Annotated in this window: 33 protein-coding genes, 2 tRNA genes and 1 riboswitch (1 of these 36 cut by a window edge); of the genes, 27 read left to right on the top strand and 8 right to left on the bottom strand. The window is 67.1% G+C overall.

What is annotated here, in order from left to right:
• Positions 1-29: 29 nt before the first annotated feature.
• A protein-coding gene (locus tag U1H82_RS09950) for an IS3 family transposase (RefSeq protein WP_445977869.1) occupies positions 30-1,237 on the bottom strand; the annotation gives its coding sequence in 2 pieces (ribosomal slippage) (positions 30-904 and positions 904-1,237; 1,209 coding nt in all).
• 358 nt (positions 1,238-1,595) lie between these two features.
• Between U1H82_RS09950 and U1H82_RS09945 the strand changes: the two genes are divergently transcribed.
• The 3 genes from U1H82_RS09945 to U1H82_RS09935 all read left to right on the top strand — a co-directional run bounded on the left by U1H82_RS09945 (position 1,596) and on the right by U1H82_RS09935 (position 4,356).
• Entirely contained in the window at positions 1,596-2,384 is a 789-nt protein-coding gene (locus U1H82_RS09945; RefSeq protein WP_322964766.1) for a hypothetical protein, read from the top strand.
• A gap of 669 nt (positions 2,385-3,053) precedes the next feature.
• Entirely contained in the window at positions 3,054-3,605 is a 552-nt protein-coding gene (locus U1H82_RS09940; protein ID WP_322964765.1) for a hypothetical protein, read from the top strand.
• Positions 3,598-4,356 carry a hypothetical protein gene (locus U1H82_RS09935; protein WP_322964764.1) on the top strand — a complete coding sequence of 253 codons (759 nt, stop codon included), beginning with the start codon at positions 3,598-3,600 and terminating at the stop codon, positions 4,354-4,356. Before U1H82_RS09940 ends, U1H82_RS09935 begins: the two co-directional genes overlap by 8 nt.
• Before the next feature lie 121 nt (positions 4,357-4,477).
• On the opposite strand, the gene U1H82_RS09930 is transcribed toward U1H82_RS09935, so the two are convergent.
• Positions 4,478-4,552: transfer RNA gene (locus U1H82_RS09930), tRNA-Thr, on the bottom strand.
• Positions 4,553-4,637: 85 nt separating this feature from the next.
• On the opposite strand from U1H82_RS09930, the gene U1H82_RS09925 reads away from it, so the two are divergent.
• Positions 4,638-4,769 carry a hypothetical protein gene (locus U1H82_RS09925; RefSeq protein WP_322964763.1) on the top strand — a complete coding sequence of 44 codons (132 nt, stop codon included), beginning with the start codon at positions 4,638-4,640 and terminating at the stop codon, positions 4,767-4,769.
• A 4-nt stretch (positions 4,770-4,773) separates the two neighbouring features.
• Here U1H82_RS09925 and U1H82_RS09920 read toward each other — a convergent pair whose 3' ends face one another.
• Together U1H82_RS09920 and U1H82_RS09915 are read right to left on the bottom strand one after the other, a co-directional pair.
• Positions 4,774-5,229 carry a DUF3429 domain-containing protein gene (locus U1H82_RS09920; protein ID WP_322964762.1) on the bottom strand — a complete coding sequence of 152 codons (456 nt, stop codon included), beginning with the start codon at positions 5,227-5,229 and terminating at the stop codon, positions 4,774-4,776.
• A 268-nt stretch (positions 5,230-5,497) separates the two neighbouring features.
• A complete protein-coding gene (locus tag U1H82_RS09915; RefSeq protein WP_322964761.1) occupies positions 5,498-7,534 on the bottom strand; it encodes a TonB-dependent siderophore receptor in 2,037 nt (678 codons plus the stop codon).
• 211 nt (positions 7,535-7,745) lie between these two features.
• On the opposite strand from U1H82_RS09915, the gene U1H82_RS09910 reads away from it, so the two are divergent.
• The 7 genes from U1H82_RS09910 to cobA all read left to right on the top strand — a co-directional run bounded on the left by U1H82_RS09910 (position 7,746) and on the right by cobA (position 17,494).
• Entirely contained in the window at positions 7,746-8,327 is a 582-nt protein-coding gene (locus tag U1H82_RS09910) for an ANTAR domain-containing response regulator (protein ID WP_322964760.1), read from the top strand.
• Positions 8,324-9,520, top strand: a complete 1,197-nt coding sequence (locus tag U1H82_RS09905) for an ABC transporter substrate-binding protein (RefSeq protein WP_322964759.1) — start codon at positions 8,324-8,326, stop codon at positions 9,518-9,520. The genes U1H82_RS09910 and U1H82_RS09905 overlap by 4 nt, the downstream gene beginning before the upstream one ends.
• 379 nt (positions 9,521-9,899) lie before the next feature.
• Complete coding sequence (locus U1H82_RS09900) at positions 9,900-11,147, top strand: nitrate/nitrite transporter (RefSeq protein WP_322964758.1); 1,248 nt, start codon at positions 9,900-9,902, stop codon at positions 11,145-11,147.
• Positions 11,148-11,175: 28 nt separating this feature from the next.
• Positions 11,176-13,656 carry a nitrite reductase large subunit NirB gene (gene nirB / locus U1H82_RS09895; RefSeq protein WP_322964757.1) on the top strand — a complete coding sequence of 827 codons (2,481 nt, stop codon included), beginning with the start codon at positions 11,176-11,178 and terminating at the stop codon, positions 13,654-13,656.
• Entirely contained in the window at positions 13,653-13,991 is a 339-nt protein-coding gene (gene nirD, locus U1H82_RS09890) for a nitrite reductase small subunit NirD (protein WP_175310516.1), read from the top strand. Before nirB ends, nirD begins: the two co-directional genes overlap by 4 nt.
• Positions 13,992-14,127: 136 nt before the next feature.
• Positions 14,128-16,713, top strand: a complete 2,586-nt coding sequence (locus U1H82_RS09885; protein WP_322964756.1) for a molybdopterin-dependent oxidoreductase — start codon at positions 14,128-14,130, stop codon at positions 16,711-16,713.
• On the top strand, positions 16,703-17,494 hold the full coding sequence (gene cobA / locus U1H82_RS09880; RefSeq protein WP_322964755.1) for a uroporphyrinogen-III C-methyltransferase: 792 nt from the start codon (positions 16,703-16,705) through the stop codon (positions 17,492-17,494). Before U1H82_RS09885 ends, cobA begins: the two co-directional genes overlap by 11 nt.
• 165 nt (positions 17,495-17,659) lie before the next feature.
• On the opposite strand, the gene U1H82_RS09875 is transcribed toward cobA, so the two are convergent.
• Positions 17,660-17,746: transfer RNA gene (locus U1H82_RS09875), tRNA-Leu, on the bottom strand.
• A 105-nt stretch (positions 17,747-17,851) separates the two neighbouring features.
• Here U1H82_RS09875 and U1H82_RS09870 point away from each other — a divergent pair.
• From U1H82_RS09870 to U1H82_RS09835, 8 genes are all read left to right on the top strand, one after another.
• Positions 17,852-18,784: a complex I NDUFA9 subunit family protein gene (locus U1H82_RS09870; protein WP_322964754.1), complete on the top strand. Its 933-nt coding sequence runs from the start codon at positions 17,852-17,854 to the stop codon at positions 18,782-18,784.
• A gap of 82 nt (positions 18,785-18,866) precedes the next feature.
• Positions 18,867-19,676 carry an undecaprenyl-diphosphate phosphatase gene (locus U1H82_RS09865; protein WP_322964753.1) on the top strand — a complete coding sequence of 270 codons (810 nt, stop codon included), beginning with the start codon at positions 18,867-18,869 and terminating at the stop codon, positions 19,674-19,676.
• A gap of 153 nt (positions 19,677-19,829) precedes the next feature.
• Complete coding sequence (locus tag U1H82_RS09860) at positions 19,830-21,281, top strand: NAD(P)-dependent oxidoreductase (protein WP_322964752.1); 1,452 nt, start codon at positions 19,830-19,832, stop codon at positions 21,279-21,281.
• Positions 21,281-21,835, top strand: a complete 555-nt coding sequence (locus U1H82_RS09855) for a DUF2059 domain-containing protein (protein WP_322964751.1) — start codon at positions 21,281-21,283, stop codon at positions 21,833-21,835. The genes U1H82_RS09860 and U1H82_RS09855 overlap by 1 nt, the downstream gene beginning before the upstream one ends.
• Positions 21,836-21,848: 13 nt before the next feature.
• Complete coding sequence (gene gltB, locus U1H82_RS09850) at positions 21,849-26,369, top strand: glutamate synthase large subunit (RefSeq protein WP_322964750.1); 4,521 nt, start codon at positions 21,849-21,851, stop codon at positions 26,367-26,369.
• Between the two features lie 262 nt (positions 26,370-26,631).
• Positions 26,632-27,711 carry an AI-2E family transporter gene (locus U1H82_RS09845; protein ID WP_322964749.1) on the top strand — a complete coding sequence of 360 codons (1,080 nt, stop codon included), beginning with the start codon at positions 26,632-26,634 and terminating at the stop codon, positions 27,709-27,711.
• A gap of 121 nt (positions 27,712-27,832) precedes the next feature.
• Positions 27,833-28,387 (top strand): OmpA family protein, encoded by a 555-nt coding sequence (locus U1H82_RS09840; protein WP_322964748.1) that lies wholly within the window; start codon positions 27,833-27,835, stop codon positions 28,385-28,387.
• A gap of 40 nt (positions 28,388-28,427) precedes the next feature.
• Entirely contained in the window at positions 28,428-28,769 is a 342-nt protein-coding gene (locus U1H82_RS09835; protein ID WP_322964747.1) for a hypothetical protein, read from the top strand.
• Between the two features lie 37 nt (positions 28,770-28,806).
• On the opposite strand, the gene U1H82_RS09830 is transcribed toward U1H82_RS09835, so the two are convergent.
• Positions 28,807-29,862, bottom strand: coding sequence for a threonine aldolase family protein (locus U1H82_RS09830; protein WP_322964746.1), 1,056 nt, complete (start codon positions 29,860-29,862; stop codon positions 28,807-28,809).
• Between the two features lie 44 nt (positions 29,863-29,906).
• Positions 29,907-30,016: riboswitch (SAM-I-IV-variant riboswitch) on the bottom strand.
• A gap of 112 nt (positions 30,017-30,128) precedes the next feature.
• Between U1H82_RS09830 and U1H82_RS09825 the strand changes: the two genes are divergently transcribed.
• A complete protein-coding gene (locus U1H82_RS09825; protein WP_322964745.1) occupies positions 30,129-31,196 on the top strand; it encodes a LacI family DNA-binding transcriptional regulator in 1,068 nt (355 codons plus the stop codon).
• Between the two features lie 401 nt (positions 31,197-31,597).
• Positions 31,598-33,019 carry a sugar porter family MFS transporter gene (locus U1H82_RS09820; RefSeq protein ID WP_322964744.1) on the top strand — a complete coding sequence of 474 codons (1,422 nt, stop codon included), beginning with the start codon at positions 31,598-31,600 and terminating at the stop codon, positions 33,017-33,019.
• 60 nt (positions 33,020-33,079) lie between these two features.
• On the opposite strand, the gene U1H82_RS09815 is transcribed toward U1H82_RS09820, so the two are convergent.
• Both U1H82_RS09815 and U1H82_RS09810 read right to left on the bottom strand, forming a co-directional pair.
• Positions 33,080-34,324, bottom strand: a complete 1,245-nt coding sequence (locus tag U1H82_RS09815) for an ROK family transcriptional regulator (RefSeq protein ID WP_322964743.1) — start codon at positions 34,322-34,324, stop codon at positions 33,080-33,082.
• A 162-nt stretch (positions 34,325-34,486) separates the two neighbouring features.
• Positions 34,487-35,689 carry a PQQ-dependent sugar dehydrogenase gene (locus tag U1H82_RS09810; protein ID WP_322964742.1) on the bottom strand — a complete coding sequence of 401 codons (1,203 nt, stop codon included), beginning with the start codon at positions 35,687-35,689 and terminating at the stop codon, positions 34,487-34,489.
• Positions 35,690-35,864: 175 nt separating this feature from the next.
• On the opposite strand from U1H82_RS09810, the gene rimP reads away from it, so the two are divergent.
• The 6 genes from rimP to rbfA form a co-directional block, all read left to right on the top strand.
• On the top strand, positions 35,865-36,443 hold the full coding sequence (gene rimP / locus U1H82_RS09805) for a ribosome maturation protein RimP (protein ID WP_322964741.1): 579 nt from the start codon (positions 35,865-35,867) through the stop codon (positions 36,441-36,443).
• Positions 36,443-38,065: a transcription termination factor NusA gene (gene nusA / locus U1H82_RS09800; RefSeq protein ID WP_322964740.1), complete on the top strand. Its 1,623-nt coding sequence runs from the start codon at positions 36,443-36,445 to the stop codon at positions 38,063-38,065. Before rimP ends, nusA begins: the two co-directional genes overlap by 1 nt.
• The gene (locus U1H82_RS09795) at positions 38,065-38,301 is read left to right on the top strand and encodes a tautomerase family protein (RefSeq protein WP_322964739.1); all 237 of its coding nucleotides are present in this window, start codon (positions 38,065-38,067) and stop codon (positions 38,299-38,301) included. The genes nusA and U1H82_RS09795 overlap by 1 nt, the downstream gene beginning before the upstream one ends.
• Positions 38,282-39,085, top strand: coding sequence for a DUF448 domain-containing protein (locus U1H82_RS09790; protein WP_375339512.1), 804 nt, complete (start codon positions 38,282-38,284; stop codon positions 39,083-39,085). Before U1H82_RS09795 ends, U1H82_RS09790 begins: the two co-directional genes overlap by 20 nt.
• A complete protein-coding gene (gene infB, locus U1H82_RS09785) occupies positions 39,082-41,952 on the top strand; it encodes a translation initiation factor IF-2 (RefSeq protein WP_322964738.1) in 2,871 nt (956 codons plus the stop codon). The genes U1H82_RS09790 and infB overlap by 4 nt, the downstream gene beginning before the upstream one ends.
• Before the next feature lie 101 nt (positions 41,953-42,053).
• Positions 42,054-42,255, top strand: the 5' end (the start) of a protein-coding gene (rbfA, locus tag U1H82_RS09780; RefSeq protein ID WP_322964737.1) for a 30S ribosome-binding factor RbfA. The gene runs 206 nt beyond the window's last position; 202 of the gene's 408 nt are visible here — the first part of the coding sequence; its start codon is at positions 42,054-42,056; its stop codon lies beyond the right edge, outside the window.

Here is a 42,255-nt window from a genome sequence, read left to right as displayed (position 1 = left end):
TGATCTGGCCCCCGTTTGGCCGGACGGATTCAAGCGGTTGCAGAAACCATTGCGCGATGCTCGCGCGGGGAACGCATTTTGAGCCCTGAATGAGGGTGGTTGTCGTTGTAGTCTTCGATCCATCCGGCAAGCGATGTCAACGCGGTGAGTGCATCGGGTAGCGACGAGACGCGGACGTAATCGCGTTTGAGGGTATGCACGAAGGCTTCGGAGATGCCGTTGGATTGCGGGCTGCGGACAGGGGTGAAGCAGGGTTTGAGCCCGAGTTGCCGGGCAAAGGTCCGCGTTTCGCGGGCGGTATAGGCCGAGCCGTTATCGGACAGCATCTCAACCGGCGCGACCGTGCGCATACCGCCGAAGCGGGCCTCCACGGCTTCCAGCATGATGTCGCGCACGTCCGAACCGCTGATGCCGGCATTGGTGACGGCGTGCCAGGCGATGATCTCGCGGTCGTGGGCGTCGATGATAAAGGCGCCGCGCACGACCTCGCCGTTCCAGCAGGTGAACTCGAACCCGTCCGAGCACCAGCGCAGGTTCGAGCGGATCGCCACCACGACGCCGTCATGACCGTAATCGGTTCGCTCGGTATAGCGCCGCGCCAGCAGCAGGCGGTTGGCTGCCATGATGCGGTAGACGCGTTTGTGGTTGACCGGCACCAGTCCTTCGGCGCGCTGCTGTCGATTGAGGACCGCCGCGATGCGGCGGTAGCCGTATGTTGGCCGCTGCGCGGCGATCTGGCGAATGCGGGGCAACAGGTCCGCGTCGTCGGCCTTCGTGTATGGCCCGCGCGTCTTGGTGCTGCCGGTCAGGCGGTCGTACACCGTCGAGCGTCCGACGCCGAGCGTGCTGGCGACCAGGCTCACCGGATAGTCTCCGGCAGCGGCGAGTGCATGAGCAAGCTCGCTTTTTTTGGGCGCGAGCGCTCCAGCGCCTCCTTCAGTATCTCGACCTCCAGCGTCTTGCGGCCGAGCTGGCGCTCCAGTTCGCGGATGCGGGCTTCCATCTCACGGACCTGACGGTTGCTGGTTACGTCATCGTCGCCGACGATCGCGACGCTTCCGCCTTCCAGCATCAGCCGCCGCCAGCGGTACAGCAGGTTCGGGGCCACGCCATTGCGGCGCGCCACCACCGATATGCTCTCGCGACCATCGAGCGTTTCCTCAACGATCCTCAGCTTCTCGGTGGAACCCCAGTGACGACGCCGACCGCCGTCGGTGATGATCTCGGACACGGACATAAGCCTATGCTCAGGGGATAGCCCCAAGCCTCCTTCTTAGGCTTGAATCCGTCCGGCCAAACGGGGGCCAGCTCAGTGACGTCGGCGCGGTTGTAGGATAGTGGTCGCACCTATTCGCGCTCTGCTGATCGCGATATAGACGAAGCGAGTATCGACGGTGCTGGCGCGCAAGGCTTTGAGAAGCGTTATGGCGCGACCGCAGCTTGCGCCTTGGGCGAAGCTGGGGGTGCGCACCCAACTGCGGTGGATATCCCGGTCGGCGGGATGATTTAAATCAAGCATCTGATGCGTCCTCCTTGACGTGCTGGGGAACCATGCTCGCGCCCTGACGGCCGCGGTTGCGGCGCTTGTACCGAGCGTGAGTTCGCTGGGGGCGGGCAGTGTCGCCAGCCAGGCGGTCGGCATCGCGACAGGCATACAGGACAAATTTTCGTTCAAAAGCGTGGCGCTTGCCGCGATCGGCGGCGGGGTCGCAGGCGCCTTGACCAAGGTCATCCCCGGCACGATCGGCGGCAGCGAAGCGCTGAGCGCGGCAGCACGCGGGGCTGCGGGCAGTGCGATCACGCAAGGGATCGGCGTCGCCACCGGTCTGCAACGCCGGTTCGGCTGGGCGGGCGTCGCAGCGGCGGGCATCGGAGCGGGCGTATCGACGGCGGTCGGCAACGCGCTCGGCGTCAACCGACTCTCGCTGTCGGCGGGTGATATCGCCGGTACGCTGGTGGCGGGCACGGCAGGCGCCATCGCCAACGCCGCGACGCGCAGCATTGCCCAGGACACGAGCTTCGGCGACAACATCCTGTCCGCGCTCCCCGATGTCATCGCCTCCACCGTCGGATCGGTGGTGCAGGCGAGCGTGGCGCGGGCCAAGGCCGCCAGACCGGTGATTGCCGAGCCCAAACAGGCGCTGCTGGGCGATCTGGGGCTGGCCGACTCCATCCGCAGCGACGGCCGCCTCGCGACGAACCTCAGCCGCGCCGAACTTCAGGCCCGGGTCGACGCAGTGAATGCCCGGCGCAGTGCGGGGCAGAAGGTCCAGATCGGCTTTGACGACGACATCGTCGTGGGCGGCGGTTTGACCGACGTCCAGCAGGTCACCGCAGCTACACGGCGCGCCAGCAGGCCACCCGCGCGCAGGCCGTCGCGCTAGGCTTCACGCAGATGGTGGTGGAGGTGTCGCCCGCGGGCCGCGCATGACTGTCGAACGGCAGAAGCTGGAGGCGCAGGCGGAGAGCATCCTCGCAGACGCTCGGGAGCGCGCGGATCAGCGCGGGCGACGAACCCGGCCGCTGCCGGCACTATCATGCACTACGCCAAGCTTAAGGTAGACCGCCTGCTGGCGGACCAGACGCGCCTTAAGTTCGGTCGAGACTCCCGCGACCTCGACGGCAATCCCGGCACCACAACGCGCCGGGCCTGGCTGCGGTGTCGTGGCGACTTCCACAGCTCCGGCCCGGGCCACCGGCTGTGCGTTGAGTGCCGGAAGAGGGCCACGGACGCCAGTCCTTACGCCGTGTATCTTGCGTTTTGCTGTAAGGTTCTCCTAGCAAGTCAGGAGAAAACATGCAACGTATTCTTGTGGTCAATTCTAAACGTCTGAGATAGAATGATAAAATATCCAAAATCCAAGAAGTGACTTAAGCATGCCGCTGCATGTTCATTCTTCAATCGCTTTGGATGAATCTCAAAGCAGCCACTAATCGCCACTCTGTTCGCTGACTGTTCACCAGAACTTGCTAAGGCCTGCTCACCTCATATGACGACAAGGCTTGCACGGAAGATCGTGCAAACATATGCTCTGCCCAAAAGGAGGCGAATCGTGGCAGAAATTCAAACCGACGTAGACGATGAGTTTGCAGCGATGCAGGCGGTGTTCTCCGCTCTGAAGCCGCTCAGTGAAGAGGGCGCCCAGCAACGGGTAATGGACTACGTTGCTAATCGTCTAGGCCTGTCTATTCCCCGGGCAGCGAAGGGTAGTGCCAATCAACACACCGTGATTGAAGACGAGTCGACGGAAGAGAACGAAGACACGTCGGTTCATGCGCCGGGTGACTTGGCAAGTTTTGGTACGTTTGCGGAGTTGTGCGACGCCGCTCAGCCCAAGACGCAGGCGGACAAAGCGCTCGTCGGCGGTTACTGGCTCCAAGTCTGTCAGGGCGGAGAGAGCTTTGACGGTTTCGCCATCAACAAGGAACTCAAAAACCTTGGGGAGGGCATCGCGAACATCACGTCCGCGCTGGAAACGCTCAAAGCCCAGAAGCCTGCATTGGCACTCCAGCTAAAGAAGTCGGGCAAGGCTCGGCAGGCACGTAAGACGTTCAAGGTTACGGTAGCGGGCATCAAGGCCGTGGAAGCCATGATTCGTGGATGAGGGTAGACTTAAGGCAGCCTTGAGCGGGTATCTGACGACTGAGCTCGGGAGCGAGCTAGTCGCCGATTTTATCAAACTTCGGCGCGATGCTGCCACCCTCACTCTTGAGCGGGCAGTGGCGGGCAAGTTCGTGGAGGTATTCGTCCAGTGCCTGCAGAAACTCGCAACGGGCAAATACGACGAGAAGCCCGACGTTGACGCCTATTTGAGCAAGCACGCCGAAAATCAATCTGCTTTGCCTGAGGGCATTCGGGTGTGCGGTGCGAGGCTCGCTCGCTTCATCTACACGCTTCGCAACAAGCGGAACATTGCTCACAAGAACCCAGTCGATCCAAATCGCTTCGACCTCGCACTAGCGCACGAGGGCGCGGCGTGGATCATGGCTGAACTCCTTCGCAACGCTACTGGCGTCTCCATGGAAGAAGCCGGGGCGCTGATAGAGCTTGTCCAGACGCCGGTCGGCACGTTGGTTGAGGAGATTGATGGTGTTCGCCTAGTACACGCGGATGCGTCGGTACGTGGCGAGATATTGATTCTCTTACACAGCCACTACCCTCAGCGGGTCGGTTCAGCAGACATACTGCGCACTATGAGCGGTCGCAGCGGCGGCTCGGTACGGAATAGGCTGGGCGAGCTGAAAGCTGAGAAGCGTCTCGTGGGAGACTCCAAGGCCGGGTACAGGCTCACGCAGACCGGCTATTCGGAAGCCGTGGAAACCATACGTGGGGTCCTACAGCCGAGGGCCGTCTGATTCCGTCCGAGCTAAGTGGTCACGCTCTGAGGATAAAATTACCCGTACCATTTCCCGCGCACAGGCCTCGGCGCTTTTGCCCCGAAGGGACTGTTCTATCTCACTGAAAACAGAAGGAAAATGGTGCTGCCGGTGAGGATTGAACTCACGACCTCAGCCTTACCAAGGATGCGCTCTACCACTGAGCTACGGCAGCACTCGCGTTTCACCGCGGGAAGCGCGCCTAGAGACGATTGGGCGGGCATTGTCAAGCGCCCTTTGTGCGGATTATGCGAAATGCCATGGCAAAGGACGAACGCGCGGAGCGGCTGGCGGCGGCGCTCCGGGAAAATCTGAAGCGGCGAAAGGCGCAGGCGCGCGAGCAGGACGAGGCGCGGGCGCCCGGTCCCGTGCCCCGCGAAGACACCACCTGAGGGTTCAGCGCGGCGCGATGAGGCCCAGGACGATGGTCAGGCCGCCTAGCCCCAACGACAGGGCCCAGCGCAATCGCGCCCATCCCGCGATATCACGCATCGCCGTGCCGACACGGGCATCGGCGAGCGGTGTGACGATGATGACCAGGCCGAGCAGGATCAGCGCGGCCTGGATCGAACCGCCCACCAGCAGCGGCGGCAACACCAGCGCCCATCCGATCAGGCTGGGCAGCACCGCAACCAGATAGGGCCAGCCCCGCTCGTCATGGCGAAGCAGCGCCTCCATCCACCACATGCCGCCCAGGAAGGACAGGATGAGCGCGGCATAGAGCGCTCCGCCGATCGTCACGGGCAGGATCAGCGTGGGGGCGATCAGCGCCAGCGTGACGCAGAGCAATGGCGGCAGCACACCCGCCGCGCCCAGGATCAGCGGCGGTCGTGGTAGGTGGGCGTGGTTCATCGCGGCATTCCCGAAACATGGCGTTGCGGGGTGGCTACGCAGAGGGGGCGCGATGGTTCATTTGGAGGGGCGGAGTTCATTCCTCCCCTGCAAGGGGAGGGTGTGCGAGCTTTGACGTGCCCCCGGCACGTCAAGATGGTGCCGGGGGCACCATCTCGCTCGCGCACATGCGAAGCATGGTGGAGGGGTGTCACCCTCTCGATAGCGGGACACCCCTCCGTCAGGCCTGTCGGCCTGCCACCTCCCCTTCCAGGGGAGGAATAAGACATCAAATCTCCAGCCGGAGCGACGCCCGCACCGTCCGGGGCGCGCCGGGATAGATCCACAATCGGCTGTACGAACTGGCGGCATAGCGCGCGTCGAACAGATTGTCCGCCTCCAGCCGGAAGCGCAGCCGGTCGCTGACCGGCACCTCGACCGCCGCCTTGGCCTTCACATAGGAGGGCAGGACCAGCGGCGTCGCGTCGAGCGAGCCTGCGCGGTCGCCGACATAGGCGAGGCCGCCGCTCAACTGCCAGTCGCGCCCGGCGACGGGCAGGCGGTGGACGACCAGCACCGTTCCCGAATGCGCGGGCACGCCGAGCACCGCCGGCGTGGCGAAGCTCTTGTCGTCGTTGCGGGCATGGACCCAGGCATAGTTGGCGATCACCTGCCACCGCTGAGCGATGCGGAGTGAGGCATCCGCCTCGATCCCCCGGCTGTTCATCCGGCCGACCGGCGCGTTGAAGCCGGGATCGACCGGATCGGTGGTCAGGATGTTGCTCTTGGCGATGTCGAACCAGGTCATGCCGAGGTCCAGCCCGGCCCAGCGGCCCGCGATGCCGACTTCATAGCCGCGCGCTTCCTCGGGCTGGAATCCCTCGCCGGTGCGGCCCGTGCCGGAATTGAGCAGGAAGGACTGGCCCCAATTGGCATGGACCGAGATATGATCGTCCACCGCATAACGGGCGCCCGCACGGAACTTGACCGGCTCGTCGACGATCTGCCCGACGCTGCCGGTACGGTTGTTGACGATCTTTTGCCGATAGGGATCGATCCGCGCGCCGCCGACCAGGGTCAGCCGGTCGGTCACCGCCCACATATCCTGGACGTAGATCGTGCCCGCCCAGCGATTTTCGTCATTGTTGGTGAAGGGCAAGAGCGGCGCGGCGGTGCCGCCATAGGTCGACGCCGGATCATAGAGGTCGACCGCGTAAGGAAAGGCCGCCGACGGATTGCGCCGCATCCAGCGCTCGCCATAGGTCATGCGATAGCCCTTGAGCCCCAGGCTCAGCTGGTGCCGCCCGACCGTCCCGGCCAGCTCCAGCCGCGCGGCCAGGTCGTCGATCACGAAGTCGCGCGAGCGGCGCTGGCGCCAGACCTGGGTGCCGACGATGCGCGACTGGTCCGCCGAAAAACCCTTGAGCGAGCCCGTTCGCCAGACGATCCCGCCGTTCAGGGTCCAGCCGCCACCCAGCTGCGCCAGGCCGGTCAGCTGGTGCCGTTCATTGCGGAAGCGGGTGAGGCCGTTGGACGGCTCGCCATAATAGTTGGAGCGGGGCAGGGCATTGGCATCGTCGCCCACCGCCGGGATGCCGCGATCGAACGGCGTGTCGAACTGCATGAACTCGGCCAGATAGGTCAGGCGCAGCGAGTCGCTGGGGCGCCAGGTCAGCGAGGGCGATACGACCCGCCGCTTGAGCGACACGGTATCGCGCCAGCCGTCGCTATCCTCCGCCGCGACGACGATCCGGGCGGCGAAGGTGTCGGAGAGCGGCCCCGTGGCATCCGCCTCGACCCGGCGCGTGTCGAACGAGCCATAGGTCGCGGTCAGCCGCGCAGAGGGGGTGAAGCGCGGCATCTTCGAGACGATGTTCACCCGGCCGCCCGGATCGACATCGCCGAAGATCGCCCCCGCCGGGCCCTTCAGCACCTCGATCCGCTCGACCGTGGCGGGGTCGCGCGGCGGCACCATGCCGCGATTGGCGATGAAGCCGTCGACATAGAATTCGGCGCCGCCATCGGGCGTCCCCAGAAAGCCGCGAATCGCGAAATTGTCGAGCACGCCGCCGCGATTATTCTGCTGGCTGAACCCGCTGACCAACTCCAGCGCGTCGTTCAGGCGATAGGTGCCCGCCGCCTGCAACACGTCCTGCTCCAACGAGCGGCTGGACTGCGACATGCGCGCGGTGGCGGGGTCGGAGGACAGGGTGCGATCGACCGAGCGGCGGGTGCCGAGGACCACGATGTCCGACCGCTTCGCCGCCGTTTCCTCTTCCCCGATTTCCTGCGCGGTGGCGCAAAGGGGCGTAGCGCAGGAGGCCATGGCCAACCCGAGGGCAGCGAAGCGGAAACGGCGAGGGGAACGGTCGGTGACGGCCATCGGGAAAATCCGGTGATGTGGTATGTTGCAACGTCTCATACGGGGCGGAAGCGGCAAGGCAACAGGTGGGCCGGATGATTCTGAAAAAATCGTCATGGCAGTCGTCTTCGTCCGGGCTGGATGACGCGCGGCTTTCGGGCTAGTCCATCCGCCCGTGAGGATCGCGATCATCGACACCAGCACGACGCGCGCGGCGATCATCGCCGAAGGACTGCGCGAGGCCGGATTGGACGATCAGGTGCTGATCGACCCCGCCGGGCCGATCGTCCGCCAGATCGAGGCATGCGCGCCCGAGGTGGTGCTCATCAATCTGGAAAATCCCGGCCGCGACCTGCTGGAGGATTTCTTCGCCATGTCGCGCGCGCTCGATCGGCCGATCGCGATGTTCGTCGACCAGTCGGATGCCGAAAGCGCGCTGGCGGCGGTCGATGCGGGGGTGTCGGCCTATGTCGTCGATGGCCTGGCCAAGCAGCGGATCAAGCCGGTGCTCGACGTCGCGATCCGCCGCTTCCAGGCCTTTTCGCGGCTCCAGGCCGAACTGGCCGAGGCCAAGACCGCGCTGGCCGACCGCCAGACGATCGACCGGGCCAAGGCGATCCTGATGCGCCGGCGCGGGATCGACGAGCCCGCCGCCTATGCGCTGCTGCGCGGCCATGCGATGCAGTCCAACCGGCGCATCGTCGAGGTGGCCGATGCGATCGTGACCAGCGAGGCGCTGATGGGAGATGTGCCGTGAGTGTCGACCGGTTCCGCATCGGCTTCGTGCCGCTGGTCGACGCCGCGCTGCCCATATTGGCGCATGAGCTGGGCTTTGCCGAGGCGCAGGGCGTTGGCATCGAGATGGTGCGCGACGTCACCTGGGCGGCGGTGCGCGACCGGCTGCTCTATGGGCATACCGACGCTGCGCACATGGTCGCGCCGCTTGCCATCGCCACTGCGCTGGGCCGCGATCGCCCGGCGGTGCCGATGGCGGTGCCCTTCGTCTTGGGGCTGAACGGCAATGCGATCACCTTTTCGACCGCGCTCGGCGAGGCGTGCGGGCTGGGCGAGGGGCTGGGCGATCCGATCGCGGTGGGGGCGGCCTTGCGCGAGGTGGCGGCGCGGCAGCGGTTGCGCTTCGGCGTGGTGCACCGTCATTCCAGCCACAATTACATGCTGCGCTATTGGCTGGCGGGGGTCGGCATCCGGCCGGATGTGGATGTCGATATCGTCGTGACCAGCCCGCCCTTCGCCGCCGATGCGCTGGCGGCGGGGGAGGTGGACGGCATTTGTGTCGGCGAGCCGTGGAACTCGATCGCGGTCGATCGTGGGGTAGGCCGGATCGCGCTGGCGACGGCGCAGATCTGGCGGCGGGGCGTGGAAAAGGTGCTGGCGATGCGCACCGATCACGCCGACGAACGGCGCGATGCGGTGCTGCGGCTGATCCGTGCGCTGCACGCGGCGGCGGCGCATTTCATCGACCCCGAGACGGTGGAGCAGAGCGCCGAAATCCTGTCCCGGCCCCATTATCTCGACGCGCCGGTGGGCGCGATCCTGCGCGCGATCACCGACCGTATCCGCGTCGTGCCGGGCGGCGAGCCGGTCCATTATCCCGACTTCATGTTCCAGTATCGCGAGGCGGCGAACTTCCCGTGGCGCAGCCAGGCGGGCTGGCTCTATGCGCAGATGGTGCGATGGGACGGGCTGCCCTTTTCGACCGCCGATGCCACCACCGCCCAAGGCGTGTTCCGCCCCGACCTGTACCGCGCCGCGCTGGCCGGATCGGGCGCGCCGTTGCCGGGCGCCAGTTCCAAGCTGGAGGGCGCGCTGGTCGAGCCGATCGGGGCGGGGTCGACGCAGGGGCGATTGGTGCTGGGCAGCGACCGGTTCTTCGACGGGCGGGCCTTCGATCCGGATGATATTCCGGGGTATCTGGCGGGACTTCCCTGAAATTCCTCCCCTGCAAGGGGAGGTGGCGCGCGCAGCGCGTCGGAGGGGTGTCCCGCTATCGAGAGGGTGACACCCTTCCGTCAGGGCTTCGCCCTGCCACCTCCCCTTGCAGGGGAGGAATGGATTCAGTTTTGCTGCATTTGCGAAAGCCTCTTGCGCGGCACCCGCGAATCAGGCAGTTTTCGACTCGTCCGGCAATGGCGTCGGGCACGAGATAGCAGCGCAGGCCACTCCAACGATGGGGCGGCGCGCTGGCGGAAGCGGGACGACCCCGCTTTCCGCTTGGAGGCAACGAAGCCGCCAGGATGCGACCCGCGAAGGGCCCCGCGTCCTGGCGGCTTTTTTCGTTTTGGGCCCTGAGCCCCACGGAGGCGGCACGATGGCGACGGCAATCTGGGATGACGGCAAAGCGGCGAAAGCGGGCGATGACGGCGGTTTCTGGTCGAGCGGCCACACGCCGACCCTGATCGCGGCGTTCCTCTATTTCGATCTGGCCTTCATGGTCTGGGTGCTGCTCGGCCCGCTCGCGCCGCAGATTTCCGCCAGCCTGGGGCTGACCCCGGCGCAAAAGGGAGTGATGGTCGCGGTGCCGACGCTGGCGGGTGCGGTGCTGCGCGTCGTCAACGGGCTGCTGGTCGACCGGATCGGGCCGAAGCGGGCGGGCGCGATCAGCCAGTTGATCGTCATCGGCGGGCTGTTTTTCGCCTGGGTGCTGGGGGTGAACAGCTTTGGCGGCACGCTGGCGCTGGGTGTCATCCTGGGCTTTGCGGGGGCGAGCTTCGCCATCGCGCTGCCGCTTGCCAGCCGCTGGTATCCGCCCGAGCATCAGGGCAAGGCGATGGGCCTGGCGGGCATGGGCAATTCGGGCACGGTGCTGGCAGCACTTTTCGCGCCCGCGCTGGCCAAGCTGTTCGGCTGGAACGCGGTTCTCGGCCTGGCCTGCCTGCCGCTGACCCTCGTCTTCTTCGCCTATATGATGATGGCCAAGGACGCGCCGGGCGCGCCGCCGCCGCGGCGTCTGGTCGAATATCTTGCACCCCTGAAACAGGCCGATGCCTGGTGGCTGATGGGCTTTTACGCCGTCACCTTCGGCGGGTTCGTGGGTCTGGCCGCCAGCCTGCCCATCTATTTCACCGATCGGTTCGGACTGACCCCGGTGCAGGCCGGTTACGCCACGGCGGCCTGCGTCTTTGCCGGGTCGCTGGTGCGGCCGATGGGCGGGGCGCTGGCCGATGCGATCGGCGGCGTGAAGGCGCTGATGGTGGTGTTCGCCGCCGCCGCCGTCACGCTGACCGGCGTGGCGATGGTCGATGGCTTTGCCGCCTCGCTGGCGCTGTTCGTGCTGTCCATGCTGGCGCTGGGCGTCGGCAACGGCTCGGTGTTCCAGTTGGTGCCGCAGCGTTTCGCCGCCGAGATCGGCGTGATGACCGGCCTCGTCGGCATGGCGGGCGGGATCGGCGGCTTCTACCTCGCCTCCTCGCTGGGTTTTGCCAAGCAGTGGACCGGCAGTTTTTCGGGCGGCTTCCTGATCTTCGCAGCCCTCGCGCTGGTCGCGCTGGCGGGCCTGATGCTGGTCAAGACCCGCTGGCGCCGCAGCTGGGGCGCGGCCGAGGGCGTGCGGATCTGATGCTTTTCCTCTTCCACGGATCGAACCGATGAAACACGAAGTCGTCACCCCCGCGAAGGTCGACACCCGCGAGCACCTGATCGTCGTCGGCAACGGCATGGCCGGTTGCCGCGCGGTCGAGGAACTGCTGGCCCGCGATCCCGGCCGCTACCGCATCACCATCTTCGGTGCCGAGCCGTTGGTGAACTACAACCGGATCATGCTGTCGCCGGTGCTGGCGGGCGAGAAGACGTTCGATGAGATCGTCATCAATGGCCTCGACTGGTATGCCGATAACGGCATCACCCTGGTCAGCGGCGATCCGGTTACTGCGATCGACCGGGAGGCGCGCACCGTCACCGCGAAGAGCGGCATGGTGCTGGACTATGACCGGCTGCTGATCGCGACCGGTTCCGATCCCTTCATCATCCCGGTGCCCGGCCACGACCTGCCCGGCGTCATCAGCTTTCGCGACATGAAGGATGTCGAGCATATGCTCGCCGCCGCCGAGCGGGGTGGCAGTGCGGTGGTGATCGGCGGCGGCCTGCTGGGACTGGAAGCGGCGCACGGCCTTTCCCTTCGGGGCATGACCGTCACCGTCCTCCATCTGATGCCGACGCTGATGGAGCGGCAGCTCGACGAGGCGGCGGGCTGGCTGCTCAAACAGGCGTTGGAGGCGCGCGGCCAGACCGTGCTGACCGGCGCGGACACCGCCGCGATCCTGGGCGACGGCAAGGTGGAGGCGATCCGCCTAAAGGACGGGCGCGAGATTGCCGCCGACCTGGTGGTGATGGCGGTCGGCATCCGCCCCTCGGTCGCGCTGGCCCGCGCCGCCGGGCTGGAGGTCGGGCGCGGGATCAAGGTGGACGACCATATGGTCACCTCCGATCCCCGCATCCTGGCGGTCGGTGAGTGCGTCGAGCATGACGGGCAGGTCTATGGCCTGGTCGCGCCGCTCTGGGACATGTGCCGCAGCCTCGCTGATGCGCTGACCGGTAGCCCGTCCGGCTATCGCCCCACCGCCACCGCGACCAAGCTGAAGGTCGCCGGGCTCGACGTCTTTTCGGCGGGCGATTTCGGCGGCGGCGACGGCGCGGAGGACATCGTGCTGCGCGACGCGTCGCGCGGCATTTATAAGCGCGTCGTGGTCAAGGACGACCGCATCGTCGGTGCGGTGCTGTACGGCGATACCGCCGACGGCAACTGGTATTTCGATCTGCTCAAAAAAGGCGAGAGCGTCGGCGACATTCGCGACGCGCTGATCTTCGGCCAGGCCTTCGCCTCGGGAGGGGGGCAAGCGGACCCTAAGGCGGCCGTTGCGGCGCTCTCCGACACGGCGGAGATTTGCGGCTGCAACGGCGTCACCAAGGGCCAGGTCGTCTCGTGCATCGCGCGAGGAGCGCACAGCCTGGATGCGGTTCGCGCCACCTGTAAGGCGTCGGCAAGCTGCGGCTCGTGCACCGGGCTGGTCGAGACGTTGCTCGCGCTTACGCTCGGCGACGAGGTCGAGGCGGGGCTGAAGACGATGTGCAAATGCACCAGCTTCGGCCATGACGATGTGCGCCGCGAGATCGTGGCGCAGGGCATGAAGTCGATCCCCGAAGTCATGCAGAAGCTGCACTGGTCGACGCCTGACGGCTGTTCCTCCTGCCGCCCCGCGCTCAACTACTATCTGCTCTGCGCCTTGCCCGGCGAATATCAGGACGACCAGCAGAGCCGCTTCGTCAACGAGCGGATGCACGCCAACATCCAGAAGGATGGCACCTATTCGGTCGTGCCGCGCATGTGGGGCGGCATCACCTCTCCGAAGGAGCTGCGCGCGATCGCCGATGTGGTCGAGAAGTTCAACGCGCCGATGGTCAAGGTGACCGGCGGCCAGCGGCTCGACATCTTCGGCATCAAAAAGGAGGATTTGCCCGCCGTCTGGGCCGATCTGAACGCGGCCGGGATGGTCAGCGGCCATGCCTATGGCAAGTCCTTGCGCACGGTGAAGACCTGTGTCGGCTCCGAATGGTGCCGCTTCGGCACGCAGGATTCGACCGGCCTCGGCGTCAAGCTGGAGCGTGCGACCTGGGGGTCGTGGATGCCGCACAAGTTCAAGATCGCGGTCAGCGGCTGCCCGCGCAACTGCGCCGAGGCGACGATCAAGGACTTCGGCGTGGTCTGCGTTGATTCGGGCTATGAACTCCATGTCGGCGGCAATGGCGGGATCAAGGTCCGCGCCACCGACCTGCTGTGCAAGGTCGCGACCGAAGCCGAGGCGATGGAGATGTGCGCCGCCTTCATCCAGCTCTATCGCGAAGAGGCGCGCTATCTGGAACGCACCGCGCCGTGGATCGAGCGGGTGGGGCTGGCCTATATCCAGTCGCGGCTGCTGCCCGATGAAGAGGCGCGCGCGGAACTCGCCCACCGCTTCTTCTACTCGCAGCAATTCTCGCAAGACGATCCCTGGGCCGCGCGCGTCGCGGGCGAGGAACGCGAAATCCATGCGCCGATGGCGCGATTCCAGCCGATTGGAGAGATGGCATGATTGGCGAATGGCTCGATATCGGCTGGGTCAACGAAATCCCGGTGCGCGGCAGCCGCACGGTGCAGGTCGAGGGCGGTAACGACATCGCCGTCTTCCGCACCGGCGAGAACAAGGTCTTCGCGCTGCTCGACCGCTGTCCGCACAAGCATGGCCGGTTGAGCCAGGGCATCGTGCACGGCGGCGCGGTGGCGTGTCCGCTGCACAACTGGCGGATCAGCCTGTCGACCGGCGAGGCACTGGGCGAGGACAAGGGCTGTACGCCGGTCGTGCCGGTGAAGATCAGCGGCGGCCGCGTGCTGATCTGCCGCGCCAGCACCCTGAAGGCGGCGGCGTGATGATCCTCCCCGGCACGGGGAGGGGGACCGCGGCCGAAGGCCGTGGTGGAGGTGGATCGCCGCGAGCGACCCGCCTGCGGAAGTCCCCCTCCACCAGCCTGCGGCTGGTCCCCCTCCCCGCGAGCGGGGAGGATCTATGATCCGCACCACCTGCGCCTATTGCGGTGTCGGCTGCGGCATCCGCGCGACCGTGACCGGCGAGCGTAGCGTCACGATCGAGGGCGACCCCGACCATCCCGCCAATCGCGGCAAGCTCTGCTCCAAGGGCACGCATCTGGGCGAGACGGTCGGCCTCGAAGGTCGCCTGCTCGCGCCCATGATCGGCAAGCGCCGCGCGTCGTGGGACAAGGCGCTGGACCTGGTGGCGAAACGCTTCCGCGACACCATCGCCCAGCATGGCCCGGACAGCGTCGCCTTCTATGTCTCCGGCCAGTTGCTGACCGAAGACTATTACGTCGCCAACAAGCTGATGAAGGGGTTCATCGGCTCGGCCAATATCGACACCAATTCGCGGCTCTGCATGTCGAGCGCGGTGGCGGGCCACACCCGCGCGTTCGGCGAGGACGTGGTGCCTGCATCCTACGAAGACATCGACGCCGCCGACCTGATCGTGCTGGTCGGCAGCAACACCGCCTGGTGTCACCCCATCGTATATCAGCGTATCCGCGCCCGTTGCGACGCGGGCGCCAAGCTGGTGGTGATCGATCCGCGTCGTACCGAGACGGCGGAGGAGGCCGACCTGCACCTGCCGCTGCGTCCCGGCAGCGACGTGGCGCTGATGAACGGCCTGCTCGCCTGGTGCCGCGAGGCGGGGGCGCTCCACGCTGCATTCCTCGCCGATCACCTGTCCGTCCCGGCCGATTTCTGGGAACGGGTGGGCGAGGGGAGCGATCTCTGGTCGGTCGCCAAGACCTGCGACCTGTCGCCTGCCGATCTGCGCCGCTTCTACGAGCTGTTCGCCGCCACCCCGCGCACCGTCACCCTGTTCAGCCAGGGGGTGAATCAGTCGCTGACCGGCACCGATCAGGTCAATGCGATCCTGAACGTCCATCTCGCGACGGGGCGCATCGGCAAGCCCGGCGCGCAGCCCTTTTCGATCACCGGACAGCCCAATGCGATGGGCGGGCGCGAGGTGGGTGGGCTGGCCTCGACGCTGGCGGCGCATATGGACTTCGCCCCCGAAAACCGCGCCCGCGTCCAGCGTTTCTGGGCCGCGCCGACCATCGCCGACAAGCCGGGGTTGAAGGCGGTCGACCTGTTCCGGGCGCTGGGCGAGGGGCGGATCAAGGCGCTGTGGGTGATGGCGACCAACCCCGCCGTGTCGATGCCCGATGCGGGCCGCGTGCGCGAGGCGCTGGCCGCCTGTCCCTTCGTGGTAGTCAGCGACGTGATCGCCGATACCGACACCTCCGCCCATGCCCATGTCCGCTTGCCCGCCGCCGCTTGGGGCGAGAAGGACGGGACCGTCACCAACTCCGACCGCACGATCAGCCGCCAGCGCGCGCTCTTCCCGCTGCCCGGTGAGGCCAAGCCCGACTGGTGGATCGTCAAGGAAGTCGGCCGCCGCATGGGGTGGAAGACCGGTTTCGCCTATGACCGCCCCGCCGAGATCTGGCGCGAGCATTGCCGCTTGTCGGCCTATGAGAATGACGGCGCGCGCCTCTTCGCGTTGCCCGGCCGGTCGAGCGTTGGCAATGCGGATTATGACGCGATGGCGCCGTTCCGCTGGGGCGGCACACCCTTTGCCGATGGTCGCTTCCCGACTGCCGATGGTCGCGCGCGGATGGTGACGGTCACGCAAAAGGCGATTTCCGGCCCGCTCGCCGCCTGGCCGCTGACGCTCAACACGGGGCGCTATCGCGACCAGTGGCACAGCATGACCCGCACCGGCCTGGCCCCCAAGCTCGCCCGGCACCGCGAGGAGCCTTTGGTCGAGGTGCATCCCGAGGATGCCGCGCAGTTGGGCGTCGCAGACGGCGGACTGGCACGCGTGGCCACGCCGCAGGGCGACAGCCTCTACCGCGTGCGCGTCACCCCGGCGCAGCGGCGGGGGGAAATCTTCACGCCGATCCACTGGACCGACCGCACCTCGAGCGGCGGGCGCACCGGCCTGTTGCCGCGTCCGCTGGTCGATCCCGTCTCGGGCCAGCCGGGGTTCAAGGAAACCCCGGCGCGGCTGGCGGCGGTTGCGCCCCGCTGGCGCGGTTTCCTGATCGTCGCCGGCGAGCCGGTGCGCACCCCCAAATGCCTCTGGGCGACGCGCGTTGCGGTTCCGGCGGGCAGCCTGTGGGAGTTGGCGGGCGATGGCGATCCGGTGAAGCTGGAAGCGAGCCTGCCCGGCGGCGCGCGGATCGAGGCGATCGATGCCGCGCGCGGCACAAGGCGGATCGCGATCCTGTCGGGCGGGCGGCTGGTCGCCGCGTTGTTCGTAACCGAGAGCGGCGAATTGCCGAGCCGCGACTGGCTGATCGGCCAGCTCGCCGAGGCGGAGGCCGCGCCGACCCTGCTCGCCGGACGCGCGCCGGGGGTGCAGGTGGATCGCGGTGCGATCGTCTGCGCCTGTTTCGATATCGGGATGCGCACCATCGTCGCGGCGATCCGCGACCAGCGTCTGGCCGATGTCGCCGCGATCGGAGCCGCTTTGGGCGCAGGCACCAATTGCGGATCGTGCCGCCCCGCACTCGCCCGCCTGCTCGCCGAGGAGACCAACCATGCCGCATGACGATTTTCCCGCCGGTTCGGTCTGGCTGGTCGGCGCAGGGCCGGGCGATCCCGACCTGCTGACCCGTAAGGCGGAGCGGTTGATCGCCGCCGCCGACATCGTCTTCTACGACGCGCTGGTCGGCCCCGGCATCCTCGACCTGATCGGCCCCCGTGCCGAGCGGATCAGCGTCGGCAAGCGCTCGGGCCGCCATTCCAAGGATCAGCGGACGATCGACGCGCTGATCGTCGCGGCGGCGTTGGAAGGCAAGCGCGTCGTCCGGTTGAAGGGCGGCGACCCGGCGATCTTCGGGCGTACGGCGGAGGAAGTGACCGCCTGCCGCGCGGCGGGCATATCGGTGCGCATCTGCCCCGGCATCACCGCCGCCAGCGCCGCCGTCGCCTCGGCCGGAACCAGCCTGACGTTGCGCGGCGTGGCGCGCCGCCTGACCCTGGTCACGGCCCATGCCCAGGCGGGGGCGACGCTCGACCTCGACTGGCAGGCGCTGGCGGCGACCGATTCGACGCTCGCCATCTATATGGGCCGCGCCGCCGCCGCGACCGTGGCGCAGCAGCTGGTCGCCGCCGGGCGCAGCCCCGACACGCCGGTCCTCGTCGTCGTCAACGCCTCGCTGCCCAATGAACGAATCATTCGGGGGCGTCTGTCCTCGCTGGCCTTTCTGGTCGAGGCGATCAGCGCCCACGATCCCGCCATGCTGATCGTCGGCGAAGCGGTCGAAGCCGATCAAAGCTTCGCGCATGCGGCATCAGGCCTGGTTCACGACGGAATGATCGTCGCCTGATCCAAAGGTCGAATTCAATATGTCCGAGGGGGAAAGGACGGGCGCGTCCCGGCGCCCATGACGGCGGTAGCAGCCAAGACTTCGTCATCGCGCTGTCGCACGGTGACGTTGGTAGAAAGTCTTGGTTTTCCGCCATTCCCAGGCTCTTGGAGCCTTGGGAAGGAGTGGTGCCCAGAAGAGGACTCGAACCTCCACGACCTTGCGATCGCCAGCACCTGAAGCTGGTGCGTCTACCAATTCCGCCATCTGGGCACGGGGTAGGCCCGCGCCTTTAGGGTAGGGTTCGAATCCTTGTCAACGGCTTTTTTGCGAGGCAAAGGGGCGGTGCACAAAAAAACTTGGCGGATAAGGACGGTCATGACGAACAAGCTGGTGACGCTGATCGGCGGCGGGGGCTTTCTGGGCCGCTATGTCGCACGCGAACTGATGCGCGACGGGACGCGCGTCCGGGTGGCGCAGCGCGATCCGCGCCAAGCCTATTTCCTGCGCACGCAAGGCGGGCTGGGTCAGACCCAGTTCGTGGCCGCCGATATCACCCGGCCGGACACGATCGCCCGCGCGGTCGACGGTGCGGATGCGGTCGTCAATCTGGTCGGCGTGATGGGCGGCAAGATGCAGGCCATCCATGTCGATGGCGCGCGCACCGTGGCGGCGGCGGCGCGGGCCGCCGGGGTGGGGGCGCTGGTCCATGTCTCGGCGATCGGCGCGGATGCCAATGGGCAGGCGGCCTATGCGCGGTCCAAGGGCGAAGGCGAGGCGGCGGTGCGCCAGGCTTTCCCGAACGCCACCATCCTGCGTCCCTCGATCGTGTTCGGACGCGAGGATCAGTTCGTGAACCGCTTTGCGGGCATGGTGTCGGCGCCGATCGTGCCGATCCTGCGCGCGGGCGTGAAGTTCCAGCCGGTCTTTGCGGGCGATGTGGGCGAGGCGGTCGCCGCCGCGCTGCGCGATCCCGAGGCGCATGGCGGCCACATCTATGAACTGGGTGGCCCCGACATACTGTCGATGGGCGAACTGATCCGTTGGATCGCCAAGACGCTGGGGCGCAAGCCCAACTTCGTCGAGCTGCCCGACTTTGCCGGTGCGTTGCTGGCGCGGCTGCCGGGCTCGCCGATCAGCTGGGACCAGTGGCTGATGTTGCAGCAGGACAATGTCGTTGCCGCCGGTGCGCCGGGGCTGGCCGCGCTGGGCGTCACGCCCGAACCGTTGGCGACGGTCGCGCCCGAATATCTGGTCCGTTTCCGCAAGGCGGGTCGGTTCGGGCGGCGGACCGAGACGCTGGCGGCCTGAGTCGCCGCCGGGGCGACGCTTTGTCGTTTCGCTTGCAGCCCCGTCGCCCTATGGCGGCGGGGCTTTTTATTTGGGGACTCGCGTGAACGATCTGATAGCCGCCATCATCCTCGGCATTGTCGAGGGGGTCACCGAATTCCTGCCGGTGTCGTCCACCGGCCACCTCATCCTGGCGGGCGCGCTGCTCGGCTATGACGATGCGCGGTGGCAGATGTTCAATATCGTCATCCAGCTGGGCGCGATCCTGGCGGTGGTCGTCCTCTATTGGCGGACCTTCTGGACGGTCATGGTTGGCCTCGCCAGGCGCGATCCCGGCTCGATCCGCTTCGTGCGCAACCTGCTGATCGCCTTCATCCCCGCCGCCGTCATCGGCGTGCTGGCGAAGAAGCATATCGAGGCGCTGCTGCTCCAACCCAAGGTCGTCGCGGTCGCGCTGATCGTCGGCGGCATCGCGATCCTGGTCATCGAGCGGCTGGTGAAGCCCGGCAATACCCGCGGCATCGCGGCGGTCCCGGCCAAGACCGCGCTCGGCATCGGCTTTCTCCAGTGCCTTGCCATGATTCCGGGCGTCAGCCGCTCGGGCGCGACGATCCTGGGTGCGCTGACCCTGGGTGTCGAGCGGCGCACGGCGGCGGAGTTCAGCTTTTTCCTCGCCATTCCCACCATGCTGGGCGCCAGCGTCGTGGAGACGGCGGGGCATCTCGATGCGATGCGCGCCGGGAACAGCGTCGGCCCCCTCGAAATCGCGATCGGCTTCGTCGTCGCCTTCATCGTCGCGTTGCTGGTGGTGCGCTGGTTCGTCGGTATCGTCGGGCGTCACGGTTTCGGGCCCTTTGCCTGGTATCGAATCGTCGCGGGCAGCCTGGCTCTGGCGTTGCTGACGCTGCATTGATATCAAATCGGACCTATTTTGTTGCGGGTCGATCGCAATAACCGGTCAAGACCGGCAAAAGGGCGTTTTAATAGGTAAGCATAGCTTGCCTATATGTCGATTTTGAGGTGACATAGGGTCGTTCGCGCAATATCCGCATCTTCGGAGGCGCATATGGCGAACGATTCTATGCTGAAGTTTGTAGGCCGCGATCAGGCCTATCCGGCCAAGCGGGCCGCAGAGACCCGCGCGGAGGATTTCCGCGAAATCGCCGAGCGTTATGCGCCCCCGGCGGCCGAGGACCAGGCCGGGCGCTGCTCGCAATGCGGCGTGCCCTATTGTTCGGTGCACTGCCCGCTGCACAATCATATCCCCGACTGGCTGCGCCTGACCGCCGAGGGGCGGCTGCGCGAAGCCTATGAGCTGTCCAACGCCACCTCGACCATGCCCGAGATTTGCGGTCGCATCTGTCCGCAGGACCGGCTGTGCGAAGGCAATTGCGTCATCGAGTTTTCGGGTCACGGCGCGGTCACGATCGGCTCGGTCGAAAAGTTCATCACCGACACCGCCTGGGAAGAAGGTTGGGTCGAGCCGCTGGTGCCGGGGCCGGAGCGGGGCCAGTCGGTCGCGGTGATCGGCGCGGGGCCTGCGGGCCTGACGGCGGCGGAATATCTGCGCGTCTCGGGCTATGAGGTGCATGTCTATGACCGGCACGACCGGGCAGGGGGCTTGCTGACCTATGGCATCCCCGGCTTCAAGCTGGAAAAGCCCGTCGTCATGCGCCGCGTCGAGCGGCTGAAGGCGGGCGGCATCGTTTTCCATGAGGGCTTTGCGGTCGGCGAGGACGCGACGCTGGAGGAACTGCGCCGCCGCCATGACGCGGTGCTGATCGCGACCGGCGTGTACAAGGCGCGCAATGTGGATGTGGACGGTTCGGGCGCGAACGGCGTGATCGCCGCGCTCGACTATCTGACCGCCTCCAACCGCAAGAGCTTCGGCGACACCGTCGAGGCGTTCGAGAGCGGCGCGCTGAACGCGGCGGGCAAGAATGTCGTCGTGATCGGCGGCGGCGACACCGCGATGGACTGCGTCCGCACCGCGATCCGCCAGGGCGCCAAGTCGGTAAAGTGCCTCTATCGCCGCGACCGGGCCAACATGCCGGGCTCGCAGCGCGAAGTGGCCAATGCCGAGGAGGAAGGTGCCGAGTTCGTCTGGCTCTCCGCACCGCTCGGTTTCGAGGGCGGGGACACGGTGACGGGCGTCCGCGCCGCCAAGATGCGCCTCGGTGCGCCGGACGCTTCGGGCCGCCGCGCGCCGGAGGCCGAGCCGGGTGCCGACCATCTGCTGGAGGCGGACATGGTCATCAAGGCACTGGGCTTCGATGCCGAGGATTTGCCGAGCCTGTTCGGCACCGCCGAGCTGGGCGTCAGCCGCTGGGGCACGGTGCTGGTCGATGGCCGCACGCTGATGACCAGCCTGGACGGCGTGTTCGCCGCGGGCGACATCGTGCGCGGCGCCTCGCTGGTGGTGTGGGCGATCCGTGACGGCCGCGATGTGGCCAAGGCGATGCACCAGTGGCTGAAGGCGCGGGCCAAGACCGGCGCGCGCGAGAAGGTGGCCGCGTGATGCGCACGCTTGCTTTCTTGGCGCTGCTGTTGGCCGCGCCGGTCTCGGCGCAGGCTGGCTCGGCTCCGGCGGCGCAAGACGATCCCGAGCGGATCGCGGCGGCCGACGCGCTGATGACCAAAATGGGCCTCGAGCGGCAATATGACCTGATCATGGCCCAGATGATCCCGTTGGCGACCAGCCAGCTGTTCGACGGGCTGGAGCATAACAACCAGATTCCCGCCAAGCTTCGTGAAGCCTTGTCCGATCCAAACCGGATGGCCGCGTTCAAGCGCGACTTTGCCGAGCGTTTCGGTAAGGCGTTTCGGGCGCGTTACCCGGAAATGCGCGCCGCGACCGATCGGGAATACGCGCGCGCCTTCACCACGGCCGAACTGCGCGATCTCGCGGCCTTTTACGGTACGCCGCTGGGCCAGAAGAACCTGGCGGTGATGCCCGAATTGCAACGACGCCTGTTCCCGATGGGCGTGAAGGTCGGTCGCGAAACCGGTGAAGCCGCCATGAAGGCGACGATCGAACATCTAATCCCCGCCGACCAGCGGCCGGCAGCCTGAAGGGGTGACATCCATGACTTTTGAAACCGAAAAGCAGCGCCTCGCCGAGCACGGCATGTACCGCCCCGAGTTCGAGGGGGATGCGTGCGGCGTCGGCATGGTCGCGGCCACCGATGGCCAGCCCTCGCGCCGGGTTGTCCAGTCGGCGATCGATGCGCTGAAGGCGGTGTGGCATCGGGGCGCGGTGGATGCGGACGGCAAGACCGGCGACGGCGCGGGCCTGCACGTCGACCTGCCGCACCGCTTCTTCGACGACGCCATTGCCGCGTCGGGGCACAAGGTGCTGCCCAACCGGTTGGCGGTCGGCATGATCTTCATGCCACGCACCGATCTGGGCGCGCAGGAAACCTGCCGCACCATCGTCGAGAGCGTCATCATCGAGGCGGGCTATACCATCTATGGCTGGCGGCAGGTGCCGGTCGATGTCTCGGTTATCGGGATGAAGGCGCAGGCGACAAGGCCGGAGATCGAGCAGATCATGATCGCCGGGCCGATGCCCGACGAGGTCGATGCCGCCGAGTTCGAGAAGAACCTGTATCTGGTCCGCCGTCGCATCGAAAAGCGGGTGATCGCGGCGCAGATCAGCGGCTTCTATATCTGTTCGCTGTCTTGCCGCTCGATCATCTACAAGGGGCTGTTCCTCGCCGAGAGCCTGTCGGTCTTCTATCCCGACCTGCAGGACCATCGGTTCGAGAGCCGCGTGGCGATCTTCCACCAGCGTTATTCGACCAACACCTTCCCACAATGGTGGCTGGCGCAGCCCTTCCGCTGCCTGGCGCATAACGGTGAGATCAACACGATCCGTGGCAACAAGAACTGGATGCTCAGCCACGAGATCCGCATGGCCTCGATCGCGTTCGGCGACAATTCGGAGGACATCAAGCCGGTGATCCCGGCGGGCGCGTCCGATACCGCAGCACTCGACGCGGTGTTCGAGGCGATCTGCCGCTCCGGCCGCGACGCGCCGACCGCCAAGCTGATGCTGGTGCCCGAGGCGTGGCAGAAGGACCTCGATACGCCCAAGGCGCATGCCGAGATGTACCAGTATCTCGCCTCCGTCATGGAGCCGTGGGACGGTCCGGCCGCCCTCGCCATGACCGATGGCCGCTGGGCGGTGGCGGGCATGGACCGCAACGCGCTGCGCCCGCTTCGCTATACGCTGACCGCCGATGGCCTGCTGATCGTGGGTTCGGAAAGCGGCATGGTCGTGGTGCCCGAAGCCACCATCACCGCCAAGGGACGCCTGGGGCCGGGGCAGATGATCGCCGTCGACCTCGCCGAGGGCCGTCTGTACGACGACCGCGCGATCAAGGACCAGATTTCGGGCGAGCAGGACTATGCCGCAATGATCGGCGAGTTCCTGACCATGGACCAGCTGCCCCAGCCTTCGGAAGACGAGGCGCTGGTGCGGATGCCGCGCGGCGAAATGCTGCGCCGTCAGGTCGCCGCTGGCCAGACCATGGAGGATATGGAGCTGATCCTGTCGCCCATGGCCGAGGGCGGCAAGGAAGCCATCGGCTCGATGGGCGACGACACGCCGCTGGCGGTCATCTCCGACAAGCCGCGCCTCATCAGCCAGTTCTTCCGCCAGAATTTCAGCCAGGTGACGAACCCGCCGATCGACTCGCTGCGGGAACGCTATGTGATGTCGCTCAAGACCCGGTTCGGCAATCTCGCCAACATCCTCGACACCGAGGATCGGCGCGAGCGCGTGCTGGTCCTGCCGTCCCCGGTCCTGACCGGCGCCGACTGGCACCGGCTGAAGACGCATTTCGGGCGTTCGGCGGCGGAAATCGACTGCACCTTCGAGGCCGAGGGCGGTCCTGACCGGCTGCGCGCCGCGATCCAGCGCATCCGCAACCAGGCCGAACAGGCGGTGCGCGAAGGGCGCTCCGAGCTGTTCCTGACCGACGAGCATGTCTCTGAAGATCGGGTCGCCATCGCGGGCGTGCTGGCGGCGGCGGCGGTGCACACGCATCTCGTCCGCCGGGGTCTGCGCTCCTATGCGTCGATCAACGTCCGCTCGGCCGAATGTCTCGACACGCATTATTATGCGGTGCTGATCGGCGTCGGTGCGACCACGGTGAACGCCTATCTGGCCGAAGCCGCGATCGTCGACCGTCATGGCCGTGGCCTGTTCGGCGAGCTGACCATCGAACAATGCCTGACCAACCATCGCACCGCGATCGAGGATGGCCTGCTCAAGATCATGGCCAAGATGGGGATCGCGGTGATCTCCAGCTATCGCGGCGGCTATAATTTCGAGGCGGTCGGCCTGTCCCGCGCGCTGGTCAACGACCTCTTCCCCGGCATGCCCGCCAAGATTTCGGGCGAGGGGTATAACTCGCTGCACTACTCGGCGATGGTCCGTCACGAAGCGGCTTGGGACCAGCATGTCGCGACGCTGCCGATCGGCGGCTTCTATCGCCAGCGCGACGGCGGCGAGACCCATGCCTATTCGGCACAGCTGATGCACCTGTTGCAGACGGCGGTCGCGACCGACAGCTATTCGACCTATCTGCAATTCGCGCGCGGCGTCGGCGACCTGCCGCCGGTCTATTTGCGCGATCTGCTCCAGTTCAACTTCCCCAGCGAGGGTGTGGCGGTCGATCAGGTCGAGGCGATCACCGAAATCCGCAAGCGTTTCGTGACGCCGGGCATGTCGCTGGGCGCGTTGAGCCCGGAAGCGCATGAGACGCTGGCGATCGCGATGAACCGGATCGGTGCGAAGGCCGTGTCGGGCGAGGGCGGCGAGGACAAGCTGCGTTACCAGCCTTACGACAATGGCGACAACGCCAACTCGACGATCAAGCAGATCGCGTCCGGCCGCTTCGGCGTGACGGCGGAGTATCTGAACGCCTGCGACGAGATCGAGATCAAGGTCGCGCAGGGTGCCAAGCCCGGCGAGGGCGGGCAGCTGCCCGGCTTCAAGGTGACCGAGTTCATCGCCAAGCTGCGCCATGCGACGCCCGGCGTGACCCTCATCTCGCCGCCGCCGCACCACGACATCTACTCGATCGAGGATCTCGCGCAGCTCATCTATGACTGCAAGCAGATCAATCCGCGTGCCCGCGTCTGCGTGAAGCTCGTCTCATCGGCGGGCATCGGCACGGTCGCCGCAGGCGTCGCCAAGGCGCATGCTGACGTCATCCTGGTGTCGGGCCATGTCGGCGGCACGGGCGCTTCGCCCCAGACCTCGATCAAGTACGCCGGTACGCCCTGGGAAATGGGCCTGTCGGAGGTCAACCAGACGCTGACCCTCAACGGTCTGCGCGGGCGTATCCGCCTGCGTGCGGACGGTGGCCTGAAGACCGGGCGCGATATCGTGATTGCCGCGATCCTGGGTGCGGAAGAGTTCGGTATCGGCACGCTGTCGCTGGTGGCGATGGGCTGCATCATGGTGCGCCAGTGCCATAGCAACACCTGCCCGGTCGGCGTCTGCGTGCAGGACGAACGCCTCCGCGCCAAGTTCACTGGCACGCCGGAAAAGGTCATCAACCTGATGACCTTCATCGCCGAGGAAGTCCGCGACATCCTGGCGCGGCTCGGCGTGCGCTCGCTGGACGAAGTGATCGGGCGCACCGAGCTGCTGCGGCAGGTCAGCCGCGGGGCCGAGCATCTCGACGATCTCGACCTCAACCCGGTGCTGGCCAAGGTCGATGCGACCGACGCCGAGCGGCGGTTCAGCCTGTCGACCTTCCGCAACGAAGTGCCCGACAGCCTGGATGCGCAGATCATCAAGGATGCGAGCGCCGTCTTCTCGCGCGGCGAGAAGATGCAGCTGACCTATTCGGTGCGCAACACCCACCGCGCGGTCGGCACGCGGCTGTCTTCGGAGATCACGCGGAAATTCGGCATGAGCAAGCTGGCCGATGGGCACGTCACCGTGCGGCTGCGCGGGTCGGCGGGCCAGTCGCTGGGCGCGTTCCTGTGCAAGGGCGTGACGCTGGAAGTGTTCGGCGATGCCAATGACTATGTCGGCAAGGGCCTGTCGGGCGGCACGATCATCGTCCGCCCGGCGGTCAGCTCGCCGCTGGCCAGCCAGAACAACACGATCATCGGCAACACCGTCCTCTACGGCGCAACCTCGGGCAAGCTGTTCGCGGCGGGCCAGGCGGGCGAACGTTTCGCGGTGCGCAATTCGGGCGCGACCGTGGTGGTCGAGGGCTGCGGCGCGAATGGCTGCGAATATATGACCGGCGGCGTCGCGGTGGTGCTGGGTCAGGTCGGCGCGAACTTCGGCGCGGGCATGACCGGCGGCATGGCGTTCATCTATGACGCCGAGGACCGCTTCGCCCGCCGCGCCAACCCCGAGAATATCGTGTGGCAGCGCCTGGCCTCCGCCCATTGGGAAGGTGTGTTGCGCGACCTGATCGAACAGCACGCCGCCGCGACCGACAGCAAATGGTCGAAGGGGCTGCTGGAGGACTGGGACCGCGTCGCCGGGCATTTCTGGCAGGTCTGCCCCAAGGAAATGCTGACCCGTCTGGCCCATCCGCTGGACGATTCGGTCGAGGCGGTCGCGGCAGAGTAAGGTATAATCCTCCCCGGTACGGGGAGGGGGACCATGCGAAGCATGGTGGAGGGGTGTCGCCCTATCGAGAGCGCGACACCCCTCCGTCAGCCCTTCGGGCTGCCACCTCCCCTTGCAGGGGAGGAATAACACCATTCCCAACCTCCATTTAGCCTGGGCGATGGGCGTGGCCTCTGACTTCGCTCTGGCCGAACAGCCCGCGATTACGGAACCGTTGCAGCAACGTGACGGTTGGGGCGCGATGCAAAGAGGGGACGGCAGCATGACCATCGATCGCCAGCGGATCGAACGGGGAGGGTTCATCCTCTTCCTCGCGCTCATCACCGTGGCGTTGGTGGCGGTCGTCTCCAGCTTTCTGGTGGCGCTGCTCTGGGCGGGGCTGGCGGCGATCCTGTTCCGGTCGCTGTTCCACTGGCTGGTCGACCGGACCGGCGGGCGGCGCAATCTGGCGGCGGGGCTCACCATGCTGATCATCACCTTCGCGGTGGTGGTGCCGACCCTGTTGATCGGCAGCATGGTCGTCGACCAGGCGAGCGGCGTGTATATGAAGATGCGCAGCGGCCAGATCGACTTCGCGCAATATTTCCAGCAGGTGCGCGACGCCCTGCCGACCCGCCTGCGCCAGGCGATGGACCATTCGGGCATCGACAGTTTCGAAGGGCTGCAATCGCGTATCTCGCGTACGCTGAGCAGCAGCGTCAGCCAGATCGCGACCCAGGCGCTGTCGATCGGCCGCAACGCCTTTGCCTTTGCGCTGGCCTTTGGCGTCGGCCTGTACGTCGCCTTCTTCCTGATCCGCGACGGCGACCGGCTGGGACCAGCGTTCGTCCGTGCATTACCGCTGGAGCGGGGTGTCGCGACGCGGCTGGTCGACACCTTCGTCGCCGTCGTCCGCGCGACGATCAAGGGGTCGGTCATCGTCGGGCTGGTGCAGGGCGCGCTGGGGGCGATCACCTTCTGGATCGTCGGGGTGCCCGCCGCGCTGCTCTGGGGTGTGTTGATGGCGATCGCGGCGCTGCTGCCCGCGATCGGCCCGGCGATCATCTGGGGGCCGGTCGCCATCTATCTGCTGGCGACGGGCGCGATCTGGCAGGGGGCGGTGGTCGTCGCCTCGGGCGTGCTGGTCATCGGGCTGGCCGACAATATCCTGCGCCCTATCCTGGTCGGGCGCGACACCGGGCTGCCCGACTGGATCGTGTTGCTGACCACGCTGGGCGGGATCGAGATGCTCGGCCTGAGCGGCATCGTCGTCGGCCCGGTGGTCGCCGCGCTGTTCCTGGCGGGCTGGCGCATCCTGAGCGAGGAGCGTGGCGTCGCGCTGGCTGAGGCCGAAACCGCCTAGACGCACTGGCTCATTCCGGACCGTCTTTGCCCGTAAAGCCTGTTTGCGCTGCAACATCGCGCTCCCTATGGTCCGCGCCCGGCGGGCCGGCCGGGGGGATCGGGCCGGATGATGGGGTAGCATGATGCGATTGCGTTTGGGGGCCTGGACACTGACGGCCGGGCTCGGCTGTATGCTGGCGGGTTGCGGCGGTGGCGACGATGTGGCGCGCCAGGCGGGGGCCAATGGGGCCTCGATCGAAATGCCGGTGCCCGCGCCGTCGCCCTCGAAGATACCCGCCAAATCCGACAGCCTGCCCGGCGAGATCGCCGCCAATCCGGGTGCCAGCCTGACCACTATCGGCTTTCCACAAGGCGGCGCGGGGCTGAACGATGCGGCGAAAGCGGCGCTCGACCGGCTGGCGGCCGATCCTGCGACCAAGGGTGACAGCCTGATCTTGCGCGGTCATTCGGACAGCGAAGGCGATGACGCGGCCAATCGCATCACGTCGCGCAAGCGGGCCGAGGCGGTGCGCGACTATCTGGCGCGCAAGGGCCTCGACCGCGCCCGGATGCGCGTCATCGCGCTGGGCGAAACCCGCCCCATCGCACCCAATGCCAAGCCCGACGGCAGCGACGACAGCGCAGGCCGGGCGCGCAATCGCCGGGTGGAGATCGAGCTGGACCGCGCCAGCTAAGCCGATTGCCGACCCTCCATGCCGGTCGTAAGGCCATGCGATGGCCAAGGGTGATCGACTGGCGCGGCTCGACGCGCACCGCGAAGACATGGAAGGCGAATATCGCGAGGCGCTGATCGCCGCGTTGCGGACGACGGCGGCGGGCAAATGGGGCCTGTTCGACCATCGCAAGGACAAGGCGGCCCGCGCGGCAGCGAAGCCGGTCGTCGCCCAGCTGACCGAGATGGGCGACGAGATCGACGCGGCCCGAGCGCAGCTGGGCCTGCCCCCCTTTGCGCTCCACGCCGAATTCCTCGCCTCGCGCGGGCCAGTGGGACCGGAAGCGGTGGGCGAACCGAAGCAGGCCCAGGCCTGGCTCGATCGGCTGACGGCGGAGGGATGAGTATATTCCTCCCCTTGCAGGGGAGGAATATTCGCCCTTACGCCGCCTGTAACGCCTCCATCGCGACCGCCGCGATGTCGTCGCCCAGCTGGTCGACCCGTGCGGGGTCGGCGTCCCAGGCGAACATGAACCGCGCGCCGCCGCCGATGAAGGTGTAGAAGCGCCAGCCGCGTGCCCGCAGGCCGTCGAGCACCGCAGGCGGGGCGCTCAGGAACACGGCATTGGCCTCGACCGGGAACATCGGCGCGATACCGGGCAGGCCGGCTACCCGCGCCGCCAGTCTTTGCGCACAGGCATTGGCGTGCGCCGCGTTGGTCAGCCAGGCGCCGGTGTCGAGCATCCCGATCCAGGGCGCGGCGAGGTAGCGCATCTTGGAGGCCAGCTGCCCCGCCTGCTTGCAGCGATAGTCGAAATCCTCGGCCAGCACGGGGTCGAAGAACAGGATCGCCTCGCCGACCGCCATGCCGTTCTTGGTCCCGCCGAAGCACAGCACATCGACCCCTGCGCGCCACGTCATGTCGGCGGGCGAGCAGCCCAGCGCCGCGCACGCATTGGCGAAGCGCGCCCCGTCCATGTGCAGCCGCAGGCCCAGCTCGCGGCACACCGCCGACAGCGCATGGATTTCGGCCAGCGTATAGACCTGGCCCGTCTCGGTCGGCTGGGTGATGGTGACCGCGCGCGGCTTGGGGAAGTGGATGTCCGACCGGCCGGTGGCGAGCGCGCGCACCGCGTCCGGGGTCAGCTTGCCGTCCTCGGTCTGCGCGACGAGCAGCTTCGATCCGTTGGAGAAGAACTCCGGCGCGCCGCATTCGTCGGTTTCGACATGCGCCGACGCCGAGCAGATGACGCTGTGATAGCTCTGGCAGAGCGCGGCCAGCGCCAGCGAGTTGGCCGCCGTGCCGTTGAAGGCGAAGAACACCTCGCACTTGGTCTGGAACAGGGTGCGGAAGGCGTCGGCGGCGCGGTCGGTATAGGGGTCCTCGCCATAAGCGGGGACATAGCCCTGGTTCGCCTCGGCCATCGCGGCCCAGGCCTCGGGGCAGATTCCGGCATAATTGTCGCTGGCGAACTGTTGAGGAATGACCGCGCTCATCACAAATCCTTCGTGCCTATGACGAGTCGGATGAGGAAAGTGGCGGTTCGTCCCGTTGTTGCCGGTTCGGCCACATCCCTCTCCATTTGGAAAGGCACCACCTTGCCGGGAGGCAGGTTGGTGCCGGGCAAAGGCCCGACTCTTGATGCTGGCGCGGCCTTTAGCCGGGGTCGGCACGGTTCGCAAGAGCGCCAACCCACCCGCCTGATATGTTTCGGCCCGCAAAGCATTGCGTATCGGGCCCGAAAGGTGGAAGCGTAGATGATATGAATATCAGGACTTCGCGCCGCGGTAGCAGCGCTCCCACGATCAGCGATGTCGCGCGCGCCGCCGGTGTGTCGTTGATGACCGTTTCGCGCGTCATCAACAACGAGGCCAATGTCCGCCCCGCCACCCGCGAAAAGGTCGAGGCGGCGATCGCGCAGCTCAATTACGCGCCGAACCCGGCGGCGCGCAGCCTGGCGGGCGCGGCGCAGATTCGCATCGGCATGCTCTACAGCAATCCCAGCCAGGGATTCCTGAGCGAATTCCTGCTCGGCACGCTGGACCAGGCGTCGCGGCTCGACGTGCAGATGGTGGTCGAGAAATGCGAGATCGGCGACCATGAGGTGGAGGTGGCGCGCCACCTGATCGCGGGCGGGATCGATGGCGTCGTCCTGCCGCCGCCCTTGTGCGAGGCGGAGGCGGTGCTGTCGCTGTTGCGTGAGGCGGGGGTGCCCGCCGTGGTCGTGGCGACCGGCCGCGCGCCCGAGGAAATGCCCGAGTCGGCCATGGCCGTGCAGATCGACGACCGCGCGGCGGCCGAGGAAATGACGCGCCATGTCATGACCCTGGGGCATCGCCGGATCGGCTTCATCTGCGGCAACCCCAATCTGACCGCCAGCGCGCGGCGTTACGAGGGGTTCCGCGCCGCGCTGGAGGCGGTCGGCGTGCCGTTCGACGAGGATCTGGTCGCGCCGGGCCTCTATACCTACCGCTCCGGGCTGGACGCGGCCGAGCGGCTGCTCGATCTGGCCGAGCCGCCGACCGCGATCCTGGCGTCGAACGACGACATGGCGGCGGCGACGGTGGCGGTGGCGCATCGCCGGGGGCTCGACGTGCCGAGCGACCTGACCGTCTGCGGCTTCGACGACACCACGCTGTCGACGACGATCTGGCCCGAACTGACCACCATTCACCAGCCGATCGCCGACATGGCGCGCGCGGCGGTCGAGATGATGGCGACCGTCATCCGCCAGAAGAACGCCGAGCCGCCCGCGCACCGGATGCTGGATTACAGCCTGATCCGCCGCCAGTCGGATGCCGCACCGCGCCGCAGGCCGCGCGGGATTTAGGGAGTAGTTCTTCCCTCGCCCCTCGCAGAGGGGAGAGGGTTGCGCAGACTTGGGCTTTGCGTGAGCAAAGTCCTAGTCGGAGCTGGGTGAGGGGTGAGCGCGCAGAGCGCGCGCGAGCCTTCAGGCTCGCTCGACCCCTCACCCAAGCTGCGCTAGCCAGCCAAGCTGGCAAGCTCCGCTATCCCTCTCCCCTATCCAGGGGCGAGGGGAAGAGAGTTTGCTCCCGGAACGGCGGTTGGCGCTCTCTGGCGAAGTGGGACGAACCGTGTGCGCACCCGCTTGACGGCGCGATGTTTTAAGATAGCGTTACCATCATGGCTGGCCGTGCATCTTGCCCGGTGACAGGACAGTGTCGTGCGGATAGGCCAAGATGCCACGCACGGATCAGGAGAGGGCCGGAAGTGACCGACACAAGGGGATTGGACGCGGCACGCGTCAATCATGGTTTCATCGCCGCGATCGTCGTTGTCGCGACCATCGGCGGTTTCATGTTCGGCTATGACTCAGGGGTCATCAACGGCACCCAGAAGGGGCTGGAGGCGGCGTTTGACCTCGGCCGTCTGGGCGTCGGCGTCAATGTCGGCGCGATCCTGGTCGGCTCGGCGATCGGCGCGTTCGGCGCGGGGCGCCTGGCCGATGCGATCGGCCGCCGCAACGTCATGATGCTCGCCGCCGGACTGTTCCTGGTCAGCGCCTTGCTGGCGGGCGCCGCCGGCAGCTCGGCGATCTTTATCTTCGCACGCATCATCGGCGGTCTGGGCGTCGGCGCGGCCAGCGTCATCTCGCCCGTCTATATCTCCGAAGTGACCCCGGCCTCGATTCGCGGCCGACTGTCGAGCGTGCAGCAGGTGATGATCATCACCGGCCTGACCGGCGCGTTCGTCGCGAACTTCGCGCTCGCCCGTTATGCCGGTGGCTCGACCGCCGAATTCTGGCTGGGTTTCCCCGCCTGGCGCTGGATGTTCTGGCTTCAGGCGATCCCGGCGGCGATCTATTTCGCGGCGCTGACCATCATCCCGGAAAGCCCGCGCTTCCTGGTCGCCAAGGGCCGCGATGCCGAGGCGCACACCGTCCTGACCAAGCTGTTCGGCGAGGGTGAGGCGACCCGCAAGGTGGCCGAAATCCGCGGCTCGCTCGCCTCCGACCAGCATAAGCCCAAGCTGTCCGACCTGATCGACAAGACGACCGGCAAGATCCGCCCGATCCTGTGGGCGGGCATCGGCCTGGCCATCTTCCAGCAGCTCGTCGGCATCAACGTCGTCTTCTATTATGGCGCGACGCTCTGGGAAGCGGTCGGCTTTTCCGAGGATTACGCGCTCCAGACCAACATCCTGTCGGGCGTGCTGTCGATCGGGGCCTGCCTGTTCACCATCGCGACGGTCGACAAGATCGGGCGCAAGCCGCTGTTGCTGATCGGCTCGGCGGGTATGGCGGTGACGCTGGCGATCGTCGCCTATGCCTTTTCGACCGCCGTCACCGGTGCGAACGGCGCGGTGTCGCTGCCCGGCAATAATGGCATCATCGCGCTGGTCGCGGCGAACCTGTATGTTATCTTCTTCAATGCCAGCTGGGGCCCGGTGATGTGGGTGATGCTGGGCGAGATGTTCCCGAACCAGATTCGCGGATCGGGTCTGGCCGTCTCGGGCTTTGCCCAGTGGATCGCCAATGCCGCCATCTCGGTCAGCTTCCCGGCGCTGGCGGTGTCGCCGGGTCTGAGCATCACCTATTTCGGCTATGCCTTCTTCGCGGCGCTGTCGTTCTTCTTCGTCCGCGCGATGGTCAACGAGACCCGTGGCCGCGAACTGGAAGACATGGCGGGCTGATCGCGATCAGCACCCAACGCCGGACGGGCCCGCTTCCCTCAAGGAGGCGGGCCTTTTCTTTTACCCGCGCCCTGCCTGGACCAGGATCGAGTCGGAGGGCAGCAGCCGGTCCATGAAGGGCAGCATCGCCGCGCCGATCGCGGGGGCATCCTGCGCGGTGCGGGCCGGACGGATGGCGGGGCGGGCGGGCAGCTCGACCCCGGCCAGCGCCTGGCGCAGCCCCTCCGCCAGCCGGTTGAGCAGCCAGCCGGGTAGCCGCCCGCCGATCAGGATCGCATCGGGATCGAACAGCGTCGTCACCGCGACGAAGGGCTGGAGCAAGGCGGCGATCGAATCGACGATCCACTGGTCGAGGACCGCGCACAGCATCGGATCGTCGGCCTCGCCCAACGTCTCGGGGGAATCGAGCGTGTAGCCCGCCGCCTTCAACCGCACCTCCAGTCCCGCCAGCGACACCGTATCCTGCACGATCGCACCGGGCCGCCCCGCCGTCGGGTCGGGCATCAGCCCGATCTCGCCCGACCGGCGATGCGCGCCGCGATGATAGGTCCGGTCGATCACCAGTCCGCCGCCCAGCCCAGCGGTAATCAACAGGTAGAAGAAGCAGGGCATGGCGAAATCATGGTCATGCTGCGCCTCGCCCAGCGCGGCGGCGGCGGCGTCATTGTCGCGGTACATCGGCCAGGGGAGCAGGGGGGCGAGCAAGGCCTCCAGATCGACCCCGACCCAGGCGTCATAGCCCCGCGTCTGGTTGGGCAGTGAGCGGTCGACCCCGTCGGGCATCGCGATGCCGACGCCCAGCACCCGCGACCGATCGACCGCGCCTTCGGCCAAAGCGGGCTCCAGCGTGTCGCGGATAAAGGCCAGCACATCGTCCGGCGTCGCAAAGGCGATCTCGCGCTTCGCCCGCGCGCGGACCGTGCCGCCCAGGTCGAGGATCGCGATGGCCAGATGGTCGCGGTCGATGGTCAGGCCGATGCTGAACGCGCCATCGGGGCACAGCTCGATCCGCAGTGCGGGCTGGCCGCGCCCGCGATGCAGCCGTCCGGCGGTGCGGATCAGCCCCATCTCGATCAGCCGCCCGGTGATGTTGGCGATGGTCGGCGGGGTCAGCCCGGTCTGGTTGGCGATGGCGATCCGCGTCGTCTCGCGGTGCGAGCGGATGACCTGGAGCACGGTGCGCAGGTTATAGTCGCCCGCGCGTTCCAGATTGGTGCCGGACATACCGCGCGACAATCGCGAGTCGCGCGAATGCGCCTCGACGGCAGGCCCCCGCTCGGGCGGCATGGGCTGCTGCGGTCGCATATCGTTCGTCTCCCTTGGGTGGAGCGAACTCGGGTCGCCCGTCTTTGCCCGCAGGATCGGCGCGTGCGACGGGGAAGGTCAAGACCTATTGTGGGACCAGACCATACCGCCCCGGCACATTGGTTCTATTTTCAAGGCGTTGTGCCGGGGCAGAGGGCGGGGTCAGGCGGGCGTCAGCTTGATCAGCCGTCCTTGCGAATCACCGCCATCCTCCAGGACATAGATGGCGCCGTCGGGGCCCTGTTCGACCTCGCGGATGCGTGCGCCCATGTCCCACTGATCGCCCTTGGTGGCATCGGTGCCGTTCAGGTCGACGCGGATCAACGCCTTGCTCGACAGGCCGCCGATAAAGGCGTCGCCGCGCCATTGCGGGAAGAGCGAACCCGAATAGATCATCAGCCCGCCCGGCGAGATCACCGGATTCCACCAGACCTTGGGCGCCTCATAGCCGTCGCCTGGCCGGTGGTCGGGAATGTCGCGGTCGTCATAATGCGACCCGTTGGACGCATTGGGCCAGCCATAGTTGCGGCCCGGCAGGATCAGGTTCAGCTCGTCGCCGCCCTTGGGCCCCATTTCCTGCTGCCACAAATTGCCAGCACCATCGAAGGCGATCCCGAGCAGATTGCGATGGCCATAGGACCAGACCGCCGGGTCGAATCCTTGCGCGGCCAGCGGATTGCCGGGGGCTGGCTGGCCGTCCGGGGTGAGGCGCAACACCTTGCCCAAAGTCGCCTTGGGGTCCTGCGCAGGGGTGAATTTCTGGCGGTCGCCGGCGGTGAAGAACAGATATTGGCCGTCGGGTGAGAAGGCGATGCGCCCCGAATAATGGCCGTCGCCGGTGACGGCGGGGCTGGCGGCCCAGAGCGTTTCAATCCCCGTCAGCTGCGCAGCACCGTTCGCTTCCTGCAAGCGGCCGCGCGCCAGCACGACATGCTTGCCGCCCTCGGCGGCGGCCGAATAGCTAAAATAGACGCGGCCCGACTGGGCGAAATCGGGGGCGAGGACTACGTCCATGAGGCCGCCCTGGCCCGCCGAATCGACCGTGATCCGCGCAATCGTCTGGCGCGCCTGGCCGTCCGCGCTGACCAGCAGCATCCGGCCGTCCTTCTCGGTCACGAGCATCCGCCGGTCGGGCAGGAAGGTCATCGCCCAGGGCGCGTCGAAATCGGCGATGACCGTCCGGCCAAAGGGCTGGCCGTTCACGACGGTTGCGGGCGGCGTCGCCGTAGCGGACGGGGAAGGCGAGGGTGTGGCGCCGGGCGTCACCGTCACCGGGGGGGCGTTGCCCGTTTCGTCAGGACCGGGGCCATTGCCCGAACAGGCGATCAGTGCCACCGGCAAGGCGGCAAGCAACGGCAATTTCATTATATACTCTCCCGGTAGGGCCCCTGACCGGCCCGATAGGCCGACAACGCCTTGGCATGGATGCTTGTTTCGTGCGTGGTTCCTGTGTATAGACTGGCGCATTCTCTTACATCGTCGGGTGAAAGAGGCTGCGGGACGGGTTCCGCGGCAGCGCACCGGCACATCTGGAGCTTTCATGGCGGACATCGCCCTTCTGACGCAACTCATCGAACCCGAGGCCAAGGCGCTCGGTTTCAAGCTCGTGCGCGTGAAGATGTATGGCGGCACGTCGGACCCCACGCTTCAGGTGATGGCCGAGCGTCCTGACACGCGCCAGCTCAACATCGACGATTGCGCCGACCTGTCGCGCCGCATCTCGGACGTGATGGACGCGCTGGAGGCCGAGGGCCGCGATCCGATCGACCATGCCTACCGGCTGGAGGTTTCCTCGCCCGGTATCGACCGCCCGCTGACTCGGCTGAAGGACTTCGCCGACTGGGCGGGGCATGAAGCGCGGATCACGCTGGCCGAGAAGCTGAACGGCCGCAAGCAGTTCAAGGGCGATCTTGCCGGGGTCGAGGGCGACAATGTCATCATCGTCGACGGGGAAGAGGTTCGCCACGAACTGCCCTTCGCCGCGATCGAGGACGCCAAGCTCGTCATGACCGACCGGCTGATCGCCGCGACGGTGCCGCTGTCTCCCGAAGGCGCGGAAGAGGTTTATTATCAGGACGCGCCCGAACAGGACGGCGCCACCACGGAAGGACGGCACTGATGGCTACCGCCATTTCCGCCAACAAGGCGGAACTGATCGCGATCGCGAATGCGGTCGCCTCGGAAAAGATGATCGACAAGGGCATCGTCATCGAGGCGATGGAGGACGCGATCCAGCGCGCCGCCCGCGCCCGCTATGGTGCCGAGAACGACATCCGCGCGAAGCTCGATCCCAACTCGGGCGATCTGCGTCTGTGGCGCGTCGTCGAGGTGGTCGAGCAGGTCGACGACTATTACAAGCAGATCGATCTGAAGGGTGCCGAGAAGCTGCAAAAGGGTGCCGCGATCGGCGACTTCATCGTCGATCCCCTCCCCCCGATCGAATTCGGCCGCATCGCGGCGCAGGCGGCCAAGCAGGTCATCTTCCAGAAGGTCCGCGACGCCGAGCGCGACCGTCAGTATGACGAGTTCAAGGACCGTCAGGGCGAGATCATCACCGGCGTCGTCAAGCGCGTCGAGTTCGGCCACATCGTCGTCGACCTGGGCCGTGCCGAGGGCGTGATCCGTCGCGACCAGCAGATCCCGCGCGAAGTCGTCCGCGTGAACGACCGCATCCGCTCGCTGATCCTGAACGTGCGCCGCGAAAACCGTGGGCCGCAGATCTTCCTGAGCCGGGCGCATCCCGACTTCATGAAGAAGCTGTTCGCGCAGGAAGTGCCCGAAATCTATGACGGCATCATCGAGATCAAGGCCGCCGCGCGCGATCCGGGCAGCCGCGCCAAGATCGGCGTGATCTCGCACGACTCGAGCATCGATCCGGTCGGCGCCTGCGTCGGCATGAAGGGCAGCCGCGTGCAGGCCGTCGTGCAGGAAATGCAGGGCGAGAAGATCGACATCATCCCCTGGTCGCCCGACACCGCGACCTTCGTGGTGAACGCGCTCCAGCCCGCCAATGTCAGCCGCGTCGTGATCGACGAGGAAGAGGACCGGATCGAGGTCGTCGTCCCCGACGATCAGCTGTCCCTCGCCATCGGTCGTCGCGGCCAGAATGTCCGCCTCGCCAGCCAACTGACCGCCAAGGCGATCGACATCCTGACCGAGGCCGATGCCTCCGAGAAGCGCCAGAAGGAATTCGTCGCGAATTCCGAGATGTTCCAGAACGAGCTGGACGTGGACGAGACGCTGGCCCAGCTGCTGGTCGCCGAAGGCTTCGGCGCGCTGGAAGAGGTCGCCTATGTCGAACTCGACGAACTGGCCGCGATCGAGGGCTTCGACGAGGACCTGGCGCAGGAACTGCAGAGCCGTGCGCAGGAAGCGCTGGACCGCCGCGAACAGGCCGCCCGCGACGAGCGTCGTGGTCTGGGCGTCGAGGACGCGCTGGCCGAAATGCCGTATCTGACCGAGGCGATGCTGGTCACGCTGGGCAAGGCGGGCATCAAGACGCTCGACGATCTCGCCGACCTCGCGACCGACGAACTGGTCGAGAAGAAGCGCGCCGAGCCGCGTCGTCGTGGCGACGATGCCCCGCGTCCCGCCCCCAAGGGCGGCATCCTGGCCGAATATGGTCTGAGCGACGAGCAGGGCAACGAGATCATCATGGCCGCGCGTGCGCACTGGTTCACCGATGAGGACGAACCCGCTGCCGACACGACCGAGGCGCAGGCGGAGGGCGACGAAGCCTGATGCCGTTCGTCTCGATCCGTCTGGCGGGCACCGCCTCCAAGCAGCAAAAGGCCGAGATCGTCGCCGACGTGACTCGTTCGCTGGTGGAGCGGCTGGGCAAGAACCCGGCCGCCGTCCAGATCGTGATCGAGGAGGTCTCCACCGAAAATTACGGCGCGGGCGGTCAACTGATCGCCGACCGTGATGCACCCACCTCTAGCCCCCCGGGAGACGCGCATGCGGAACCGGGACAATGAGCGCGCTGGCGTAAACAGCGCTCCGGCCAAGAAGGGCCGGAGCCCCAGAGAGTCCGCGAAGGCGGCCCGCGATTCGATCGACGGGCCGGTTCGCCGCTGCATCCTGTCGGGCGAGCATGACGCGCGCCCGCACCTGATCCGTCTGGCGCTGGCGCCCGACGGGCGGGTGCTGCCCGATGTCCGCGCGAAAGCGCCGGGGCGGGGCGGCTGGATCGGCGTGACCCGTGCCGAGCTGGAAACGGCGATCGCCAAGGGCAAGTTGAAGGGGGCACTGGCGCGCGCGTTCAAGACGGGCGAGTTTGCGATTCCCGACGACCTGCCCGATCTCATCACCGCCGCGCTGGAGCGCAACGCGCTCGATCGGCTGGGACTCGAGTCGCGCTCTGGCATGCTGCTAACGGGATCGGACAAGATCGCGACGGCGGCCCGCTCGGGCCAGTTGCACGCACTGTACCACGCCGCCGATGCCAGCGACGACGGCTGTCGCAAGCTGGCGCAGGCGTGGCGCGTGGGATCGGACCGCGAAGGTTCCGATCTCAAGGGGTTGGCACTGCCCGCCACACGCCCCATATTGTCAATGGCGTTGGGCCGCGAAAATGTGGTACACATCGGCCTGACAGATCGTAACGCGGCAAAGCGGGTGAGCGAAGCGCTCGACCGCTGGCTGCATTTTATCGGACCCGACCCTGTGGCAACGCCTTGCGAAACGGCCTCGCAAGGCGCATCGGCGTCCGACATTACCGGTGACCGAACGGCCGTGACCGTACACGAGGATTTTGAGTGAGCGAGACCGACAACGACAAGCCGAAACTCGGGATGCGCCAGCCTTTGGGGCTGAAGCGCACGGTCGAGACCGGCAAGGTGAAGCAGAGCTTCAGCCACGGCCGCTCGAACACCGTGATCGTCGAGACGAAGCGCCGTCGCGTCCTGGGCCCGCAGGGTGGTGCACCCGAGGCGGCCGCCCCCGCGCCGACTCCGGCCCCGGCTCCGGCCGCCCCTGTGGCGGCGGCGCCGGTCGCCCCGTCGCGCCCCGTTCCGTCGAACGAGACGGCGCAGGAGCGTCAGGCCCGTCTGCTGCGTGAGGCCGAGGAACAGCGCCTCGCCATGCAGGAAGAGATGCGCCGCCGCGAGGACGCCGAGCGTCAGCAGCGCGCCGAGGACGAGCGTGCGCGCGCCGAGGAACGTGCCCGTGCCGAGGCGGAAGCCGCCGCGGCCGCCGCTGCGCCTGCGCCCGCTCCGGAGCCGACCCCGGCACCCGAACCCGTCGCCGAAGCGCCTGCCCAGGCGGAAGCGCCCGCCGCCCCGACCATCTCGGTGCAGCCGCGCATGTTCCGCCCGGTCGAGCGGCCGGTGATCCCGGCGCCCGAGCCCAAGGTCGAAGAGCCCGCCAAGGTCGCCGAGGCACCCGCCCCGGCTCCGGCCCCAGCGCCGACGCCCGCACCCGCTCCGGTCGCGGCAAAGCCCGCGCCCGCTCCGGCCCCTGCGCCCACCGTGGCGACGCCGCCGATCCTGGGTCGCGATCCCTCGATGCCCGCGCCGCGCCGCTTCTCGCCGGTGCAGCGTCCGGAAATCCCGAAGCCTGCGCCCAAGCCCGCACCTGCGCCCGCCGCAGCGGCGACACCTGCGGCCAGCGCGCCGAGCAACAACGCCTCCCCCGCTCCGTCGGGTGGCGCACCGCGCTCGATGCCTTCGGGCCAGCCGACGCCGCGCAACGCGCCTCCGGGCCGTCCGCAGCAGCGCGACCGCAAGGGCGACGAGCGTCGCGGCGGCAAGCTGACCGTGACCCGCGCGTTGAACGAGGACGGCGCCCGCGCCCGCTCGCTCGCCGCGCTGAAGCGTGCCCGCGAGAAGGAAAAGCGTGGCTTTGGCGGCCCGCGTGAGCCGCAGGTCAAGCAGGTCCGCGACGTGCAGGTGCCGGAGGCGATCACCGTCCAGGAACTGGCCAACCGTATGGCCGAAAAGGGCGCGGATCTGGTCAAGGCGCTGTTCAAGATGGGCATGCCCGTCACGATGACGCAGACCATCGACCAGGACACGGCCGAACTGCTAGTGACCGAATTCGGCCACAACATCGTCCGCGTCTCCGACAGCGACATCGACCTGGCGCTCGACACCAGCGAGGATGCGGCCGAGAGCCTGCGTCCGCGCCCGCCGGTCGTGACGATCATGGGCCATGTCGACCACGGCAAGACCTCGCTGCTCGACGCGCTGCGCGGCACCGATGTCGTGCGCGGCGAGGCCGGTGGCATCACCCAGCATATCGGCGCCTATCAGGTCACGCTGAAGGACAAGTCGAAGGTCACCTTCCTCGACACGCCGGGCCACGAAGCCTTCACCCAGATGCGCGCGCGCGGTGCCGACGTCACGGATATCGTGGTGCTGGTGGTCGCGGCCGATGACGGGCTGATGCCGCAGACGATCGAGGCGATCAACCACACCAAGGCGGCGGGCAAGCCGATGATCGTGGCGATCAACAAGATCGACAAGCACGACGCCAATGCCCAGCGCGTCCGCGAACGCCTGCTCGAACATGACGTGCAGGTCGAGGATATGGGCGGTGAGACTCAGGACGTCGAAGTGTCGGCGCTCAAGAAGATCGGTCTGGATACGCTGATCGAGAAGATTCAGCTTCAGGCCGAACTGCTCGAACTGTCGGCCAACCCCGATCGTCCGGCCGAGGGCAGCGTGGTCGAGGCCAAGCTGGACAAGGGCCGTGGTCCGGTCGCGACCGTGCTCGTCACGCGCGGCACGCTGAAGGTCGGCGACGTGTTCGTGGTCGGCGCGGAAAGCGGCAAGGTCCGTGCGCTGGTCGACGACAAGGGCCGTCAGGTGAAGGAAGCCGGTCCGGCGATGCCGGTCGAGGTCCTCGGCCTGTCGGGCGTGCCCCAGGCGGGCGACCTGCTGCAGGTCGTAGAGAACGAGGCGCGCGCCCGTGAAGTCGCCGAATACCGCCAGAGCGTGGTGCTGCAGAAGCGCACGACCTCGGCCCCGGCCAGCCTGGAGTCGATGTTCTCGGCGCTGAAGGCGAACCAGGCCAAGGAATATCCGTTGGTCGTGAAGGCGGATACGCAGGGCACGGTCGAGGCGATCGTGGCATCGATCACCAAGATCCAGTCCGATCTCATCAAGGCGCGTATCCTGCACTCGGGCGTCGGTGGCATCACCGAGTCGGACGTGACGCTGGCGGCCGCGTCCGGCGCGCCAATCATCGGCTTCAACGTCCGTGCCAACGCCAAGGCGCGCGAGATCGCCGAGCGGAACAAGGTGGCGCTGAAATATTACGACGTCATCTACGACCTGATCGACGAGATCCGGGCGGGCATGGCCGGTGAGCTTGGCCCCGAGGCGTTCGAAACGGTCGTCGGCCGCGCCGAAATCCGCGAGGTCTTCTCGGCGGGCAAGATCGGCAAGGCCGCCGGTCTGCTGGTCACCGAAGGCGTCATCCGCAAGGCGCTCAAGGCGCGCATCACGCGCAACGACGTCATCATCTACCAGGGCGAGATCAACTCGCTCCGCCGGTTCAAGGACGATGTCGCCGAAGTTCGCGCTGGTCTGGAATGTGGTGTGACGTTCACGCAGAACTTCACCGATATCAAGGCGGGCGACTATCTCGAAACCTTCGAGGTCGAACTGCGCGAGCGTTCGCTCTGATGCGAGTAGGGTGGTGGGATCGTTCCTGCCGCCCGCCTCTGCCGGACATGATCGCGGTCGCCCGTCGGGCGGCCGCGATTTCCGTTTGAAGAAGAACTAACATGGTCCAAGCCAAAAACCCCGCCGAACCCTCGGTCCGCCTGCTGCGCGTCGGCGAGCAGGTGCGTCACATCCTTTCCGAAATCCTCGCGCGCGGCGACGTGCATGACGAGACGCTGGCCAAGCACATGGTCAGCGTGACCGAAGTGCGCATGTCCCCCGACCTGCGCCACGCGACCGTCTTCGTGAAGCCGCTGCTTGGGC

This window comes from Sphingomonas fuzhouensis (assembly GCF_034659795.1).
GTDB classification, from domain to species: Bacteria; Pseudomonadota; Alphaproteobacteria; order Sphingomonadales; family Sphingomonadaceae; genus Sphingomonas; species Sphingomonas fuzhouensis.
Note: the sequence above shows the minus strand (reverse complement) of the source record. Positions and strands in the feature narration are given on the sequence as shown.

What these genes read in the sequence shown, in the direction of transcription:
- cobA (WP_322964755.1), top strand. Translation starts at nt 16,703, where the DNA reads ATGCCGCATGACGATTTTCCCGCCGGTTCGGTCTGGCTGGTCGGCGCA.
- gltB (WP_322964750.1), top strand. Translation starts at nt 21,849, where the DNA reads ATGACTTTTGAAACCGAAAAGCAGCGCCTCGCCGAGCACGGCATGTAC.
- nirD (WP_175310516.1), top strand. Translation starts at nt 13,653, where the DNA reads ATGATTGGCGAATGGCTCGATATCGGCTGGGTCAACGAAATCCCGGTG.
- U1H82_RS09900 (WP_322964758.1), top strand. Translation starts at nt 9,900, where the DNA reads ATGGCGACGGCAATCTGGGATGACGGCAAAGCGGCGAAAGCGGGCGAT.
- U1H82_RS09835 (WP_322964747.1), top strand. Translation starts at nt 28,428, where the DNA reads ATGGCCAAGGGTGATCGACTGGCGCGGCTCGACGCGCACCGCGAAGAC.
- U1H82_RS09925 (WP_322964763.1), top strand. Translation starts at nt 4,638, where the DNA reads ATGGCAAAGGACGAACGCGCGGAGCGGCTGGCGGCGGCGCTCCGGGAA.
- U1H82_RS09840 (WP_322964748.1), top strand. Translation starts at nt 27,833, where the DNA reads ATGATGCGATTGCGTTTGGGGGCCTGGACACTGACGGCCGGGCTCGGC.
- U1H82_RS09855 (WP_322964751.1), top strand. Translation starts at nt 21,281, where the DNA reads ATGCGCACGCTTGCTTTCTTGGCGCTGCTGTTGGCCGCGCCGGTCTCG.
- U1H82_RS09845 (WP_322964749.1), top strand. Translation starts at nt 26,632, where the DNA reads ATGACCATCGATCGCCAGCGGATCGAACGGGGAGGGTTCATCCTCTTC.
- U1H82_RS09920 (WP_322964762.1), bottom strand. Translation starts at nt 5,229, where the DNA reads ATGAACCACGCCCACCTACCACGACCGCCGCTGATCCTGGGCGCGGCG.
- U1H82_RS09810 (WP_322964742.1), bottom strand. Translation starts at nt 35,689, where the DNA reads ATGAAATTGCCGTTGCTTGCCGCCTTGCCGGTGGCACTGATCGCCTGT.
- U1H82_RS09870 (WP_322964754.1), top strand. Translation starts at nt 17,852, where the DNA reads ATGACGAACAAGCTGGTGACGCTGATCGGCGGCGGGGGCTTTCTGGGC.
- nirB (WP_322964757.1), top strand. Translation starts at nt 11,176, where the DNA reads ATGAAACACGAAGTCGTCACCCCCGCGAAGGTCGACACCCGCGAGCAC.
- U1H82_RS09885 (WP_322964756.1), top strand. Translation starts at nt 14,128, where the DNA reads ATGATCCGCACCACCTGCGCCTATTGCGGTGTCGGCTGCGGCATCCGC.
- rimP (WP_322964741.1), top strand. Translation starts at nt 35,865, where the DNA reads ATGGCGGACATCGCCCTTCTGACGCAACTCATCGAACCCGAGGCCAAG.
- U1H82_RS09795 (WP_322964739.1), top strand. Translation starts at nt 38,065, where the DNA reads ATGCCGTTCGTCTCGATCCGTCTGGCGGGCACCGCCTCCAAGCAGCAA.
- U1H82_RS09830 (WP_322964746.1), bottom strand. Translation starts at nt 29,862, where the DNA reads ATGAGCGCGGTCATTCCTCAACAGTTCGCCAGCGACAATTATGCCGGA.
- U1H82_RS09790 (WP_375339512.1), top strand. Translation starts at nt 38,282, where the DNA reads ATGCGGAACCGGGACAATGAGCGCGCTGGCGTAAACAGCGCTCCGGCC.
- U1H82_RS09825 (WP_322964745.1), top strand. Translation starts at nt 30,129, where the DNA reads ATGAATATCAGGACTTCGCGCCGCGGTAGCAGCGCTCCCACGATCAGC.
- nusA (WP_322964740.1), top strand. Translation starts at nt 36,443, where the DNA reads ATGGCTACCGCCATTTCCGCCAACAAGGCGGAACTGATCGCGATCGCG.
- U1H82_RS09915 (WP_322964761.1), bottom strand. Translation starts at nt 7,534, where the DNA reads ATGGCCTCCTGCGCTACGCCCCTTTGCGCCACCGCGCAGGAAATCGGG.
- U1H82_RS09860 (WP_322964752.1), top strand. Translation starts at nt 19,830, where the DNA reads ATGGCGAACGATTCTATGCTGAAGTTTGTAGGCCGCGATCAGGCCTAT.
- U1H82_RS09815 (WP_322964743.1), bottom strand. Translation starts at nt 34,324, where the DNA reads ATGCGACCGCAGCAGCCCATGCCGCCCGAGCGGGGGCCTGCCGTCGAG.